At 34.9% G+C, this 49,680-nt stretch carries 41 protein-coding genes, 3 pseudogenes and 2 other annotated features; of the genes and pseudogenes, 9 read left to right on the top strand and 35 right to left on the bottom strand.

Annotated features, from left to right (window positions below; genetic code table 11):
* Positions 1-183: transposase (locus BR72_RS13575; RefSeq protein WP_035433683.1), on the top strand; the 183-nt coding region annotated here is incomplete at its 5' end.
* A gap of 137 nt (positions 184-320) precedes the next feature.
* Here BR72_RS13575 and BR72_RS13570 read toward each other — a convergent pair.
* The 3 genes from BR72_RS13570 to BR72_RS13560 form a co-directional block, all read right to left on the bottom strand.
* Positions 321-1,040, bottom strand: coding sequence for a lysophospholipid acyltransferase family protein (locus tag BR72_RS13570; protein ID WP_035433682.1), 720 nt, complete (start codon positions 1,038-1,040; stop codon positions 321-323).
* Between the two features lie 113 nt (positions 1,041-1,153).
* Positions 1,154-1,789: an FMN-dependent NADH-azoreductase gene (locus tag BR72_RS13565; RefSeq protein WP_035433680.1), complete on the bottom strand. Its 636-nt coding sequence runs from the start codon at positions 1,787-1,789 to the stop codon at positions 1,154-1,156.
* Between the two features lie 196 nt (positions 1,790-1,985).
* Entirely contained in the window at positions 1,986-3,977 is a 1,992-nt protein-coding gene (locus tag BR72_RS13560) for a penicillin-binding transpeptidase domain-containing protein (RefSeq protein WP_035433679.1), read from the bottom strand.
* A 202-nt stretch (positions 3,978-4,179) separates the two neighbouring features.
* On the opposite strand from BR72_RS13560, the gene BR72_RS13555 reads away from it, so the two are divergent.
* On the top strand, positions 4,180-5,385 hold the full coding sequence (locus tag BR72_RS13555) for an MFS transporter (RefSeq protein ID WP_231559722.1): 1,206 nt from the start codon (positions 4,180-4,182) through the stop codon (positions 5,383-5,385).
* Between the two features lie 19 nt (positions 5,386-5,404).
* Here the strand turns inward: BR72_RS13555 and BR72_RS13550 are convergent, their stop codons facing one another.
* Positions 5,405-5,893 (bottom strand): dihydrofolate reductase, encoded by a 489-nt coding sequence (locus BR72_RS13550; RefSeq protein ID WP_035433677.1) that lies wholly within the window; start codon positions 5,891-5,893, stop codon positions 5,405-5,407.
* 20 nt (positions 5,894-5,913) lie between these two features.
* Entirely contained in the window at positions 5,914-6,870 is a 957-nt protein-coding gene (locus tag BR72_RS13545; RefSeq protein WP_035433694.1) for a thymidylate synthase, read from the bottom strand.
* A 270-nt stretch (positions 6,871-7,140) separates the two neighbouring features.
* On the opposite strand from BR72_RS13545, the gene BR72_RS13540 reads away from it, so the two are divergent.
* Entirely contained in the window at positions 7,141-8,598 is a 1,458-nt protein-coding gene (locus BR72_RS13540; protein WP_035433675.1) for a serine hydrolase, read from the top strand.
* Positions 8,599-8,697: 99 nt separating this feature from the next.
* Here the strand turns inward: BR72_RS13540 and BR72_RS13535 are convergent, their stop codons facing one another.
* The 5 genes from BR72_RS13535 to BR72_RS13515 all read right to left on the bottom strand — a co-directional run bounded on the left by BR72_RS13535 (position 8,698) and on the right by BR72_RS13515 (position 14,425).
* Positions 8,698-10,077: a catalase gene (locus tag BR72_RS13535; protein WP_035433673.1), complete on the bottom strand. Its 1,380-nt coding sequence runs from the start codon at positions 10,075-10,077 to the stop codon at positions 8,698-8,700.
* Between the two features lie 334 nt (positions 10,078-10,411).
* Entirely contained in the window at positions 10,412-11,230 is an 819-nt protein-coding gene (locus tag BR72_RS13530; protein ID WP_035433693.1) for a phosphatase PAP2 family protein, read from the bottom strand.
* Positions 11,231-11,238: 8 nt separating this feature from the next.
* The gene (locus BR72_RS13525; protein WP_035433672.1) at positions 11,239-12,348 is read right to left on the bottom strand and encodes an alpha/beta hydrolase; all 1,110 of its coding nucleotides are present in this window, start codon (positions 12,346-12,348) and stop codon (positions 11,239-11,241) included.
* 156 nt (positions 12,349-12,504) lie between these two features.
* Positions 12,505-13,365, bottom strand: coding sequence for an AraC family transcriptional regulator (locus tag BR72_RS13520; RefSeq protein WP_035433671.1), 861 nt, complete (start codon positions 13,363-13,365; stop codon positions 12,505-12,507).
* 34 nt (positions 13,366-13,399) lie between these two features.
* Positions 13,400-14,425, bottom strand: a complete 1,026-nt coding sequence (locus tag BR72_RS13515; RefSeq protein WP_035433670.1) for a serine hydrolase domain-containing protein — start codon at positions 14,423-14,425, stop codon at positions 13,400-13,402.
* A 201-nt stretch (positions 14,426-14,626) separates the two neighbouring features.
* Here BR72_RS13515 and BR72_RS27130 point away from each other — a divergent pair.
* Positions 14,627-14,752 (top strand): annotated as a pseudogene (locus BR72_RS27130) (DedA family protein); the annotation flags it as partial.
* A 268-nt stretch (positions 14,753-15,020) separates the two neighbouring features.
* Here the strand turns inward: BR72_RS27130 and BR72_RS13510 are convergent.
* The 5 genes from BR72_RS13510 to BR72_RS13490 form a co-directional block, all read right to left on the bottom strand.
* Positions 15,021-15,413 carry a VOC family protein gene (locus BR72_RS13510; RefSeq protein ID WP_035433669.1) on the bottom strand — a complete coding sequence of 131 codons (393 nt, stop codon included), beginning with the start codon at positions 15,411-15,413 and terminating at the stop codon, positions 15,021-15,023.
* A gap of 29 nt (positions 15,414-15,442) precedes the next feature.
* Positions 15,443-16,072: an HAD-IIIA family hydrolase gene (locus tag BR72_RS13505; RefSeq protein ID WP_035433667.1), complete on the bottom strand. Its 630-nt coding sequence runs from the start codon at positions 16,070-16,072 to the stop codon at positions 15,443-15,445.
* Between the two features lie 115 nt (positions 16,073-16,187).
* Entirely contained in the window at positions 16,188-16,763 is a 576-nt protein-coding gene (locus BR72_RS13500; protein WP_035433666.1) for a YpjP family protein, read from the bottom strand.
* A gap of 246 nt (positions 16,764-17,009) precedes the next feature.
* Positions 17,010-18,227, bottom strand: a complete 1,218-nt coding sequence (locus BR72_RS13495) for an ABC transporter permease (RefSeq protein WP_035433664.1) — start codon at positions 18,225-18,227, stop codon at positions 17,010-17,012.
* Positions 18,220-18,930, bottom strand: a complete 711-nt coding sequence (locus tag BR72_RS13490) for an ABC transporter ATP-binding protein (RefSeq protein WP_035433663.1) — start codon at positions 18,928-18,930, stop codon at positions 18,220-18,222. Before BR72_RS13490 ends, BR72_RS13495 begins: the two co-directional genes overlap by 8 nt.
* A 219-nt stretch (positions 18,931-19,149) precedes the next feature.
* Here BR72_RS13490 and BR72_RS13485 point away from each other — a divergent pair, with 219 nt between their 5' ends.
* Positions 19,150-19,689, top strand: a complete 540-nt coding sequence (locus BR72_RS13485; protein WP_035433662.1) for an HAD-IIIA family hydrolase — start codon at positions 19,150-19,152, stop codon at positions 19,687-19,689.
* Positions 19,690-20,152: 463 nt separating this feature from the next.
* Here the strand turns inward: BR72_RS13485 and BR72_RS13480 are convergent, their stop codons facing one another.
* From BR72_RS13480 to BR72_RS13460, 5 genes are all read right to left on the bottom strand, one after another.
* Entirely contained in the window at positions 20,153-20,593 is a 441-nt protein-coding gene (locus tag BR72_RS13480; RefSeq protein WP_035433661.1) for a GNAT family N-acetyltransferase, read from the bottom strand.
* Complete coding sequence (gene tsaA, locus BR72_RS13475; protein ID WP_035433659.1) at positions 20,590-21,063, bottom strand: tRNA (N6-threonylcarbamoyladenosine(37)-N6)-methyltransferase TrmO; 474 nt, start codon at positions 21,061-21,063, stop codon at positions 20,590-20,592. Before tsaA ends, BR72_RS13480 begins: the two co-directional genes overlap by 4 nt.
* A gap of 115 nt (positions 21,064-21,178) precedes the next feature.
* Entirely contained in the window at positions 21,179-22,618 is a 1,440-nt protein-coding gene (locus BR72_RS13470; RefSeq protein WP_035433657.1) for a GntP family permease, read from the bottom strand.
* Positions 22,619-22,782: 164 nt separating this feature from the next.
* Positions 22,783-23,439: an HAD family hydrolase gene (locus BR72_RS13465; RefSeq protein WP_035433656.1), complete on the bottom strand. Its 657-nt coding sequence runs from the start codon at positions 23,437-23,439 to the stop codon at positions 22,783-22,785.
* Between the two features lie 14 nt (positions 23,440-23,453).
* Positions 23,454-24,095 (bottom strand): class I SAM-dependent methyltransferase, encoded by a 642-nt coding sequence (locus BR72_RS13460; protein ID WP_035433654.1) that lies wholly within the window; start codon positions 24,093-24,095, stop codon positions 23,454-23,456.
* 183 nt (positions 24,096-24,278) lie between these two features.
* Here BR72_RS13460 and BR72_RS13455 point away from each other — a divergent pair, with 183 nt between their 5' ends.
* Positions 24,279-25,076, top strand: coding sequence for a lipid II flippase Amj family protein (locus BR72_RS13455; protein ID WP_035433652.1), 798 nt, complete (start codon positions 24,279-24,281; stop codon positions 25,074-25,076).
* A 105-nt stretch (positions 25,077-25,181) separates the two neighbouring features.
* A pseudogene (locus BR72_RS25640) lies at positions 25,182-25,478 on the top strand (IS3 family transposase); the annotation flags it as partial.
* A 77-nt stretch (positions 25,479-25,555) separates the two neighbouring features.
* On the opposite strand, the gene BR72_RS13450 reads toward BR72_RS25640, so the two are convergent.
* From BR72_RS13450 to ileS, 8 genes are all read right to left on the bottom strand, one after another.
* Positions 25,556-26,548 (bottom strand): hypothetical protein, encoded by a 993-nt coding sequence (locus BR72_RS13450; protein WP_035433651.1) that lies wholly within the window; start codon positions 26,546-26,548, stop codon positions 25,556-25,558.
* 18 nt (positions 26,549-26,566) lie between these two features.
* Positions 26,567-27,019, bottom strand: coding sequence for a hypothetical protein (locus BR72_RS13445; RefSeq protein WP_035433649.1), 453 nt, complete (start codon positions 27,017-27,019; stop codon positions 26,567-26,569).
* Positions 27,016-27,213 (bottom strand): hypothetical protein, encoded by a 198-nt coding sequence (locus BR72_RS13440; RefSeq protein WP_035433648.1) that lies wholly within the window; start codon positions 27,211-27,213, stop codon positions 27,016-27,018. Before BR72_RS13440 ends, BR72_RS13445 begins: the two co-directional genes overlap by 4 nt.
* A gap of 94 nt (positions 27,214-27,307) precedes the next feature.
* A complete protein-coding gene (locus tag BR72_RS13435) occupies positions 27,308-27,469 on the bottom strand; it encodes a hypothetical protein (protein WP_156107944.1) in 162 nt (53 codons plus the stop codon).
* A gap of 82 nt (positions 27,470-27,551) precedes the next feature.
* Positions 27,552-27,881, bottom strand: coding sequence for a hypothetical protein (locus tag BR72_RS13430; protein WP_035433645.1), 330 nt, complete (start codon positions 27,879-27,881; stop codon positions 27,552-27,554).
* A 362-nt stretch (positions 27,882-28,243) separates the two neighbouring features.
* Positions 28,244-29,536, bottom strand: a complete 1,293-nt coding sequence (gene aspS, locus BR72_RS13425; RefSeq protein ID WP_035433644.1) for an aspartate--tRNA(Asn) ligase — start codon at positions 29,534-29,536, stop codon at positions 28,244-28,246.
* Positions 29,537-29,646: 110 nt separating this feature from the next.
* Positions 29,647-29,859 (bottom strand) — a binding site (T-box leader).
* Positions 29,860-29,962: 103 nt separating this feature from the next.
* On the bottom strand, positions 29,963-34,171 hold the full coding sequence (locus BR72_RS13420; protein ID WP_035433642.1) for a tetratricopeptide repeat protein: 4,209 nt from the start codon (positions 34,169-34,171) through the stop codon (positions 29,963-29,965).
* A 113-nt stretch (positions 34,172-34,284) separates the two neighbouring features.
* Positions 34,285-37,374, bottom strand: a complete 3,090-nt coding sequence (gene ileS / locus BR72_RS13415; protein WP_442852846.1) for an isoleucine--tRNA ligase — start codon at positions 37,372-37,374, stop codon at positions 34,285-34,287.
* Between the two features lie 70 nt (positions 37,375-37,444).
* Positions 37,445-37,686: a binding site (T-box leader), on the bottom strand.
* Between the two features lie 192 nt (positions 37,687-37,878).
* Between ileS and BR72_RS13410 the strand changes: the two genes are divergently transcribed.
* Positions 37,879-38,115 carry a hypothetical protein gene (locus BR72_RS13410; protein ID WP_035433640.1) on the top strand — a complete coding sequence of 79 codons (237 nt, stop codon included), beginning with the start codon at positions 37,879-37,881 and terminating at the stop codon, positions 38,113-38,115.
* Between the two features lie 276 nt (positions 38,116-38,391).
* Here the strand turns inward: BR72_RS13410 and BR72_RS27675 are convergent, their stop codons facing one another.
* From BR72_RS27675 to BR72_RS13390, 4 genes are all read right to left on the bottom strand, one after another.
* Positions 38,392-40,713, bottom strand: a complete 2,322-nt coding sequence (locus BR72_RS27675; protein ID WP_051957319.1) for a GW domain-containing glycosaminoglycan-binding protein — start codon at positions 40,711-40,713, stop codon at positions 38,392-38,394.
* 460 nt (positions 40,714-41,173) lie between these two features.
* A complete protein-coding gene (locus tag BR72_RS13400; protein WP_035433638.1) occupies positions 41,174-42,790 on the bottom strand; it encodes an amidohydrolase in 1,617 nt (538 codons plus the stop codon).
* 242 nt (positions 42,791-43,032) lie between these two features.
* Positions 43,033-44,373, bottom strand: coding sequence for an aspartate aminotransferase family protein (locus tag BR72_RS13395; RefSeq protein ID WP_035433636.1), 1,341 nt, complete (start codon positions 44,371-44,373; stop codon positions 43,033-43,035).
* A 355-nt stretch (positions 44,374-44,728) separates the two neighbouring features.
* The gene (locus BR72_RS13390) at positions 44,729-46,318 is read right to left on the bottom strand and encodes a PucR family transcriptional regulator (protein ID WP_035433635.1); all 1,590 of its coding nucleotides are present in this window, start codon (positions 46,316-46,318) and stop codon (positions 44,729-44,731) included.
* Positions 46,319-46,618: 300 nt separating this feature from the next.
* Here BR72_RS13390 and BR72_RS13385 point away from each other — a divergent pair, with 300 nt between their 5' ends.
* Positions 46,619-47,308, top strand: a complete 690-nt coding sequence (locus BR72_RS13385; protein ID WP_035433634.1) for a YjjG family noncanonical pyrimidine nucleotidase — start codon at positions 46,619-46,621, stop codon at positions 47,306-47,308.
* A 530-nt stretch (positions 47,309-47,838) separates the two neighbouring features.
* Here BR72_RS13385 and BR72_RS24980 read toward each other — a convergent pair.
* The 3 genes and pseudogenes from BR72_RS24980 to BR72_RS26755 all read right to left on the bottom strand — a co-directional run.
* Positions 47,839-48,447, bottom strand: a complete 609-nt coding sequence (locus tag BR72_RS24980; protein ID WP_051957318.1) for a GNAT family N-acetyltransferase — start codon at positions 48,445-48,447, stop codon at positions 47,839-47,841.
* The gene (locus BR72_RS24975) at positions 48,437-49,174 is read right to left on the bottom strand and encodes a helix-turn-helix domain-containing protein (RefSeq protein WP_051957317.1); all 738 of its coding nucleotides are present in this window, start codon (positions 49,172-49,174) and stop codon (positions 48,437-48,439) included. The genes BR72_RS24980 and BR72_RS24975 overlap by 11 nt, the downstream gene beginning before the upstream one ends.
* Before the next feature lie 149 nt (positions 49,175-49,323).
* Positions 49,324-49,680: pseudogene (locus tag BR72_RS26755) on the bottom strand (hypothetical protein); the annotation flags it as partial.

Raw genomic sequence — 49,680 nt, 5'->3', positions numbered from 1 at the left:
CTGTTCAAAGAAAAAGCAAAAGAGCGCTATAAAATTGAAGCGAAAAATAGTGAACTCAAACATAGACACGGGTATGATGTGGCATCTTCCTCGGGTCATATTGGCATGCGAATGCAAGGGGCGATGGCCATATTCGCAGTTAATTTAAAACGAATTATGACATTATTAAAAGGGAAACAGTAACAAAAGTATAGAGAGAAAGGCGACCTTTCGTTCAAAACTGAACGAAAGGTCGCCTTTTTTGTTTTACATATGTTTTATGAGATGAAAAACGGAAGTTTTTCAGTGGCCTCTATATGATAGCTGAGACCTTTTTTTCCTTACTTTTGCAACTGACTTTCTATAATATCTTGTGTATATTTCGTTAATTCTTTAATATCCATATTTTCATATTGTTCTGCTGTAATTGGTTTCGAAATTGTGACTGTTGCATGCGCAGGCTTCATTCGATTGCCATTTGCTTCAAACATTTTATACGTTCCATCCAATGTTACAGGTAAAATTGCTACACCTGCTTTTACAGCAAGATGGAAACTACCAGCCTTAAATTCTCCCATTTTATTACCTTTACTACGAGTTCCTTCTGGGAAAATAACGATAGAATGCCCTTGTTTTAACAGTTCAATCCCATCTTTAATGGCCTGCACCGATTGACGGCGATTTTTGCGATCCATAAATACACAATTCATCATTTCCATCCACGTTGGTACAAGTGGAAACTTTTTAATTTCTGCTTTCGAAACGAATCCAATTGGTTTGTTTAAATAACCTAGTAAAATAGGAATATCCATGTCACTTTGATGATTACTTACAACGAGTACCGGCTTATCTTGTGGCACATTTTCTAGTCCATTCACTTGTACTGTTGATCCAACTACTCGAATCATCTTCTTGCCGAACCAATTTGTTGTTTTATACACCAACTTATCTTTCTCTTGCGGTGATAATGTATGTAACTTTCCTTTTATACGCCACATTCTTGGCGTAATACCAATTACAATTAAAATTAAGTATAAAATCTTAAAAACTGTTTGAATCATATAGAACCCCCACATATTGTCATTCCGTTTTTTATTATACTAGACAAACGCAGGAAAAAGAAGAAAAAATGTCCAAGCGACAAGCGTTTGGACATTTTTCATAATATAATAGATTAAAATTGTTTTGCTAATTCTTGTGCTTTTTCAATAGCTTGTTCTTTAATTTCATGTGCTTGTGCAGGGTTTGCACTCATACCTTCTACTGCGATATACTCTACATCCGTTACACCCATGAAGTTTAACATCGCTTTTAAGTGGTTACGACCAAAGTCTACTCCCGCGTATGGACCTTCAGAATACACGCCGCCTGTCGCTTGGATATGAAGAGCTTTTTTGCCTTCTAATAAACCAATTGGACCATTTTCAGTATATTTAAATGTTTTACCTGCAATTGATATATTATCTAAGTATGCTTTTACAACCGGTGGATAGCTTAAATTCCACATTGGTGTTACAAATACATATTTATCTGCGTGCATAAATGTTTCTAGGTTTCCGTTCATTGCCGCAATTTTTTGTTGTTGGCTTTCACTTAATGTCTCAAATCCTTCTCCTGCACCAAGTTTGCCCCAAGCGGCAAATACTTCGCCATCAATTGTAGGTACGCTTGTATGGAATAAATCAATTGTTAACACTTCATCTTGTGGATTTGCTTGTTTATAAGCTTCAATAAACGCTTCTCCTACTGCCATACCAAATGATACTTCTGCTGGATTTGGATTTGCTGTAATAAATAATACTTTTGTCATGTTCATTTCGCTCCCTTTTTCAACATATCTTTAATTCGAGATTTTTAACAAAAAAGTAAATCACTTATCTTACGTAAGTAATAATACCTAATATACGATTTCTTGTCAAGAAAAATAGTTGCTTTTTTTTAGTAAGTAAATAACTATATAAAAAGGAGTTGTCTCGCTTATAAACGAGACAACTCCTTTTCGATTACTATTGAAACACATGCTTTACTTTCTCAGCCGGAATACTACTTCCGCCTCTTCCTTTTACATCTTCAATCATCATTGCAATAATCATATTTGGAGAATTTGCATCAAATGCAACAAACCATCCTAACTCTTTTCCATCAGCATCTTTTGATTCTTTTAATTCAGCTGTTCCTGTTTTTCCAGCAAGTGTAATACCATCTAATTTTGCAATCTTACCTGTTCCTTCTGGATCATTCACAACTTTTATTAAAGAGTTTTTCAAAATATCATTGTTCTCTTTAGATACCACTTTTTCTTTCCACGCCTTTACTAGCTTATCATCTTTCACAAGATGCGGAGATGGAATATTCCCTTCATTTACAATTGGCGCATACGATAGTGCAACGTGTAGAGATGACATTAAAACTTTTCCTTGACCATATCCTGTATCTGCAAGTTCAATATCACCTTTTATGCCATCTTTTGCGATTTGCGACGTTGCAAATCCATATTCAATTGGTAACTTTTCACCTAATCCAAATTTCTTCGCTTCTTCTGTAAATTTATCTTTACCAATTTTCAATGCTTCTTGTGCAAAATAAATGTTATCGGAATACATCATTGCTTTTTCAAAATCTACTGGATTTGCATCTTTTACTCGCGTTACATAATAGTTACCCCAAGAAGAATCTTTTGCCCATTTTACACCATCAATTTTAAGAGATTCTTTCGGGTCAAGTGCTTTTGTTTCAAGACCAATTGCTCCTGTAATTGGTTTGAAAACTGAGCCCGGTGCGTATACTTGTGTAAAGCGATTTGTCATCGGCTTTTTCGGATCATTGTTTAAAGCTTCTCGCTCTGCTTTCGCTGACTCTCTCATATAAACATTCGGATTGTATGATGGACTACTTACAAGCGCTAATGTTTCCCCTGTTTTCGGATGGACTGCTGCACTTGAACCCGCTTCTCCCTTCATTTCCGCATAAATTTTTTGTTGTAAGTTCCCATCAATTGTAAGTGTGATATTTTCGCCATCTTTCGCTTGTTTTTTAGCAAGCTCTTTTAATTCTTTTCCTTTTGCATCGGCAATATAAACACGTCCGCCTTTTTCACCACGGAGTTTTTCTTCAAAAACATTTTCAAGACCTGTTTTGCCAATCGGCTCATCAGCCTTATAGCCTTTTTCTTCTAATTTTTTCAAATCCTCTGCATTTACTTTACCCATATAGCCCGTTAAATGAGCGGCAGCTTCTCCTAAAGGATATGTCCGAGCATTTACTGTACGTATCGCTACACCATGCATTGAAATATAATCATTTTCATTTGCACCTTCTGGTAAAATAGAAAGTGGCACATAGTAACTTGGTTGTACCCACTTCGCTGTTAATTTCTTTTCGATATCTTCAACTGACATATGTAATAATTTCGCTAACGTGTCTTTCGTTTGCTGTGCTGATTCGCCTAATTTCCCAGGTACAACTCCAACTTCTGCACCTTTCCCATTTGTAGCCAATCCGCTTCCATTTCGATCATAAATTTCACCGCGCTTTGGCAAAAACGACTGAACAAGCACTTTATCATCTTGTTTCATAGTTGGAAAAATAAATGATGGATTCCAATCCACTTTCCAGACGTCCTTATCTCCATCTTTTTCTTTCACAAGTTTTGCCTCATTTTCAAATGAGATTTTCCCACCAATTGTATCCATACTAACTTTAAAAGGTACATTTGCATTGTCTTTCTCATCTTTTTTGTCTTCTTTTTTCGGTTCTGCAGCAACTTTTAAATTTTTCACTGCAATTCCTGTATACACATTTTCATATTTCTTTACAAAATCATCTTTTGAAATGGACTGCTTTGCCTCTTTTGATAACTGATCATACATTTTATCAAACTTTTTGTCATTCCATGCTTTTACATATGTATCCATCGCTTGTTCTGGCTTCTCTTCTTTCCCACAGCCTACTACTAGTAGCAATGAAAAAATAAGAAGTATTCCCCATATCTTTTTCACATTTTTTCCTCCTTTATATTTCAACACTATCATACTATAAAAATCCAATTTTATAAATTTAATCCAACAAAAAAACAACGCACTATGCGCCGTTCTTTATAATACCATTATAACATTCAGAAATTTTTTATATAAGACTTTGTTTTTATTTTTTCTTTTCTTAATATAGAATCAAAAAGGAGTGGATCTAAAATTGTGGCATGTGCTTAGAAAAGATAGGAATCTCTGTATATACTTTTTGGGGAGATTTATTTCTAACCTTGGGAATCATTTCTCATTCTTCGCACAATCTATTGCAGCATACATGTTTACTAATACTTTATCTTCAGTCGGTCTCCTGTGGATAATCCGCGGTATTGCAAGTTTACTTACTATTCCGTTAGGCGGTATAGCCGCTGATTTGTATAACCGGAAAAAGATTATATTATTTACAGATATCGCAAGTGCGGCTACTTCTTTTTGTTTTATTTTTTTAAATCCATCAAACTACATATGGCTTTTACTTATTCTTTCCTCTATTTCTCAAATAATCAATCGCTTCTTTGATCCAGCGGCAAAAGCTTCCTTTAAGCAAATTTCATCTCAAACACCGCTACATATTTCTAACTCATGTAATGCAATATTAGGACAAATTACTATCATATTAGGGCCACTTCTTGCTACAAGCATTTATACAATAACAAATGGAAATTTACAATTTTTATTTATTCTAGATGCCATTTCTTTTCTTGTTAGTTTTATCTGTATTTCCTTTGTGCAATTTGGAGCACAAGAAAAGCAACATCAACTGCCTTTCCACATAAACGCCCTAAAAGGATTTCAATACGTCTTCATGAATAAAAATCTCTTATATATTCTCTTATTCATGACTCCAATTGCATTTAGTGGAAAAGTTTTTGAAGTGTTAGTGCTAGAACTGAGTAACCGTTATTGGAGCACGATTAAACTTGGGAGTATGGGAATATATTTAGCAGTTTTTGCTTTTGGCGGTATACTCGGAGCAATGCAAGTATCAAAATACCGAGAACAACTAAACAATAAGAAAGCTTATATGAAATTCATAAGTATTAGCGGCATTTTATTTTTTTTATTAGTTGTTCCTTCTTCAGCTCTTAGCATCATTGCGACCTTTTTACTAGGCATTACCTTTAATCAAAGTGTTGCATTGGCACAAATCTACATTCAGCAGTCATGCGAAGAACAGTATTTAGGGCGGGTATTTGCAACATGGACCTTACTCGCTGTTGTGGGCGGAGGAATAGGAGCTTATTTATCTGGACTACTACATGATATCTTTAACTTAAAAACAGCCTTTTTTGTAACAGGATTCTGTATGCTACTTCCTCTCTGCATTACTTTACTAAAGAAATTTCATCGCCGCCAACAGCAAAAGAAGATTGGTATGTAACACACCAATCTTCTCTCTCTTATTTTCTTCTACCATACACATGATAAGCATATGTATATGGATTTTTCTCATCTGTCACGCCTTGTATTACAGATATTTCTTCCCACTCATTGTCGTTTATTTCTGGGAAAAATGTGTCACCTTCAAATACCTCTTCAATTTTAGTAATATACAAGCGATCGGCAAAAGGAAGCACTTCTTTAAAAATTTCTGCACCGCCAATTACAAAGAGTTCATCAATCATTTGCTCGTCCATTTTCTTCACGTCATCAATAGAATGAATGACTTCACAGCCTTCCATTTTATAATTTTGATTACGAGTTAAAATAATATTTGTTCTGCCAGGTAATGGTCTGCCAATCGATTCAAACGTTTTTCGTCCCATAATAATCGGATGACCCATCGTTACTTTTTTAAAGTACGCCAAATCTGCTGGAAGATGCCAAGGTAATTGATTGTCTTTACCGATTAGTCGATTTTTATCCATTGCTACAAGTAATGAAATCATATTTATCCCCCTATTTTTATTTACACAGCTACTGGTGCTTTAATTGCTGGATGTGGATCGTATCCTTCTAACACAAGATCACTCATTTCAAAATCAAAGATAGACTTCACATCTGGATTTAGCTTTAACGTTGGGAATGGACGTGGTTCACGTGCCAATTGTGTTTTCACTTGTTCAAAATGATTTGTGTAAATATGAGCATCACCAATTGTATGAACGAATTCTCCTACCTCTAAGCCACACTCATGGGCAATTAAATGTGTTAATAAAGAATAACTCGCTATATTAAACGGAATGCCAAGGAAAATATCACCGCTACGTTGATATAACTGACAAGATAATTTTCCGTCAGCCACATAAAACTGGAATAACGTATGACAAGGCGGCAATGCCATACTTGGTATATCTTCTGGATTCCATGCAGACACAATAAGGCGGCGGGAATCAGGGTTTTTCTTAATCATATTAATTACATCTTGTAATTGATCAAGTGTTTCTCCGGCAGTCGTTTTCCATGCACGCCACTGCTTCCCATACACATCTCCTAAATTACCGTAACTCTTTGCAAACTCATCATCTTCTAACACCTTTGTTTTAAACAATTCCATTTGCTCTTCGTATTGCTTATTAAACTCTTCATCTTGCTGGGAACGAAGCCCAAAATCCGTCATATCTGGACCAGTATATGCATCGCTCTCTACCCAGTTCTTAAACGCCCATTCGTTCCAAATATTATTATTATGCTGCAGCAAATAACGAATGTTTGTATCACCTTTCATAAACCAAAGAAGTTCGCTCGCTACTAAACGAAACGGCACACGTTTTGTCGTAAGTAACGGAAAACCTTGACTTAAATCAAAGCGCATTTGATACCCAAATACAGATACTGTTCCTGTACCAGTGCGATCTTCTTTTCTCGTACCGTTTTCCATAACATGATGGCACATATTTAAATATTCATACTCTGCGTGTTTCATCAAGTAACCTTCTTTCACAATTGCATTATGTAACATTATTTTTTCCTATATGGAGTTTATCATATATGCCTTTGAATTTCACATGGCCTTTTTAGTAAAATACTCTTTCATATAGAATACACGCGCAGAAACTCAGTATTTTAAAATTTTTTCACGTTCAAAATCTGACATATTTTTGTCAATATTACCCATGAAAAGAAAAAGGGATTTCCTATCTGTTTCGAGAAACTATAGTGCGGAAGTAAATAATATATGAGTGGAGGGTTTACAATGCAAAAAACTGAATTGCCTCTTACAAGTAAATTACATACGAAGATACAAAATATGATGAAAGATTTGAACGTCCCAGGAGCGGCAGTGGCCATCGTAAAAAATGGAGAAGTAGTATTCTCAGAGGGCTATGGGTACCGTGATACAAAAAATAAAAAACCAGTTACCCCCAAAACATTATTTGCAATCGGTTCAGCAACAAAAGCTTTTGGTACTTTTTCTTTAAGCTTACTTGCGCAGCAGCAAAAATTTAATTGGGATACAACTGTCCAAACGTATATTCCAACTTTTTCACTTCATGAGCCACTAGCAAGCGCACAAACAACAGCTCGCGACCTAGCATCTCACCGCACCGGTGTCAGTCGCCACGATTTACTATGGTACGCAGCCTCCTTAAGTAGAAAAAATATCGTTGACAACATTCGCCACTTAGAGCTTGATGCACCGTTCCGCACAGCATTTTTATATAACAACTTAATGTATGCCACAATTAGTTCTATTGCAGAAAACATTACAAATGAAACATGGGAACAATATACAACAGAACATATTTTAACCCCACTTCAAATGGAACATACAAACTTCTCAGTTACCACTTCACAAAAATCAAATGACCATGCACTTCCTTACATCGAGAAAGATGGAAACATAACAGAAGTACCTTTTTGCAACATTGATACAATTGGTGCTGCTGGTTGTATGAATTCTAATATAGAAGATATGGCAAAATGGGTGTTACTTCATTTAAATAAAGGAAAAGTTGGCGAACATGAACTACTTGCACAGAATCTGCTTGAGCAAATGTATACACCGCATATCCCAATTCCAGATGAGCCAATGTTTTCTGTGCCAGAAACTCCAGTAAACAGTTACGGTCTTGGTTGGTTTATTACTGCCTATCGCGGCCATAAAGAAATCCATCATGGAGGGAATATTGATGGATTCTCAGCATTTGTCTCCTTTATGCCAGAACAGAATATTGGTATTGTCGTGTTAACGAATCGCGGTAATACCATACTCCCACCTTATCTTGCACTTCAAATTTATGATGAATTACTTGGATTAGAACCAATCAATTGGCACAAACGTGCGATAGAAAATACGGAAAAGATGAAAAAAATGGTGATAGACATGAACAAACCACTACCACAAGTAAAGGAAACTGTTCTTTCTCATCCGTTAAAAGATTATATCGGAACGTTCGAACACCCTGCTTACGGCACAATTGAAGTGAACAAACGAAATGAATCATTATATTTAAAATTCGCGTCATTCGACATTGAAATGAACCATCACCACTACGATATGTTCAACACGAAATGGAATGTTTTCCAAACGGAAATGGACGTATTAATTTCTTATGAAATGAATCCAGCAGGCGAACTGCACGAACTGAAAGTACACCTCCCAGCAACGTTAAGTACAAAACCGCTTCTGTTTACGAAAATAAATAACTAGAATTTTTATTTTTGTAACTTTTCTCAAAAACAAAAAGTTCTTAGTCAACTATCGAATGCTTTAGTTGACTAAGAATTTTTTATTTCATTTAAAAATACACTACTTTTTCATTTCAATCTCAATTCTCTTTGCTAAGTCAGATGATACTTTATTGAAATACTCCATAACTTTCTTTCTAATATCATCAGATATAACTTTCAAATCACTAGCTAAATTTTCGGCAAGATGTTCTTTTTCTATTTGAGTTAACCTCGTATAGAATTCACCAGCCTGCCCAAAATCGTCTTGCTTTGTTATAGAAGTTCTTTCTAGTTTGCCTTCAACATATCTCCCAGCGCCACTTGTAATTTGATTAGCTGGTGTCCAATTTTGCTGTTGATTAACCGGTAATTTACGAAATTCAGCTCCAATTCTTCTTCTTTGAGAATCACTATAAATATTGGCACGGCCCTGCAGTATTTTATCATCAGATAATTCTGCACCGTCTAGTAAATTAGAAACGGAGAAGGCGACTTTTTCTACTTGTTCCATATAATTATCAGGATTTTTATTTAATACCATTTTGCCTACTGGTATTAGGGGATACTCTTTTTCATCCCATATTTTTGTATCGTCTAAAGGATCATAAGAAAGATTTGCTTCATCCTTTGGGTCCATGAGCTGGACATATAAGCCATATTCCACCGATTTACCACCCGCAATCGCATCGTATAAATCTTTACCAGCATAATCAGGATTTTCAGCGGCTAGTTTATTTGCTTCTTCGCGACCAATGTATTGTACACCTTCAAATGGGTACCAATGGTATTTAACGTACTTTCTAATACCTTGAGCATTTCTCCAAACATATGTATTTACACTATGTCCTGGAATGTGGCGAAGACTTTTTATCGTACCAGCATCAGAGTATAGACGTACAATAAAATGAATCGATTCAGGTGCTCTTGCTACAAAGCTCCAAACTCTATTAGGGTCAATTAAATTGTTTTTTGGTGAGGGTAAGAGTGCTTTAATAAATTCCGGAAATCGCACTGCATCACGAACAGAAAAGACAGGAATGTGATTACATAAAAGGTCAAAAACGCCTTCTTCTGTATAAAATTTTGTAGCAAAACCACTTACATTTCTAGATGTATCAGGTGTTCCTTTTGTACCGACAGCTAGCGAAAAGCGAACCATAACAGGAACTTTCTGATTAAGGTTTTGTAAAAAGCTCAGTTTTGTATGTTCGGACATCGAATATATCGTTTGAAAATAACCAAATGCACCAAATCCTTTTGCATGAACAGGTCTTTCTAAAATCTTTTCATGAATAAATTCTTGTAAGGCTTCGTGTAGTACACCATCTTGTTCCAGTACAGGTCCCCTAGAGCCGATTGTCTGGGAATGAAGTCGGGCTGGCTCATTGGAGAGGTCTCGATTCTCATATTGGCTTTCCTCTAATAAAGTTTGCCTCTGTCTATGGGGTTTTTCATTCATTATTATAGCCTCCAAAATTTAATTTCCATCAATCGTTACTAAATATGAGTTTTGAGGCTCGAATATGTATCTTCTTTTTTTTATTTTCAACATTCATTTGAATGACCAGCTCCCTCTAAACCATATAAAATCGTAAAAAACCATTGGCCCAAATCTAATATGTATGAAAAAAAGAGGATGTATGCTCATATATTGAACATAAAATCCCCTTATTAATATAGTTTGTTTAATTATATATAGTGATGTGCTTTTTTAGTTCATAAGCCCTCTATACAACCTCATTTTTGACTACTAATAACCCATTTTTCGGATACAAAGATAGAAAGTTCGATAATTAATTTTTCTTATCTCTCCATATAATTTTTTTCACAGACATAAAAACAATTAATGAAATCGCAACTCCAACTGTAACATCTGAAGCAAAATGAGCTCCCATTACAATGCGACTAATTGGTACTAGTAACATCCACATAAGAATTAAAATCCAAATACCTATTTTTTTGTTCTTTAATGAAGCAAAAGCTTCTGACAATAAACTGAGCCAAATGACTAACGCTGCATTAGCACTATGACCTGAAGGAAATGACATAAAATCATCACTTTTTGTAATTCCTTGAGGTATAAACCATCTTGAAAACCCTTCGAAAGATCCAATAGAAACCATATGACGATAACGTTCTCTACCCCACCCTAGTTTCATTAAATTAAATGTAATTAACACGATGACTACACTTAATAATCCGATTAATGCTACATCTCTTAATCTAGGATTATCATATTTACTCCATGATTTAGAAATCATATGGCAAGCACCAATAAAACAACTCATAAAAATCGGTATTAAAAATTTTGAAATAGGAAAATAATTTACTAGCATAACTGAAGCTATTAAAGCGAACAAAAGAATGACTATGCCGTAACCAATCCCAGAAAGATAATACTCTCTTGAACCTTTATTCATTCTAGTTTTAAATAAATACATACTAGAAAATAAAGCAATAAGCATCGCTGGAATTTCTCCTACACCTTGTAAAAAGAGAGCAATCTTATTAGTTGGTTGATATAGACTATTGGATATCTGTAGGTCTGTAAAGGCAAAGATACATAGTAAAATAGCGAAAACTGGAATAAGTATCACTTTTCTATTTTTCATCATTCACCCTACTTCCCACTATGCTTCAATATAAAATTCCCCATCTCAATTGCTAAATCTTCACTTTGAGGATAGACGCCTACATTATCTCCATAAGCGTGCCCCAAACCACGATAGAGGACTGTCTCAGTTTCAACTCCTTTTTTAGCCAACTTAGCTGCATACGCTAAACATTCTATCATTAAAAAATCATGTTCTCCTACCGTAATAAATGTACTTGGATAATCCGGTGATACATCAACATATGGACTTAAATACTTAGTATTAATTTCTTGCGTACCAAGTATTTCTGACATATTTCCGACCAATGAATGCATTATATTAAGCATTTTTTCTAATCCTTTTTTATACTTAGGAGCAATTTCATACTTATCTATACTCCAAGAATAAAATTCATCTTCATAGTTACACATATTAATTGTAGGATATAGAAGCAACTGCCCCTTAACGTACTTCCCGCCATCTTCCATATCCCTGGTTGTACAATACTGCGTTAAGTTCCCTCCTGCACTATCACCGGCCACAAAGATATTATTTTTGTCACCACCTAATGTGTCAGCATTCTCATAAATCCACTTTAAAGTAGTGTAACAATCTGTGTGCCCAATTGGAAAAGGATTTTCTGGAGCTAATCGATAATCTACAGAAATGGCTAATATATCTGTTTTTTCTACTATCAATTTTACAAGTTCTTCTACCACGTCAGGTGATCCCGCCATGAATCCTCCACCATGAATAAAGTATAGAATTGGCGCATTCTCTCGTTTAGAAATGCTATTATAAATTCTTATCGGAATACCATATCCATCTTCTGCTTCAACTGTTTTATGCGTAATATTAATGTCTTTAGTGACAATTGGAACACTTTTAATACCATTAAATTGTTTTCTCATATTCTTTACTGACTTTTCAGAAGCATCCATTTTCATCATATTTTTAGGCATAAACCTCATTACATTCATTTGAACCTTGGTGTCTTTATAAAGACGTGGATCCATCGCTCCTTTTTCATCGCAATCCGGTATGTTTTTTACTAAGACTTCTGCCCCTTGTACAATGATAGTTTCTTGTTTTTCTTGAATTTTTTCTAAAAGATCTAAGTCATATTTTCTAGTCATCTAGTATTCATCCTCTCTTAATTTAAGCGCTTTCATTTCATCGAATAATCGCATAGGTCCGATTGCATCTTACTTCATTTACTATTACTAAATAAAAATACGTTCCATGTACAAAATGTAACATGAAACGTATTTTTATTGTTGTTCCTATTTGATTCAATTATTGTCGTTTTTTGATATGATATTTTTTCTATACTGTAATGGCGTATATCCATATTTTTCTTTAAACTGTGAAATAAATGATTTTACATTTGGAAATCCGTGTTTTATTGCTATATCTTGTATAGAATTTGTGCTACTGATAATATCTTCATAAGCTTTATAGAGCCTGTATCTCGTTAAAAAAGAGGTGAAATTTGATCCAAAGGATTTTTTGAACATACGGGAAAAGTGTTCTTCACTTACAAAAAAATGTTTAGCTACATCTTTCAATTTAAGTTCTTCATCGTAATGTTCATAAATATACGTAATCATCTCCTTCTGTCTATTCCCCAGTTGAAAATCATTTTCTACATTCTCCCCATCTTTACAGTATCGTAATAAAATATAAACGATTTCATAAATCAAACTATTAATTTTTATATAACTTAAATCATCAGAATTTGTTACTAATTCCTTTAACTCAAAAAATATTTTTTGAAGGTTTGTTTTCTGAACAACTGAGTCTTTTATATTAAATCTGTATTTATCAAAATCTTCATTTACCTCTTTAAGAAATTCATAGGAAATAATTAACATCATTACTGCACAACTTGTATTTTCAGCTTTTTCAAATTCATGAACATCTCCACTGTTTACAAAAATGAATTCACCAGCTGATACTTTCTTTTTTTGCCCATTCACATACAAAAAAATTTCTCCATATACTACTAGGCTAATTTCAATACTTCTATGCCAGTGAGGAGGAATATAATCGTGAAAATCAGTTGAAAACATTGTATCCTCTATATATTCAACCATTCCTGGAATTCGATCACGTAATTTTATTTCTTCATATTCTCCTTGCCTGATTTTCAATAGTTAACCTTCCTTTTCATTATAAATATTCACCCTATTTCAAAATCTCTCCAATAATGCCCTCCATTTGATGAACTCCTAAATCGGTATTTGTCATAATAACCACACCTGTTTCTAAATATGGATAAGCAACGATCATACATTGAAATCCAACTCCCCAACCAAGTGAAGAAAATTCAATTTCTTGTCCTATACCATCTAGAAAAACGCCTAGCCCCGCCCATTCTTTACAACCTTGTGAGCTAATAAGTTCCTTTGCCTTACTTTCAGAAAGACCAATTTTACTTTTACCTTTTAACGAGTTCACGACTTCAATTACTAAAATTGCTAAATCTGTTGGCGTTGTCCAAAGTCCGGCAGCTGCTGGATATGGATAGATCGGATATTCACTAGAAACGACTTCACCTTTTTTATTGTGCCCACAAGAAAATTGTCTATTGTTTCCTGTTAATGTTGTTTGTTTGTATGTACTGTTTTTCATATGTAACGGCTCAAATATCTGTTCATCCATTAATTCCACGAAAGATTTATCACAAACATCTTCTATTACTTGCTGTATGATACAAAAGCCTGCATCGGAATATTGAAAGTCACTTTCCGGTTCATATTGTACTTCAATTCGCTCTTTACAATATGGTGTTTTTCCTTCTAATAATTTAACCATTGCAGGTTCGCCTAGAGTGGAATTATATTCGCAAAAACTCCCTTCAGGATCGATTATTCCAGATTGATGGCTAAGTAATGTTCGTAACGTAACTTTATTATTTTGCGTATATTCATTTTCAGGAACCTTCCAAGATGTAAGTCTATTATTTATATCCTCATCTAAATGAAAGATACCTTGGTCGGTTAATTTTAATACTAACATCGCTGTTAAGAACTTACTAATCGAACAAGCATTAAAAATAGAATGATTGTTTACCCTTCTATTCGTTCCCGCTTTCATGACACCAAATTCTTTTGTCATATGTATCGCACCATTTTCAATGAAAGCAATACTTAAACCAGATACATTATAGTGCTCCATACGTTCTGAAATATTTATATCCCTTAATTCCATATCGAATCCACCCCCATATTATCCTATGTAAATTTTAACAAAAGAATATATGTTCGTAAATTATTTTTATCCCGCTATTCGTGGGCAGTAATACTCCCACCTCAAAATTCAGCGAAAACAAAGAAGATAGGAACGCTACCTATCTCCAAAGTATCTTTTAGGAAGCGATATTTTTTTAGTACGTTTAAAATTTTGTATGTGGTAGGTGAAAAATGGCAGAATATTAACGAAGTAGCTGGCCCTTATGTGAAAGATTTTGCTATAGCTGCTGTGTGTCTTGCTGTTTTCTATTTTATTGTAAAGAAATTAACGAAAAAACGTGGTTAGTAATTTCATATTAATGATGGGAACATCTTAATTATGTAGTGGAAAAATAAAATCAATTCATTAATGATGTTAAAATCGGAATCATTTCGTGATCAAAACTATTTTTTCTGTATGTCTCGTGTCACAGTATATTCATACACAAAAGACCCATCCGCTAATTTATGGATATTAGTAGATGGCCTTTTGATCGTTTTTATTTGTATTTAAAATTCATTGAAAAATCACTAGATAAACATGATAATCTCTTCTAATTATGGTTTGTTTACATTTACATCTCCATATTCGGCGCATACACAACTTCTACTATGTAACCGTTTGGATCATAAAAATCTACCGTATAATATCCTTCTGAATACTCTTTCACTTCTATCGGTCCCCGAATGATTGTAGCTTGCACATTATGCAAAAAACTTGCTACTTCATCAACTACAGAGCGATTCATTGCCTGGTAACAAATATGTCTTGGCCCTAATGTTCGTACAAGCTCTACACGAATCTCCTTAAAATATATCTCTGTTTCCCCTGTACTAAAGGCTGTTTCATTTAGTTGTTTCCAGCCAATAATCGAAAATAATTGCCGATAAAATTCAATCGATTCCGCTAAGTTTGCTACCCAAAACTCAATGTGATGAATACCTGGTTCAAACGTTTTCTCTGGCATACTCCCCATTTCCCTTTCCTATCAATTTTCTATTTCGAATGTACAACACTTACAATTTCTTCTGGCTCATTGACAATGTAATTCGGAGATTCAACCTGAACTGTTTCTATCACATCATATCCCCAGCTTACCCAAATCACTTCTACACCAATTTTTTTACAAGATACGATGTCTCGAAGCTCATCTCCTACGTAAATTACATCTGAACTTTTCAGTTTCTTTGCTTTTAAAAATTTCTTTATCATCTTGTCTTTTCCGAAAATATTGTTAGAACAAAAAACATCTTGGATAAAATCAATTTCATTCTGACGTAAAAATTCGCGAATATGCTCCTCTGCGTTTGAGGATACAATGACAATTTCATATCCACTTTCTTTCAACGTCTGTAACACATCTATGATTCCATCGAACAAAGTAAGATTTTGAATCGATGGTTGATATAATTTATAAAATTCTAATGCTATCATAGGGATTTTATACAGGGGCACATGAAGCAATTTACACCTCTCTGGAATTGATAACTTCCTCAATGCTTCAACATCCTCTTCTCTTACCTGTTTAAAACGGTGTTTCTCCGCTATTTCATTGAAAATAGGGATAAAAATATCTTTAGAATCCACTAACGTACCATCAAAATCAAACATAATATATTTACTCATTACAAAGGCTCCTTGTTATCATTTATATTTTTTATACTTAAGAATTCTCTTCCAAACTGATATATCCTTTTATTCACAAAAAAAGAACAAGGTATATCTCCTTGTTCTCCTTTTTCTATGACAGCCATTTTGGCGGTGTATTCGTATTCCAATAAATATCACCAAGCTCGTGGTGTCCTGTAAAATCGTCATCATAACAATGGTAATGAAAATTAAAATAGTAACCATCTTGCGGTGGATGATCTCTTCTTACGTGAAAACGAAGTAAGTCATTCCCAGTTTTTGTATTATACACATGAAAAATCTTTTCATTTTTCCCACCGGCCGGTTTTTGCGAAATTGCTAAAGACTGCAGTGAATCTTCCGGTGTGTTATTCGCAAGGTTTGCAATTGCTTCTTCTATTTTCGGCAATATAACATCTTTAAACTCATCTTCAATTACTGGGCCAATTTTCGATCCGAATTTCTCCATCGATTGTCTCTCAGCCTCTTGCATCGCATAGAAAAGAAATGATTCTGAACTTATATCGCTTGATTTTTCATCCAGTATAAACGACGGTTGCTCTAAATTTTGTTGTTTTGTAGGCTTGTCCGCTTTGGCAGTATCAAGCAGTACAGAAGGAGGTGTTACTAATCCAAATGTAAATACAGTAATTAACGCGACGAGTGTCTTTTTCATCCAATTTGGCATGTTGTATCCCTCCCTTTCTTTTTATATTTTTATAACGATTTCTTCTATTATACAAAATGATGCCAATTTTTGCACTTTACAAATTTATTTACGTTAACATCATTTGAATATGAAATAGTAAGATTTCATATAATAAATAATATACCTTGATCTGACTAGGGGGACTTGACCTTCTCTTTTCAGCCGTTAGCATTTGCGTTCTAATCTTTGTTATGTATGTGTCGATTACGGATTAACAAAAAAGATCTATCTAGCTCTTTTTTTATTAGGAATAAATAAAATCCACACTGTTAGTCCAATGGTGACTCCTGCGCACATCACAGCAGGGATCATATAAAATTGAGCTAATGTCGTAATGCCGTAAACACATAAAGCTGGCAAAATGAGATATGCCTTTGCTTTCTGCGACAGCCATAGTTTCTTTCCTTCTGAACAATATAGTTGTAAATATAGTTTGCCAGAAAAAACTTTCCATATGTCTCTCGAGTAACGAAATATTGCAAACAATGCAAACGAAACAACAATTGCAGCAAGCCACCACGGAGCAACCCAAATTGTACTTGTACTAATAAGAAGGATACGAATATAAAAACCACCTGCATCACCCGAACGAAAATATTCCTTTAAAAAAGCTTCAATGATTCTTGCATCATTACTTTTTCCTAACAATATTCGTTTAGAACGCAGAAATAACCACGGCTTCGCTGCATTTGTAGGTTTTTGTACTTGACCCCCAAGTGTCATAATTTGTGCTGTCCATCTCATTCCCTCTGCTTGTTCTTTTTCAATTTCTTTAAAGAAGAAGCGATGGTACTCCATTTTTGCTTTTAATAAGAAAAAACTTATGATAAATAGAAGGAGAAAGAACAAAATCGTGTAAAAAGACTGCTGTAATATGTATCTGCATGCCATTCCTACATATACAACGCTTATAAAAAAGAGAATATTTTTAATAATGATCACTTGCCACTGTTTATGAAATCGAACATCAATATATCGTTGCAGCAAGGAGAGCATGAAACGGAAGCAAGTCAAAAAGACAAAACAGAAAACAGCTTGTAAGCCTGTTCCATGCAGACTTTTCAAAAAGATTGGTAGGAATAGTAATGTTACTAGTGCACTTGTGAAACAAATACGACAAAATGAATATACCATTCCATATTTCATCATTTGTTTCATCCAATCTGGAAATTGAATTAAAAACAAACTGTCCGCTTGTTCCAAAAATGAACGTACACTTCTTGAAAACGTTGTACTGTAAAAGATAAAAAGTCCGATAGATAAATAGAACACATCTTCATTTTCTGGTCCGTTTTTCCAAAGTGAAGTGTAGTATATCCAGCTAAATACAAGTGCTGGAACAACTGCATATAATGCGATTGTCCAATCAACAACAGAACGTACCGCTTTCCATTTTCGTTTTAATTCATGAAATAGTCTCTTATAAAATAATTTTCTAATCATGTTGCTCCCGCCTTACAATCACATCAAAACAATCTAACAATGTGCCTTCTGGCATGTCAGCAAGTGTTTGAATACTACGTAAATCTCCATTTGCAAATAACGTTCCTTCTGAAATTAATAAGAACCGCTCACATATTCTTTCTGCCGTATCTAACACATGTGTGCACAGTAAAATGCCAGCTCCGCGCTCCTTTTCTTTATACAAAAAGTTGAGAAAATCGCGAGTTGCTGTCGGGTCTAATCCAATAAATGGTTCGTCAATAATATAAAAGTCTGGCTTTGTTAAAAAAGCTAAAATGAGCATTGATTTTTGTTTCATTCCTTTTGAAAACTTCGATAAATATTCATGCTTATGCTTGTCCATCCGAAATGTATGTAACAACTCTTCAGCTTGTATTTCCCAGCTCCCTGATTTAACATCCTTAGCAGCCATTAATAGTTCAATATGTTCCCATAACGTTAAGTAATCATAATACGTCGGATGTTCTGGTACATAGGCATACGGATTCTTTTTTTCTCCAAATGAGACTTTCCCGTCCATATGCGCCAATAAGCCAAGAATCGCTTTTATCGTTGTACTTTTTCCTGCTCCGTTTGCACCAATTAAAGCAACTAGTTCACCTTGTTCAATTGAAAAGGCGATATTATGTATCGTTTGCTCTCTATATTCGTATCCAGCTGATTTTATATGAACTTGTAGCACGTGTATCCCTCTCTTTACAAAAAATACAATATATTCCTATGAAAATAATAACATATTTTTATAGGAAAAATATAAACCATAGCAAAGATACCATTCATATGCAGGAAAATAATCTCAATAGTAGAATACTTTATATTCTGAGCTCAAACTATTTTTTGTTACTCCATGTACACCGTTTTATAAAATATTTCTAACAAACGACGAGAAAGGATATTTACTATGACAAATAAACGGAACATCGAAGCTATTTTTATCGACCGTGACGGTACAATTGGCGGTGATACAACCATTCATTATCCCGGAGAATTTCAGTTATTCCCATTTTCGGAGATGGCTCTAAATCAACTAAAAGCACAAAACATACAACTTTTTTCCTTTACAAACCAACCTGGCATTGCTGATGAAAAAGCAACAACCGAAGACTTTATTCAAGAATTAGAAGCTTTCGGTTTTGATGATATTTATCTTTGTCCGCACCGGCATAGTGATGGCTGCAGTTGTCGTAAGCCTGAAACAGGAATGCTTCTTCAAGCAGCGAAAAATCATCATCTTGATTTAACGAAATGCGTTGTAATCGGTGATCGGTGGAGCGATATTGTTGCAGGTATAAAAGTCGGTGCCACAACAATTTTAGTTCAAACAGGTGCCGGGTACGATGCACTGCATACGTACCGTCATAAGTGGTCGGACATGAATGCTGATTATATTGCCACAAATTTAGAAGACGCTGTTTCATGGCTCTTTTCACATTCTATATAAAAATAAAACAGCAATACCGGATAAACGGCATTGCTGTTTTAGTCATTCCACTCGCTTTGCATACCTCACTGCAAAAATACGAAAACTATCTCTTTATAAAAAGCTTATCCTTACATATTCATATGTTATGAAAACGAATCACAATATGCTTGTATATATATCACTAGTCATATATGGATTTTTAGTAACTACCCAGCCATACATTTTATTTAGAAGTTTGGTAAGGAGTATGATGTAAGTAGAAATATACTGACCTATAAAAAGTTATTTTCATTTTTCAGCATATAGATTGCTGCCACGAAGGTAAAAATGGACCTACACCTTGCTGTCTTTCTATGTTTTTAAACTTTGCGCGTGGCAGGAAAAGGCCCTGACCGCTACTATACATAGCCAGTCCCTCTCGACCATTTAGAAAAATGCTTTTCCGCCTTTTTTTCATAGAGTGACTGAGTTGTTACGATTTTTATAAAGTTAATTCATAATGGAAATAGCGATCATCTCTTATATAACCGTTGCCTACATATAAATGCTGCGCCGCGGCATTATCTACTTCCGTTTGGAGCTTCAATCCTTTTGCCCCTGTCTCCACTGCAAATTGCTTAGCCTTTGCTAACAATTGTTTCCCTACTCCCGTTCCTCTTGCCTCACTTCGTACAAATAAATCATTTAATATCCACAGCTCTTTCATTGAAACAGAAGAAAAAGAAGGATACAGCTGCGTAAACCCAAAGTACTTCCCATCTTCTACTGCTACAAAGATAACGGATTCTTTTCGCTCCATACGTTCACGTAAAAATTGTTCTGCTCCTTCAATATTAGAATCTTGTCTATAAAACATGCGGTACTCATTAAATAATGATGCTACTCCTTGTAAGTCTTCCATAGTTGCTTGATATATTTTCACTTCTCTTCGCTTCCTTTCCAGTAATTCTTCATTAAATCCGTTGCCCAATCTGGCTGCTTAATTTCTTCTTTTGGCAAAAACTCTTTCATAACTGGTTTCATATCTAAAATAGGGGTACCATCAATCGCATCTAATCCTTGCACAACTAAGCGCTTTCCTTCTCTTCGTACTACTTTTACAATCGTAGCACCTAATCGATTCGGACGATTTTTCCCCCGCTGTGCAAAAATACCTACTTTCGGATACTCTTCATTATTTCGAGGATGTCTTGCTGTATACTGAATGTTCTCTTCTCTCACTCTATTAAAATAAAAAATCACTTCAATATGTGAAAATTGTTCAACCCCTTGCAAACTCTCTTCTGTATACAAATCTGTCAACTCAATAACAGATTCAATTTCTCCCCACAAATCATCTTCTACATTGATTCGTTCATTATGTACAAAAGCGATCGGTTGTAACGAAAACATCGTATCCCCCCTTTTTGTAACCACTTACATTATAATATATTTTCTGAATACTTTCCATGAATAATATTATAAATCAAAAAGAAGAGAGGATGTAGTGCTCTCTTCTTTTTGAAGGTTATATAAGACCTGTTAAGCTATACATGCCAATTACAACAAATACAGCTACCGTTTTAATAATTGTAATTGCAAAGATATCCCGATATGATTGTTTATGAGTTAATCCAGTTACTGCAAGTAATGTAATAACTGCTCCGTTATGCGGCAATGTATCCATTCCACCTGATGCCATTGCTATAATGCGATGCATCACTTCTAACGGGATTTGGAATTGTTCTGCAGCTGCAATATACTTATCAGACATTGCGCTCAATGCGATCCCCATCCCCCCAGAAGCCGATCCTGTTATACCTGCAAGTACATTTGTTGTAATGGCTCCGTTAATAAGTGGATTTGTAAAAGTAGTTGAAATACCATCACGAATTACACCAAATCCTGGGAGAGAGGCAATTACACCACCAAATCCATATTCTGCACCTGTATTCATAGCTGCTAGTAGCGCGCCGCCAATACTAGCATTTAATCCTGTTTGAAAGTCTACAAATACACGTTTCCAATTTAATAGAAGTGTCGCAATAATCCCTGTGATAAGTGCTAATTCTACTGACCATACCCCAAGCACCCCAGATAATTCTACTTTCCCAAAACTTTTCAAACCAATTGACGCAAAATCAAAGCCACTTGGATACCATTTTGGAATAGTAATTGTAAAAATTTTATTCATGACACCAACTAAAATAAGCGGTACGAAGGCAAGCACTTGTCGAAATGGGGTAATTTCAGTCGGTGGGAGTGCTTGTTTTACACCTTGTTCTGCTTCGATGGATGCTGCCATTTCCGTATGTCCATCCCCAAATCCAAAATACCCTTCACCTTGCGCTTCTGCTCTCTGACGTCGACTTTCTAGATACACCATACCGACAATAAAAATAAAAATAGCTCCTGTAATTCCTAATAACGGGCCAGCATAAATGTCTGTCTTGAAAAATGTTGTCGGAATAACATTTTGAATTTGCGGTGTTCCTGGAAGCGCGTCCATTGTAAACGTAAGCACACCAAGTGCAATTGTACCTGGAATGAGTCGTTTCGGTATATTTGCTTCACGAAACAAATTAGCTGCAAATGGAAAAATAGCAAATGCCACTACAAATACACTAACACCACTATATGTTAAAATTGCCCCCATTAATACAATCGCCAGAATCGTTCGTTTCACCCCAACAATTTGGATAATCGTTTTTGCGATAGACTCTGCGATTCCTGACATCTCAACTACTTTTCCGAAAATCGCTCCTAACAAAAACACTGGGAAATATAATTTAATGAAACCAACCATTTTCTCCATAAAAATGTTTGAGAAAAAAGGTAAAACATAAGTCGGCTCTGTTAACAAAACAGCAAACAGTGCACAAATAGGTGCGAATAAAATAACAGAAAATCCGCGATATGCCACAAACATAAGCATACTAAGTGCCAGTAAAATAATGACTAATTCCATGATTTTCTCCTTTCTAATTTCCGAGGAAATATTTATAGAATTTTCAGTTTATTTAGTAAAATTCCACTTTATAAATGAAATTCCTCTTTCAAGCATCGAATATAGTCATTTTCCATAACACCTATATAAAAAAGATAAGGAAATGACCTTATCTTTTCAATCTGTTACTTGTTTACCGCATAATGAAAATTCTTTAAACCTTCTACATCTTTACTAATATGAGTAGCTCCTGCTGCCACTAATTCTCCTTTACTACCGTACCCATATAAGACTCCGATAGAATCAATACCAACTTGACACGCGCCAATTATATCATGCTCTCGATCGCCTACCATAACTACATGCTCTTTCTCTAAATCATCATATGTATGTAAAATATGCTGAATTATTTCTGCCTTTGCAATGCGTGTTCCATCTAAATTACTACCGACAATCTCTTCAAAATAATGCGCCATCTGAAAGTGTTCCAAAATTTGTTTTGCAAATATAGTTGGCTTAGACGTTGCCACAAACAATCGCTTCCCCGCATCCTTTAAATCTTGTAAAATACTAGGAATATGCTCATATACATGATTTTCAAACATTCCCTTCGTTTTAAAATATTCACGGTAATGCGTGACTGCATCTGTTACTTGTTCTTCATTCATTCCATATATATTCGCAAATGAATGTTGAATCGGCGGACCGATAAAAGTAAGTAATTTGTTATGATCCTGCTCATCTATCCCCATTTTTCGCAAGGCATATATGACTGAATTGACAATTCCTTCTTTGGGATCTGTTAATGTGCCATCTAAATCGAATAAAAAAGTTGTATACATATATTTCCCTCCACTCACTTTACTTTATATGTTACGCTCCAAAAACATTTATTCATATGAATCTCTAAATCTACTGCAAATGGTTCAAAAATAGCTGTAAGCTCTTCTTTCGAATAATAATTTTTTATAATTTCATACTGCTGGCCATCTGCTAATGGGCGAATTTTATATGTATTTTCATCATTTGGCTTAGAAATAAGTGTTCCACCAATTCCTTCGTTATACATATTATCGACCATACACACAATCGAACCTCGTTCTAAAACCTCATGAAACTGTTCTAAAAAGGGAAAAATATTTTCTTTCGGGATATGAGAAAACCAAAAATTTGCGTATGCTCCATTAAATGTTTTTGCTAACTGATTTAGTTTATATGCATTTCCTTGTACAAAAGAAACTTTCGATGGCAAAAGCTGCTTTTCTTTCGCTAAAGTTAGTACTTCTTCTGCGTAATCAATCGCAGTAATGTGCTGAGCTGTTTTAGCAACATATTGCGTCCAGTATCCTGTACCACAAGCAACCTCGAGTACATCCCTCCCTACAAACTTTTCTTTCAAAACATCTTTTATTTCCATTAATTCTGTTTGCCTAATAGGGTCATCTCGAAAATATACTTCTTCATAGCTCTTTGCACGGTTACTGTAATATGTTTTCATCCCTATCCCCCCTTATCATCTTAACCACAACTCTCACCATTTTACAAAACAATCATTTTAATGTAAATATTCAGTCAATAACTTTCGAGCAAACTTTTTTTAATAAAAATCAATATATACAAAATCCTTTTCATCCTGTATGATTAGATTTATTTTCCAAATTTTAATAGATGGTGAATACATATGACGACAAAATTAATTTTCATAGTAGTTTTTACAATTATCATTCATGCAGTAGAAACAAGTTCTTATAGCATCCGACTTGCAGGTATTCGGTTAAAAAAGATTGCTGTTTCGTTATCTGTAGTTGGAATTGTGTTACTTGTTGCGAGAACATCTAACTTGCTACAAGCTTTTTTAGTTAGCGGTATTGTCGATCAAGCAAAACTAGACGATTCTATCGATTTAAAAGGTACGATTCATATTATTTTATTCGCTGCCTCAATCGGTACATTACTTGCTATCTTTTTGTATCCAACTCTTACAAAACTATTTGGCTATGTGATTCAAAACTTTGAAACAGACGGTTCTTTTATACGTATGATGAAAACAAATAACATTCAAAAACTAAAATACACAAAAAAATATGTCCGTTTTCCAAAGTTGCAAATGATTCATCGGATGAGAGTTGGCGGCATCCCAAAACGAATTATGCTCATTAATATGTTTGCTACCGCTATTTATACGGCAGGTGTTCTTTCTGCTTTATACGCATCTTTTTTAAATCCTCCTTATGCAACGAAAGCAATTACAGCTTCCGGTCTCATTAACGGATTTGCAACAATCTTATTAACGGTACTATTAGACCCACGAATTGCTCTATTAACGGAACGGGCTCTCCAAAAAGAAAACGGTGCAGAAGCAATGGGGAAAATGTATGGGTGGCTTATGATTTCTAGATTTTTAGGAACATTACTAGCTCAGCTTCTTTTTGTACCAGGAGCTCATTGGATATTATGGATTATTTCGATTACGAATTGAAAATTGCACAGTGAAAAAGGGTCTTCTTAACTATGAACTGTACCCCGAATCGTGGACACTAAAAAAAGTCCATGATTCGAGGTACAGTTCACCATTCATCCTGAAGCACTTTTGCATTCTGATCAGGGTATCCATTACACGAGCCTAGAATTTCAGCGCCGTGTAAAAGAAATGGGGATTAGACAGTCTATATCACGTAGAGGAAACTGTCTAGATAATGCCCCAATGGAATCCTTTTTTGGTCATATGAAAGATGAATTAGATTATAAGTGTTGTCAAACGTTCCAATCTCTTCAACTTGTAATCGAGGAGTATATGCAAGATTATAATTATGATCGTTATCAATGGATACTCAAAAAAATGGTTCCGGTACAATACCGGAACCATCTTTTAAGTGCTTAATTTTAAAGGTCTTTTTATTAAACTGTCCATTTTATAGGGTACAGTTCACTCTCTCCACTCCTTCATTTGCAAGGGCATTAATAGTCGTAGGAATACCAATAATCAGGAAGATTATAATCATATTCTTTTGGGTTTTTCAAACCACCATAATCCAGTTCAAGAGAACAACTATAACACTTAATATACCAAGAGTAAGTAGATGATTCATAGTTTCCATCTTCATCTATGTCTTCCCATGTATCTTCATAGGTAACCAATGAAGATACTCCACAAACCGGACAATTATTAATACAGTGATCCTTTGCAAATTGATCCCATGGATATAGATCCTCCACTTCAGATTCTGCAATTTTTTTGGCTCTCTTTGTAATCCTTTTAGCAAAAGAACGGTGTGAAGATAATGGGTTTTCATAAGCTGATCGACCAAGCTCTTTTAAAAAAGCAGCTTTTCCAAAATCAAAATTTCCTTTTGAACATTCTTTTGCAATTTCAATGATAGGATCAATTTCAGTACACAAAGATTTGTATTTCCATTTACCCATATTCTTTTCATAGTCTGGTAGATTAGTAATTTGAATTATTATGGGTAGTAAGTACTTCCCAATAAAAACATCCAGCTCCTTATAATGTAAAATAAAGGTTCCTTGGTGCCAAATGCTATTTCTTAGTCTATTAAGCTGACTAAGGGTATCTATATTCTTTTTCTCAGTAAGGAATTTGTATTTCGAATCAATCTTTTTATCTTCAAAAAGTTTACATAACTTATTCAATGCATCATAAAAAGTAATATTATTATTCCTTAAAATTTCTTTATAAACAAGTTCCATGAAATGTTGAAAATGTACTATAGCTTCGGCATACTGACTAACATATTCTGTACTATATATCCACTCAGATTCATCTTGTGATTCTAGTGAATTAAACCTAATAAAATTATCTTTAATACTTCTATAAGTTGAAAAATAAGCCTTTAATGCTGTTCTAAGTGAAATAAAAGCAAAACTAGAAAGATTTCTCTCAAGTTTTTCAATATTAAAACCATTAGAGCATACCTTTTTAACATCCTTCATTTCCAGCCCCCTCTTTTTTTACAACTTTTTCTTATGCTCTAATACATCTAAAACGTGTATATCTCTATCTGAACAGTCTCTACAAATATAGTAGGTTACATAGAAAAATGAATCACCTTCCTTTTCATCATGTGTAACGTCTACCTCTTCTAACATCGTATTTTCTGTACATTTACAGTTTATACAGAAATCGTCGATTTGGAAGAAGGTATCGTCTTTTCTTATGAACCTAGTGTCTTTACCTAAATCCTTCTCTAAATCGTTGATTGTGTAAGTAAACCATGATTGAATTGTTTCTTTTATTGATTTTAGTCTGTAACCCACTTCTAGAGGAAGCCAAAAGAAAGTTAAGACAAGTAATACCCCTACTGGGTTTTCTTCTTTTGAAATTGGTAAAAATAACTGTTTTCTCGTTAAGTAGGCGTATATTGCACCTACCAAACAATACAGACCAATATAGGTTAATATCATTGTCTACCCCCTAAAGATGATGGGAGATATGTATATAGATAAATGATAATAAGTGGAAAACCGATTAAGCAAAATAAAATGAATCCGATTATGGATAGTAGTTTTGCCCCTCTACTCATTTTTGATAGCATGATTCTACCAGTTACACTTATAAAGATTAATGCATATATGGTAATGAGTGTACTATGTTCCATGTTTGACTACCCCTTGTAAATTATAATATCAGCCAATCATATCAGTTAGTTTTATCCAAAATTAAATTATCCCCCTACCACCTGTCGTAATGTATCATTGACCTTGCCAATTTCCTATTCCGCCATCTGGTCGATTCCAACGGGATTCTTCGCGCAGAATCTTTGCTTTCTCGGCTTCGGTCAATTTGTATGTATTCATTATTTGATATCCACCTTTCTCTATCCCTATTTTATTTCCTTTATATGTATATGGCAATAAAAACTCCAACCCACCCACACTCTCAAGCATGAATAAGTTGGAGTTTTTGCAAAATCACACCTTTTATTTACAACAATATTTAAATCGATACTGAGTTAAAGACTTTAGCCTTTTTCCAACTATCATTTTCAAACACAGAATCCTTCACCATGTTGTGGCTAGTAGGAAGTAATAATGCTCCAATACCAGTTGGCCCATTTACATATTCAATACCATCTGCAGTTGGTAACTCTTTTTCAGTCAGTACTGTTTTTAACGGTTCAGAATACAGATAATGCTCTTGCTCTTTTAGATAGTAATAACCCTTTTGGATTGTTGGGTGCCAATTCTTGCTCGGATCTTTTCCGTTAAGAGTTCCTATTAAGAACTGTTTACCATTAATCTCTTGAACTTTTGTTTCTACCCACAAGTCATTGTCCTCGATAATGATACGCCTTTTGTATGTATGGTTCCACTAAAAGATTAAATGCTTCTGCATCCCCTGTTTGTGAGCGCTCTAAATATTTTTTATCCATTTCACTCCCTCCTTTCTTCACTTATTTATTACCATGTTACATAGAAAAAGTTCGTTTTTATTTTCGAAATAAACAATTTTTTATAAACACATTTTGAATCAGAAAGGAAAAATAAGAAAAACCTTGAACAATCACTCTAATTTACCATCTTGAAATAATCAGAAAACGAAGACAATCAATTGAGGTGTTAAAAATTCACAGCAATCTTCTCATAACAAATCCCCGGTACACAAACCGGGGATTATTTCACTTTATATTACGGTACTAACCGCGTACAGTCTCTCGGAAATGCACTTGCTTCACGAACGTTTGATAAGTTTAAAAATTTATATACAAGTCGTTCTAACCCAATCGCGAACCCACCATGCGGCGGACAGCCATATCGGAATGTATCGATATACGATTGAAAGTTTACTACATGTAATCCCTTTTCTTCAAAGGAGCGAACTAACATATCATAATTGTGAATACGCTGCGCACCTGATGTAATTTCTAATCCTTTATACAACAAATCAAAAGAATCAGTGACGGAAGGATTCTCGTAATTTGGCATTGTATACATCGGACGTGTTTCTTTCGGATAATGAGTGATAAAGACAAAGTCGCTATTGTATGTTTCTTTTATATACTTCCCAAGCAACTTTTCTCCTTCTGAATCTAGATCTCCTTTTGGGGACTCTTTTCGATACTCTTTTTGTAAAATCGCTTGCGCTTCTGTCACCGTTAATTTGGGGATATCTGTAATAACCGGAATTTCAATTTGAAGCAACTGTAACTCCTTTACGCAATTTTGTTTTATTTTTTCAAACATATACCGAAGTACATCCGTTTCAAGCTGCATTACTTCATAAAAATCTTCAATAAATGCAAGTTCGACGTCTAAGGAAATGTATTCGTTTAAATGACGAGATGAATTGTGATGTTCAGCGCGGTATACAGGTGCCACTTCAAAAACACGTTCTAATCCACCCGCAACCATCATTTGCTTATAAAACTGCGGTGATTGTGCTAAATATGCTTCTTTTTCAAAATATTGAAACTGAAATACGTTTGCTCCGCCTTCCGCTCCTTGCGAAACAATTTTCGGTGTGAAAATTCTTGTAAAATCATGTTGTAGTAAATATTCGCTAAAGGCATGTGCAAACATTGATTTAATTTTAAAAATCGCTTGCACTTGTTCGTGCCGAAGTGATAACGTTCGCGAATGTAACATTTGATCTAAACCGACCTGCAGCTTCTTTTTATTCACTTCAAACGGGATTGGCTCCGCACCATTTATGAGCTTTACATCTTCAACTAATAACTCTACTCCAAGTTTCGTTTTATCTGTCTCAATTACTTTTCCTGTCACTTGCACAACACTTTCTACTTCTACTTTATATCCTGCCCATTCTTGTTCAAGTACGCATTGCATGACGCCTGTTCGATCACGAAGTAATAAAAAGCTAATATTCCCTAGATGCCGAATTTTCTTTACCCATCCTTGTAATACAACTGTTTCATGCGGTGTACATTCGCTAATAAGCGACCGCTTCATCTGTTGACTCATACTTTCCGCCTCCTATAATGAATTGTATGATTATAAATTTATTATTATCGTTATCATCATCATCCACGGCCGCTCACCTCCTTTCAAAGAATACAAAAATCCGCCCCTATAAAAGGGACGGATTTCACCGCGGTACCACCCAAATTGTCACATTGACCACTTTTCTCCTGATAACGGTAGGTTCCGTTTACTTTTACTAGTTGTTCACGTTCAAAATAACACTCACAGGTGTCTTTCCATCACGCTGCACCGCAATCTTCTCAGCTACCGATTGCTCTCTGTAGATCAGTTCACGATGTACTTTTCCTGCTCATCGTTTTTTATATTTACGGAATATTCTATCCTTTCGAACGACGAAATGCAAGTAGTTTTTTTCTTATTTTTTAAAATCATTCGAAAAGTTTTTTCTCTAACTTCTTTAATTCATCAAGTATACTGCTTTACATACTTTTTAATACGTATTAAATCTGGGTCCTCTTCCATTAATTCTGCAAAATAGCCGCTTTCATCTTCTTGCAATACACGTTCTAATTCAACGGTCGCTTCTTCATTTCGATTCAATACAGCTAAATAACATGCTTTATTATATCTGGCATTTAAATGTGATTCATCCATTGATAACACATCATTCATGAGCTGCAACGCTCTTTCTGTATCACCATTTAAATGATGAGAAACCCCAAGTCCGATATATAGTTCATCTTCTTCTGGATGATGCGCTAATCCTTTTTCTAATATAGCAATAGCTTCTCGGTAACGACCTTGATTATTGTAAAGGGCACCTAAATGTATAAAGCTTCCACTCATCATTGGAACATCTTCTGCTAAAGTACGAAGAATATATTCTCCTTCTTTTTCCCTTTGTAAATCTAGTAATATCGTACCCTCCAGCATTCGAATCGATGCGTCAATCGGTCTTTCTTGTAATATGCGCTCCGTTTCACGTAATGCCTCTTGTAGCCTTGCTTCATTATCATCTGCATGCTCTAGGAGCAGCATAATAAATTGATGTGCAACTTCATAATTCCAATGTTTCCCGAGCGACTTACGTAATGTTTTAATTGCATCATCAATGAGATCGCCATTTACATAAAAGTGAGCAAATCGTTGTACCGCTGCGCCGTTTTCTTGATTTAGGCGGATTGCCGTTTCATACAAATCAATAATAGATGTAAAAGAAAGTACATCATTTGCACGTTTTCGAATGCGATGATATATTTTTGTGAAAAATGCTCCTGTTTGTTCTTCTTGCTCCATCTGTTCCAAAAATCTTTGTTCAAGTGCAGAAGCTGCATACATAAACACATAGCTTTTTTCTTCTTTTAATATGTCTAAATCGCCTAAACTATTACTTATACTTTTTCTTCGCTTTCGCAATTCTTCTATATACGTTACATACACTTCTTCATTGTGAACATTTTTCAAAATAAGCTTCTCAATAACGTTCAGGCCTTCTTTTTCATCCGAAGCAAGTAGTATTTTCGCATAATGATGTAATATTTCTTCATGATTATTTCCCTTTGCCAGCGCCTGCTCTATATAAGCCCGTTCTTTCTGGCCATCACCAGTTGCCCCGTACACATATGCAAGGCTATTTAGACGCCATGACTCAGAAATAATTCCTTTCTTTTTGTTTAAAACCGTAATCAGTTCCCCATGACGCCCAGTTTTTACTGAAATATTCGCTAAATGTTCCATATTTACTAATAAAGGAGCATTTTTACAACCTTCAAACATGTAATGCTGTTCGTTTTCTAAATCTTCTTCAACATAGTAAATTTCAGCCAATTTCAAATGTGCCATTGCGAAAGTAGAATCTTGTTTCACGCATTGTAAATACGCTGTTTTTGCTTGATCCCATTCTTCAAATGTTTTATACACTTCTCCGAGCCTAAAATGCGGGAATGGATCTTCAGTGATCTGCGTCGCTTGCTCATACAGCTGAATAGCTTTCTTATAATTCCCTGCAGATTCCTGTAAAATGCCTAAATAACATAAATAATCTATATTGCAATTATCTTTTTCAACTAACGTACGTAAAAATGAAATTCCTCTTTGTAAAAGTGGTGTATCTTCAAGCTGCGATACATACATTTCTAGTGCATCTCGGAAATTACTTTGTATACAAACGATTCCTTCTTCCATAATCAGTAAAGCTGATTCAACTTCTTTTTGTTCGATATTTTGATCTATAGCTGCGTTCCATAATATCTTTCCAGCATTAATAAGGAAGTCGCTATCTTCAATAAATTGTTCTTTCAATCTAAAAATATATTGTTTTCCTGTTTCATAGCCTTTTTGTTTCATGTAAACTTCACTGATTCCTATATGACAGGATATTTCTTCCTCGTCACATTGAAGCCCGCCTTCATACATTTTCAGTGCTTTTTCATATTGTTCTCGCTCTAAATAAAGGTCACCTAATTTCACATATAACGCAGCTGATTGAACATCATTCTGCATTCCTTCTAGTAAAACTTCTTCTGCTTTCCTTTCATCATCTAATTCTGCTTCATAAATATCAGCTAACATGATATATGGTAGCGGTAATTGACGATCCAATTCCTTACCAACTTGAAGTCCGCGAATTGCCGATCTTATCTTTCCTAATTTATGAGCACACCGAGCACGCTCACACCAAACAAATCCGTCTCGTTTATACTGTTTTAACAACATAGTAAACACTTCATATGCTTCTTCATCATGGCCGGCATCCGTTAAAATAAGGGCATGATTAACAAAAACAAAACGATCTTCATGACGACACGTTGCAATAGATGAATACTTTAAAGCCTGTTCTAAATCATCTAAATACATATATCCAATAGCCATATAACTCCAAGCTACGGGCTGATCAGGGTCTAGCTGAAGCGACGCACGAAAGTTAGCAATCATATCATCATAACGCGATTCATCGAATGCAATGCGTCCTTGCGTAAAATGATAGAATGGATTCGCAATTTTATGGTTCACTTGTTCTAATACTGTATACGCTTGTTCTAGTTCTTCGATACGTACAAAGCATTGCGCTGTATGAAGCTTTACATAATCGGATTCGGGATAAGCATGTAAAGCACGCTTCGCACAGTTATATACAAACTCTTTTCCATCTTGTAAATCTAAATGTTTAATCGCATATAGCCATGTATACGGATTTTCTTTATGCTCGTGTAGAAGCCTTAATAAATTTTCCACATCGTCACGTTCAGCAAATTCCATTTGATCTGTTAATGAAAAGATGCGCCGGAAATAATAATCATCTTCTTCACATAGTAAAGAAAGAAGCTCACTTTTCTCTTTCGGAACAATTGCGATAGATAAGTAGTTTGTATTGACATGCTGCTTAACAAATTCTTCATATGTAACAAGTATGCGCTCTGCAAAATTTGGATCTTGAATATATAAAACTTGCAGCTGATCATTATAACCAACTACCAATTGTACATGTGAAACATGATCTATATCAACACTAAGCAAAATGGGAACGCCAGCATCGATAAATTTTTTATACACGTCAACTGTACCTACAAAGAAGCGACTTTTATAACCGTTTGCTTCCACGTATTCTACTGTTTTTGATAACTTCGATCCTATCCCATCAAAAATATGCTTAGCAATTTCATCTTGCGTTTTGCGATTTCCAAAAAGCTTTAATATCATTTCTACACTTGCAGGTACGCAATAGTTATCTTTCTGCACGACAGGTACAATAGAAAGCATCACTTCTTTTTTCTCAGTAAAACGAAGTGCGTTATGATAAGGAGAATCTTTTAAACTTTTCTCGTTTTCTAACAATGTTTGCAGAGTAGTCCAATCACCTTTCATATAATAGAATTCCGCCCAAATTTGTGAGAAGTATGGTTGATAACTATGAAATGGCAATAACTTTTGAACTTCACGTAAAACTTTGCTCAACTCATCATATGCCTTTTGATCATATAACCTTTTAGTCTTTTCTAAATAAAAAAACGGAACTTGTGGGAATTTCCTCATCGCTTCCGTAATGATTTGTAAGGATTCTTCATGTTCTCCTTTCATAGAATACAACTCAGCTAGTAAATAAGTTGACGTATCTGCACATTCCGAAAAAGTCATTCCTTTTCGCAGTACTTCTTCTGCCTTTAGCCAATCGCCTTTAAATAAATAGAAGTAACCCCATTTATCAAAGATCGGAATTTCACTTAATTCGTCTGCTTTCTTCATATATGTATAAGCTTCCTCATAACGACGCATTTCAAGTACGCAACGCGCTAATACGAAATATGCCTTTGCAAGATGCTCTTTTTTAACAGCATGACTTTCTTTTTGCAACGCCTCTTTTAACAAATCCTCTGCATCTAATGATTTTCGTTCATCAATTAAATCATCACAAAACCAAGTAAGCGTCCGAAAACTATTAAAACGACGATGTGCATACCGCACTATAAATGTACTATAAGATGGCATTAAGCCTTCATCCAACAATTGAATAAGTGTATAAAAATCTTCTTCAGAAGAAATTTCTCCTAGATATTTCTTTATATACGAAAAGGATTTTTTTGCTCTTATTTCCTCAATTTCGTTTTGAATTTCCGATAAACCATTTAAAAATTCTTTCTTTTTTACAAATACCCTTAATTCCTCAAAATCTCGCATCTTTTCACTCCATTCTTTTTTTCATAATTGTATATACTTGGTATAGAACTTACAATGTTTTTTCACATTTTCTTTAAAAGAAAAAACAGAGCGTACACTCTGTTTTTCTTCTCTTATATTTCGTTCGCTCGAAGATGAATTAATACCTGCTTATTCCCTATTTGAATTTTTTCTGCTTGTTGCACCTTTTCCTTGATGAATAATTGTTTCATTAGTAAGTTTTCTCGCAGTAATTCTTTATACTTCATCATTACATCCTGTAATTCCTCGTCACATTCAACTTCAATGTCTACTCGCAAATTTACTGGCAAATTCAATTGTTTGCGATATTCCTGTACAGCGCGAATAAATTCTCGCGCCATTCCTTCTTGAAGCAATTCATCCGTTACATGCGTATCCATCATAACGGTATATACTCCGTTCGTAGCATCAGCAAATCCTGTTTTCGGTACTTTTTCAATAAACACATCTTCTAATGTTACTATGACAACTTCTCCAGACGACAATTGACATGCTCCATTTTCATCTTTTAGAAACACTTTTACTTCCTCATTAGATAAATTTTGCAACCAATGATTGACCGTATTAATTTGTTTTCCGAATTTCGGGCCTGCTTGTTTAAAGTTTAATTTTAACTGATATGATATATAATCCGCTTCACTATGTTCGATTGTCACTTCTTTCACGTTTAACTCATCCATTACAATCTCTTTATAAGAATTCCAATCCATTTCTTGCTTCGTATTCTCAAATACAACTAGTTTTGCTAATGGTTGTTTTACTTTTAATGTATGTTGATTACGAATGCTACGTCCAAGCTCAACTACTTGTAAAACAGCTGCCATCTCTCTTTCAAGCTGTATTTGAATTATCCCTTCTTCACATACTGGATAATCTGCTAAATGAACACTGCTACCTTCTAAATGAAAATGAATATCCTCTGCTAAAAATGGTGTAAACGGTGCAAGCAACTTACTAATCGTAACAAGTACTTCGTGAAGTGTCGTGTATGCTGCCGCTTTTTCAGCATCCATACCAGATGCCCAAAAACGATTACGTGAACGTCTTACATACCAATTACTTACTTCTTCCACTAATAATGCTATTTCACGCGCAGCTGTTGTAAATTGATAATCTTCTAAAGCGATGCTTACTTTTTGAATCGTACTATGCAGTCTCGATAATACCCATTCATCTAGTTTTGTTTTCTTTGTATGATATTCTTGTTTTGGATTGTATCCATCTAAATCCGCGTACAATACGTAAAAACTGTATACATTTAACAACGTATCTACGAGTTTTGATTTTGCTTCTTGTACAGTTCGTTCTGAAAATCGCTTTGGATTCCACGGTGCACTATCTACAAGAAGTGCCCATCGCAAGGCATCCGCTCCAAACTTCTCTACTAAATCTACTGGGTCTAACGCATTCCCTTTACTCTTTGACATCTTTTGCCCATTTTCATCTAGCACATGCCCAAGTGATAATACACGCTTATACGGAGCTCTTCCAGTATACAGCGTAGACACTGCAAGTAAGCTATAAAACCAGCCTCGCGTCTGATCAATTCCTTCAGCAATAACATCCGCTGGAAATTGCTTTTCAAATACATCTTTATTTTCAAATGGATAATGGTACTGCGCAAACGGCATTGAACCGCTATCAAACCAAACATCAATTACTTCTGGTGTCCGTTTCATTGTTTCACCGCATTTTAAACAACTGATTTTCACTTTATCTACATACGGTTTATGCAGTTCAATATTTTCATCAACCGTGCCAATTGCATATTTTCTTAATTCTTCAATGCTTTTCGGCGCAAATTGATAATGACAAGCCTCACACTCCCACACATTAAGCGGTGTACCCCAATATCGTTTTCGACTAATGTTCCAATCAACCATGTTTTCTAAGAAATTACCAAACCGGCCATGTTGAATATGCTCTGGATGCCATGTTACTTCATTATTATTTTGTAAAAATTGCTCTTTTAAAGCAGTTGTTCGAATGAACCAGCTTTCATTTGCATAATAAAGTAGCGGTGAATCACAGCGCCAACAATGCGGATAACTATGCTCATACTTCTCCTTATGATAAAGAAAACCATGCTCAGCTAAATAGCGAACAATATCAACATCACACTCTTTTACAAATTTCCCTTGTAAAAAAGGAACTTCGGATGTATATTCTCCCTTCTCGTTGACAACATTCACAAATGATAGACCATGCTCTTGGACTACCTTATAATCATCTTCCCCGTATGCAGGTGCAATATGAACAATTCCAGTACCGCTATTAGCTGTGACAAAATCAGCATTTACGACATAATGACCATTTGTAACTTCTGCAAATTGAAATGGCGGTACGTAAGAAAGGCCTATTAACTCACTTCCCCTGTGAACAGATAGCACGTTATACTCTTGCTGCAGTACATCTTTTGCTAACTCTTTCGCAACAATATATACAGCATCTCCTTGCTGGGCCCTCACATATTCCATCTCAGGATGAACTGCTAGCGCTACATTAGCTGGAAGCGTCCATGGCGTTGTTGTCCAGCCGAGAATATACTCGCTTTCCCGATCTGTAAGCTGAAATTTAACTGTTACACTTAAATCCTTCACCGTTTTATATCCTTGCGCAACCTCATGTGAACTCAATGACGTTTGGCAGCTTGGGCAATATGGAGAAACGCGGTGACCTTTATACAGCAATCCTTTTTCATGAATCGTCCCAAGAACATGCCAAACACTTTCAATATAGGAATTATCTAACGTGATATACGGCGCATCCATATCAACCCAGTACCCAATACTCTCTGTAAACTCACGCCACTGCTTTTCATACGTAAATACACTCTCTTTACATTTTGCTAAAAAGGCTTCTACACCGTACTTTTCAATATCATGCTTACCAGAAATACCGAGCTGTTTTTCAACGCCTAATTCCACTGGTAATCCATGTGTATCCCACCCAGCCTTACGCACCACTTCATATCCTGTCATCGTTTTATATCTTGCAACTAGATCTTTAATGGTCCGCCCTAGGGCATGACCGACATGCGGAAGTCCATTCGCAGTTGGCGGTCCTTCATAAAATACGAAAGATTGTGCACCTTCACGATTTCGAATCGATTGCATAAAGGTATCCTGTTCATTCCAATGCTTGCGAATTCGTGCTTCTCTCCTTACAGCTGCTTCTTTCACATCTACCTTTTTCATCTACAATCACTCCTTAAGAAATAATTAAAAGTACACAAAAAACCCGTCCCTAATGATTAGGGACGGGTTTACCCGCGCTACCACCCTACTTCTATTGATCAGTCGTTCATCAATAGCACTCAGCAACGTACAATCATACGCGTTCTTTGTAACGGTAGACAACCGTTCGAACTTACTATGTTCAGTTCGACTCCTCGGAGATGATTTTCAAATATATACCGAACACCGGCTTTCAGCAAAGCACCGGCTCTCTGGGGAACAGTAATACATTCTACTCGTTCTCGTCATCAGATTTGTATACTTTTATTATCAGTTATTTTATTCCAATAGAGCACCAATTGTCAATTAATTTAGAAACTTTTTCTGAGTTGCATTTATTTCATCTTTTTTTATTCTACACCTTTAAACGTTACACGAATAACAGCATGCCGCATGGTTAAACTACTGAAAGAACCAAAGATGGTTATTATCAGGAAAAGTGGTGTTTTTATGTCAGATTTTTTAGAGCCAATTGAATATGAAACAGGTACAGCAATTCAAACCTTCAACATTATAGAAACAAACGTTATTACTGATGGATATGAGGTGCTGTTGAATATCGATTTAGACAGTGGCTACGAATTAGAAAATGTGAGAATGCAAATTACCAATGAAGAATTAGCAGGATACGAAACAAATGATATTCATGAAGGAGTAAAATATGCGTTAGGATTTTTTGATAATTAATTATATGATGTTTTTACTTTCTTATTAGCCGTTATTCCCCCTGTTTTGGACGCTTATTAAAATAGTCTTTTCTTGTGATACCGAAACAATGGGACATTTTTTGTACAAAGAAGAAAACATTCTTTAAAAACAACATGACGAAATAAAGAGAAATTTTTTGAAACAATCATTAAAAATAGTATGTATCTAAAATTTATTTCGTTGAAATACTGATTGACACTAACCTTTTTTATTCATCCATATAAAAAGGTAGAGTTATTAACTCTACCCATTAATTTAATATGAAATAGCTCGTCTATTTTGTGTAGACCAATTGTTATAAAAGTCAGACCAATACATAGAAGCGTTTTTCTCACCAGTCCAAGGATCGTTATAATAAAAATAGTTTTCATCATACCCTACAAGCGTAATAGCATGGACTGTAAAACCATGCATAGTCATCCAAACTACAACAGGTTTCCCAGCGTCTAAATTGCTTTTTATTTCCAAACCAGTTAGATTTACTGCACTGCCTGTGTATTTACGTACTAAATCCATTAAAGCTGGAGGATATATAGTCCAACCTTTACCGAAAGGATTTCCTACAAAACCTTGATTTGGATCAAAACTAGAATATGGCATTTCGTATGCAAGTTGAACTTTATCTACGTTCGCACCTGCATATTGTAACATCATCGCTACTGACGTTATCTCACAACCGGATACTAAATTCCTTGCTGGAATATAAGGGTCACGTTGACTAATAATTGGTACATCCAAATACGGGTAAGCAGAACCTTGTACAACTGCTCTACTATCTATCCAATTTAAATTACCTTTAGAGTTTTTAAAACCATACCATGTGACACCATTATAATTTACAGATAATTTCACATTCAAGTTTTTATGAATAAAATCTGAAGCCGAACCTACAAAAGAAGCATTTTGCATTCCGTAAGGTCTAGTCCATACTGCATGACCTTGATTATTTTCTATATGATAAGTCTCATTCATTTCTATTATGTTAGATGCATTAGAAACTGTTTTAGAGTCAATCCAACCAACTTCTTTACCGTCTACCATAAAATGATACCAAACTGTTTGTTCTCTAGTAAAACTACCAATTACTTTAATAGGTTTATTTACATAATTATTTGCAGAACCTACATATTTAGCGTTCTCTTCACCATAAGGTAAAGTCCAAACAGAATGACCGTATGTATCTCCTAATAATACAGTTTTATTTTCTTCATTAATCACAAGATTAGATAATGTTCTTGAATCAATCCAACCTAGTACTTTATCCTCTAATTTGATCTTACTCCACACAACATTATTTTTCTTTATTTTTTGGATAACTTTAACTTGTCTAAAGCTATAATCACTTACTGATGCAATCCAGTTAGCACCATACTCCCCATATGGTACACTCCAAATGCCGTCAGAAGGTTTTGCAGAACCACCAATGAGTGCTGAACTATTTTCAATCGGTAAATTTTCCAGGTCAGTTACAGCTTTATCACCATCTATCCAACCTACTATCCCTTTATCATTTTTAACTTGATACCAGGTTGTAGCTCCCTTTTTAACTGTCTTTATTACTTGTAATGTTTGATAAGCATAATCATTAGTTGAACCTAAATATTGAGCCCCCGTCACACCATAAGGTTTTGACCATACCCCATTACTGTTTGTATTTCCAATTGTTACAGAGAAATTAGCAGGTTGTGCTCCATCTTTGTCTAATGCTTTACCATCAACCCAACCTATTACTTTACCGTCTACACTAAATTGATACCAAGTTGTATCTCCAAAATTTGCTTTTGCTATTAATTTAATGTTATCGTATGCATATTTGTCTGAAGTACCTACATAGGTTGCACCCTTAACACCATACGGTAAAGACCAAATACCATTATTATTTGTCGCACCCATTATAGAGTCTTGATTTATTTCTTGTATGTTCGATAATTTACTTAATACTTTACTATCTAACCAACCTATCGTTTTACCGTCTACACTAAATTGATACCAAGTTGCATTATTTACTATCATTTTTTGAATCAATTGAACTATTTTTCCTGCATACTTATTTGTAGAATCAATATAGCTTGCACCTTGTAACCCATATGGTACAGACCAAATACCATTACCTTGTGAAAACTCAATAATTTGAGCCTCTTGTACATTTGTTGTGTTAGGTTGCGAGTTAGATGATTTATTATCTAACTGTGTTTTGACCTCATTACTTTGCATGTTATATGATTTAGCACTGTTATCTTGTTGACTATTTGATTCTACATCTACACCCTGTACATTTTCTGATTTAATATTACTATCTTGTAGATTTTGTGTAGTATTCGCTTTAACTCCGTCAGTTTGTGAATTATCTTTTTTCATACTATTTTCTTGCGATTGTTCTTGTTTAACACCATTATCTTGCTGTTCATTTGATTCAATATCTTTACCTTGTATGTTTCCACCAACTTGATTATCTTGTACTTTTATATTGTTTTCAGCTTTTATAACCGTTGGCTCTGATAAAAATAAACATGCCCCAGTTACTCCGATCACCGCAACTGATTTACTACATACCTTTAACGTATTATTTTTACTCATAATTGTTATCCCCTAATATATTTAAATTAAAAGTTTAATTGATTTGTTGTTGTTTTATTCAAATCTCTAAAAAGTATAAAATATTTTGTGTAAATAAATAAAAACGTAAAAAAAGAAGCTCTTTTCTTTGTAGGATTGAGCAACCCCACTAAATTCACAGAAAAGAGTCCTTCCTATAAATCAGTTTACATCAAAAATCACCAAACAACTAGCCCAAAAACAAGATAGAACAAAGATTTTCATGAGCACTTTGAACTTACTCTCGCTTCTGTCCATCGTCACTTAAACCTTGGATTGAAGTTTTAGCAAAGGTCATGAAAAAAAGAACAAAAAGATAAACAATTTGGAAGCTTCATTTTATAAAATGAAGCTTCCAACAGTTATCCCTTACCTATCTTCCTTGCTTTAACCTTAAAATTTTGGGTCTTACTGCCATCAAATAGTGGGACAAAGTTATACGCTATCCGATTAAAGAAGTTGAATGCTGAAATACAATTTTACCGTCTAGCATGGTCAATTCAGCCTGTATGTCTTTGATTTGTTCATGAGGAACATTTAAAATCGCCTTATCCAAAACAACTAAATCTGCAAGTTTTCCTACTTCGATGCTGCCTTTCATCTTTTCCTCAAAACTTGCGTAAGCGCCATTCCATGTAAAGAGTTTAATAGCTTCCAAAACGCTAATCCGCTGGTTGGCTCCGACCTCCTGCCCCGATGAACTTAAGCGGTTAACAGCGACATGAATACCATGAAGTGGGTCTGGCATGATAACCGGGCTATCTGAAGCAGCTGCAGCAATGACACCAGCATCAATGTAATCACGAAGGGGATACATATGATTTACTCGTTCACCATAATGTTTTATATACCCTTCCCCAAACTCATAGAAGAACCCAGGATTAGGAATCGGAATGACTCCTAACTTCTTCATGCGAGTCAATAAGTCCGGCATTGCCAGCCCCGCATGTTCAATCCGGTGCCGGTGATTTGACCGCGGATATTTTTCCAGTGCACGCTCCATACAAGTAAGTAACATATCAATTGCGCGATCTCCCTGTGCATGTGCTGTAATTTGAAATCCTTTTTCGTGTGCTTCTCCTAATATCTCATCTAGTTGCTCCTGACTATAGTAAAGAATTCCACAATCATTCGGATTACTTTTGTATGGTTCCCTCGTCGCAATTGTCGGACCGGTGCTCGCACCATCCATAAATATCTTTGCAGGACCAATTTTAAACCACTCGTTCCCCGCTCCTGACAAAATACCGGCATCTATCATTTTCTTAATGTAAATTTCAGGATGGTTCAGTTCACAGATCATGGCATAAATCCGTGTCTTCACAGCACCAGAAGCAACCGCTTTCTGCATGGCCCTAAATACGGAAGCACCGTATGAGCCCGCATCATGAATACTCGTTATTCCTAATTTAACAAACTCATTACTAGCTAGAATAAGCCCGTTGATCAGTTCCTCTTCGGAAAATTGCGCGAGTGCATACATACTCATATGAGCGGTTTCATATAACAGTCCGTTAAGTTCACTGTTTTCATCCCGCCCAATGATTCCCCCCTCCGGATTAGGAGTACTTTGAGATAAGCCAGCTAATTCAAGTGCTTTGCTGTTTACTACCGAAATGTGACCGCAAGTACGTCCTACGATAATTGGATGCTCCCGGGAAATTTCGTCAAGCTCCCATCTTGTCGGAAACCGCTTTTCTTCAATTATATTTTCATTAAACCCCCATGCCCGAATCCATTCCCCTTTAGGGATCCGATTCGCCGCTTCTTTCCCCTTTGCCAGAAAATCACGTATGGATGTCAAATGCATTTCTTTAAAATCAATGCCGAGCTTATTCGTTCCGATAATTGCCATGTGCAAATGGGAATCAATGAAACCAGGCAGTAAACTCTTTCCTTCCAAATTTATGACATGCGTGCTGTCATGAATATATTTCTTTATTTCCTCGTTTGTACCAACTGCAATAATTTGATTCCCTTCTATCGCAACCGCTTCCAAAATTCTGTTTTGGTCATCGACTGTAATAACTTCACCGTTTAAAAACACATGATCTGCCATTTTAACTCCCCCTTACATCATTGTTTTTTTTTGTCTCTTCTTTTTGAACAAACAACTGATGACCCTCTTCAAGCTTTCGTGTTATCATGCTGACTCCCAGCATGATAATCGTATTTACAAACAAAGCAATAAACGCAACCAATTCAAAATAAACAATGTAAACAAGTGCATTTCTCATTAATGTACTTGTTCACACTGTATCATTTCTAAGTTTTTTATCGTCTTATTAATTTAGATTAAACCTATTCAAGTTCCGCTACTGCTTTTTTAATTGTTCTAACGATAAATTCAAAGTCTTCTTCTGTAATGTTTAATGGCGGAGCAAGCATGAGTACATTGTTATATCCTGCAACCGTATCACCGTTTTTACCAATGATCAATCCTTGCTTTTTACAAGATTCAATTACAGTATTGACCTTCTGTATATCTGCCGGCTGTTTCGTTTTTTTATCTTCAACGAGCTCAATCCCTATTAAAAACCCTTTACCCCGTACATCGCCGACATATGGATAATTTTTTAATTCCGACAATTCACTAAGGAAACGCGCACCTAAAACCCTTGCATTTTCAATGAGGTCTTCCCGCTCCATAATCTCTAGATTTTTCAGTGCAACTGCACAGCTCGCTGGATGTCCACCGAATGTATTCACATGACGAAGGTGATCATATTCTTCCGTTCCTTTAAACGCTTCATAAATATTTTTTCTTACAGCGGTTGCAGATAATGGAAGATAAGAACTCGTTAGTCCTTTTGCCATTGTGATAATGTCTGGTTTTACACCATAATGCATAAACCCAAATTTTTCTCCTGTTCTACCAAAGCCGCAAATTACTTCATCCACAATAAGAAGTACACCATGCTTTTCACAAATTGCTTTTACTTTCTTCATATAGTCTTCAGGGGGCATAAGTACACCTCCGCCGCTAATAATCGGTTCCATAATGACTGCGGCAACGGTTTCTTTTAACTCCCACGTAATGACACGATCGATTTCTTCAGCAAACTTAAGATTTTCTTCTTTCGTATGACGATAAGAATCAGGCGGTGCAACATGTAAAAAACCTTGTCCTAACGGTTCATATTTATACTTACGCTGCGCTTGCCCCGTTGCAGCAAGAGCACCCATTGAATTGCCGTGATAAGCGCGATAACGTGAAATAAATTTATAGCGATTGTATTCACCGAACTGCTGATGATACTGGCGGGCAATTTTAAACGCTGTTTCATTCGCTTCAGAGCCACTATTGGAGAAGAAGATGACATATTCATCACCAAGCCATTCATTTAACTTCTCTGCTAATTGAATAGCTGGTACGTGACTTTGGGATAATGGAAAATATGGGACATCTAAAAGCTGTTGGTAAGCTGCTTCCGCAAGCTCTTTACGGCCATAGCCAACATTCACACTCCATAAACCAGACATGCCATCTAAATAACAATTCCCTTCAATATCAGTTACTTTCGATCCTTTTGCATCTGTTATAATCATTGAAGGAGCACCTGCATTATAACGGCGCATTGCATGCCAAACGTATTGCCCATCTTTTTTTACAAGCTCTTGTTGCTCGTCAATTTTTTGCATAGTTATTCCCCTTTCTTTCATACTGTGCTGTTAACATTTTTTTCTTCAACTTGTTTACCTGTAGATTCTCCCCACTGTCCACCAATGTAATTTTTTAGCGTTTGTGCAATGTTAGTTGCTACCACAATGAAAACCTACTGCTCTGAAATAACAATCCTGTGCATTTATTATATCTAAACAAGAAAGCGCATTCAGTAGACATTATGTAAATTGATTTTTGAGATAATCACTACATTTTGGTGATATCCAATCGATTTATTTACAAATAGTCTAAAGAAAGAAGTCATAGAATACGCGTTTCAGCATACTTGATCTTCCCTTATGGCTAAGAAAGATTCGATAAAGTGAAACTTAATTACGATTTAGAAGCAGATACGTAATCATATGCAGTAATCGCAAATTCGATCGCTTGTCGTTTATGAAACTCCATAAAATCTTCGCCTAAAAGTTCATTTATTTTTTGAAGTCGTTGATAAAGAGTCTGCCGAACGATATATAAATTTGTTGCTGTTTCTTGTTTGGAACCATTGCATTTAAGATAAGCTTTTAAAGTTTCCATTAGTTTCCCGTTATTCTTCTCATCATGAATGAGAACAGGATCTAAATAATCAGAGATAAAATCATCAAGTGCTCCTTGTTCGTCTGCTATTAATACGAGACGAAAGATATGTAGGTCATCATAAAAGTAACTCTCGTGCCCTTTTGGCATGTTCTCCTGAATGATTAATGATTCTTGTGCCGTGTGATAACTCTTCCTTACATGACTTAGTTTATCGATAAACTTACCGACACCAAATTGGATCTGACCCGCCTTGTACTTTTCCATTAATTCTGTTTTTTTCAAATGATTGATTCCCGCTTCGACTCTCCATTTCCAATCACCCGTTTTTCGCTTGTTCAGCAATATGAACATCATTTGATTTTTCCTTACAGTAGTTAAAAGGAAGAAACCTTGATTTTCAAATATAGAGCGAAAAAGTATTTTTAAATAAGTAAAATCCGAGTTTTTTTGATCATAGTCTTCGATTTTACAGAGTAGTACAATACAGCCGTTTACTTTAAGGTTCGGCTCAAGATCAGCAATGTATCTATGAATTCGTTCTTCACTATGTGTTCCATCAAGCCATTTTTGAATCCATTCTATTTCATCAGCCTTTTTCCGTTCTTCAACATATAACTCACGTAATAAATTTTGCGCCAACGCAGTGGCAGTTCGGTCTACTATAAGTGATTCAAATCCATGTAATTCGGATTTGGAAATAACGAAGAGTTCTGCAAATGTTTTCTCTAAAGCTCGGATTGATTGACAAAAAATAGTCATGTCATTTTGCATGTTATCTTCCCTTAAAAGTTTAATGATTTCCTCTTGTTCATCAGATGTTTTTTCGGAAACAATTAGGATTTCACCTTCTTTTGAACAATACACTACTGTCATTTGTAAATAATTATGTAACAGCTGTAAGATTTTTGATTGTGAATTAGATGTAAGAAGCAACTGATTTAACTGATGTGAATAAACTTCTAAATCTGAAATCAGTTGATAGTGTTTCTTCAATAAAAGAGTGTGCACATCTTGTGTAATATCAACAAACCGTACTTCATGATAGAAAACTATTAATGGAAAATCATGACGATCAGCAAATTCTATAATTTCTTGTGGTACGTCAGTCATATACATTCCTAATTCAACACAAAGCCCAGCAGCGTTAGAGGAAATAAACTCTTTAAGTAACGAAAGAAATACTTCTTTATCTCCTTTCCATCCAACCCCTGTAGAAAGAATAAGCTCATTTCCATTTAAAAGATTTCCAATTCGAGGTATTTCCATAATATGAATCCATTTTACCGTTCGGAAAAGGCCTGCTTTCCCTGCTATCACTTCTGCATTTTGAAAATGCTTATGCTTTAAAATTTCTTGTACTGATAATTCAACCCCAGTATTCATTTTATTGGCACCTCTTTACAGTTTAAAAACTTTAACTCTAATATATATTAATATCTTATTTGAAAATTCAAAATTAATCAAAAATAAATAGTGCTAATTACAGATAATCTTCCTTTGCTCAATTCTTCTTATAATCTCTGCTACATATGACATATGTCATATACAACACGTAATAAATACTGTAATTTATTAAGTATTGTAAAACCTGGATTTTGCGTATAACAAAAGCTATTATGAGTACGTTTATAAGACTTTTTATAGAAGAAAACTACAAAAACTAACTATATTTGGAGGATTACTATGAAGTACGAAGTAATAATATTTGATGCAGATGAGACTTTATTTGATTTTAAAAAATCTGAAAAAGATGCTTTTAAAAATACGATGCTGGCGTTTCATATAGAATATGATGAAAGTTATCATTTGGAAGTATACAAAGAAATAAATACAGCTATATGGAAAGAGTTTGAGGACGGGCTTATTACTCAGAAAAAGTTAAGTTTTGAAAGATTTAAACGGTTGTCCGACAAATTAAATACGGAATTTGATGAAGTTAAATTTGCACAATTATATATGAAACATCTATCTCATGCATCTTTTTTATATGATGAAAGTATAGACCTTGTAGAAAGTCTCCATAAAGATTATAGACTTTCTATCATTACCAATGGTCTCAAAGATGTTCAAGATCATAGAATACGGAAATCTATTATCGCAAAATTCTTTGAAGATATAGTAGTCTCCGAGGATGTTGAGGTATCGAAGCCAGATTCTAAAATATTTGAACACGCTTTAAACAATTTAAAGCATACTGACAAAAGCAAAGTATTGATGGTAGGAGATAGTTTAACTTCTGATATACAAGGCGGAATCAATTTTGGGATAGATACGTGTTGGTTTAACCCTAATCAAATTGTAAATACATCAGAATTAAAACCTACCTATGAAATTGCAAATTTGCTGGAGCTTAAAAATTTACTAAAAAAATAGATATATTAAGAAGAGAAAGTAATTGATGCTCCTTCAATTTGTACTACGACAATTATTATCGTTACTGAAATCTCCATATTCTAAACATTAGTTTTCTGGCAATTATAGTTATCCCGCTATTCGTGGGCAGTAATACTCCCGCCTCAAAATTCAGTGGATGCATTGTCCAGCTCTAGCGGCTAGAATCTCCGGTCGTTTCGCCCCCTCGGACGAGGCAAAAAGCGCCTCTCTGTCGGGTGCTCCAACGTCCTGCAATTCTCAGCGAGCCGCTTCCGCCTTTCTTAAGAAGTTAGGAGATAAACTGCCCGTAAAAGCCCGATTGGTTCAACTAATAATCAGTGGGGGATGAAGAAAACCCCCACTGATTAAAGTTTCACTTTATCACCGTTACGAAGATAAAATTTCTAATTCTATTTTAAATAGGAACATAGATGTATACCAAGTACATCTATGTTCCTATTCTTTTCATATTGAAAATAGCCTACTTAGCTAGAGAAGTAATCACAACACACAATATGATTGTGACGCTTTTAATTGTTTTTTTCATCGCTTGCCTCCACTTTCTTTTTCATTACTAACCAATTTTCTTCTCCTAAGAACCATTTTGTTAATACATATCTTTCTGTGTTGTGTATTTTAAAACCATAACGCTGATACAGGTGTATGGCAATTTCATTCGTTTGAGACACATAAAGCTTTACTGTACTTTTATTTTCGAATTTTGCTATCTTCATTACTTCGTTTAAAATTTTCATCCCATATCCTTTACCACGAAATCTCTTATTAATTGCAAAAAAGCTTAAATATAGTTCATCCTTTTGGGGCTTAGTATAAAGTAGCCTCATCGCTAATTTCCATCTAAGTTTCTCCAAAAACGGAAAATATCTATCCTTATTCTCGCTATTAAAGTTCTTTTCGGGAAAATCTGAAGCATTTACTCCAAAAATACCTACAATTCCATTATCACCATCAATCACAGAAAAACGTTTTTCTGTGATTTGATCGTATGATTCTAAATACATATCAATTTTTTGATTATCATTTGTCCCTAAAATTTTTGTCCATTTGGAAATGAAAGACTCTCTCAAAAGCATAACTTCTTCGTTTTTATCATATTTATTGATTTCTTTAATTATCATCTTCATCCCCCTTTGCCGGCATTAAAATTTCTAGTTCAAGAATGTCACCACTAATAAAAATTTCATTTGAATATTCTATGGCATATATCGGAAAGTTCTCTTTAGCAATAATAGTAAGTAACCGTTCCTCAAACTCCTCATCCGTTCCTCCATGTATATATAATGATTTATATAGCCCCTCTTTCATTACAAAATCTGTATTACCATCTGTTTTTATACATAAGTGATACGTATCTTCTTCAAAAACATAAAAGATATCATTACCAAGCAATAAAGTTGATAACTTCATCTCATAAACATCTTTTGCAGTTAGATTCTCATCTGCTCTTAATGTAATAATTTTTTTCAAATGAATATTTTCTACATACTTTGTTGAATCTATCTTTTCTTTTGTCAAGTTATTCATATGATATTCTATAGATTTTTGAATTTCAGTTAACCTTTTGATTTCATCAATAATTTCATTCGATTTTTCCTTTAATAGATTCAGATATTCTCTTTTTTGGTAAGTTTTAAACATATCTTTAATTTGATTAATCGAAATATTTAAATTTCTTAGCATTAGTATTTGGGCAAGTTGATAAATTTCTTTAAGAGCATATTTTCTGTACTTATTTTTATCAACATAGGACGGAAACAATAGCCCTTTTTCTTCGTAATATCTTATTTGATGATGACTAATGTCAAAAATTCTAGCCAATTGATTTATTGTAATTGTTCCTTTCATGCTATCCCTCTTTTCTATTCCAAATATAAACTATAGGGTTAGCCTAATGTCAAATTGAACTACCCCCACCTAAAATCCTAACGAATTTTTGAGGAAGGAGATTCCCAAAAGGGACAACTAAGACAAAATGCTTAGAAGACCACACCCATTCAACAAGGTATGGGTTTTCTGCTTTCAAACTTAGACAAACCTTTTACTTCCAAGTCTGTAAGAACCCCTGGAGGAAAAAGTTCGTTCACAGAACGAATCTTGTTATGGTTCGAAAGCTCCATCTGATAGAATGTGTGAACACGCAAATCAGACAGGATCCCAGACACCCACTTCCATTGCGCCCAATGATGCAGACCTACCATCTTCTCCGGTAATAGGGAATACAAAATTGGTGGAAGTTTTTCTTTCAATCCCATTGCTCTTCTAGCAATGACATAAGAAGCTGTTTGGTGAATGCTGATACCAAGACGTTTCATATATTTGATTTTACCAATTTGAGAAGTGTACGCTGGATT

This window comes from Bacillus sp. UNC322MFChir4.1, from assembly GCF_000746135.1.
In the GTDB taxonomy this organism is placed as follows: Bacteria; Bacillota; Bacilli; order Bacillales; family Bacillaceae_G; genus Bacillus_A.
Note: the sequence above shows the minus strand (reverse complement) of the source record. Positions and strands in the feature narration are given on the sequence as shown.

Coding starts and splice junctions, on each gene's coding strand:
- BR72_RS13570 (WP_035433682.1), bottom strand. CDS start 1,040: ATGATTCAAACAGTTTTTAAGATTTTATACTTAATTTTAATTGTAATT.
- BR72_RS13565 (WP_035433680.1), bottom strand. CDS start 1,789: ATGACAAAAGTATTATTTATTACAGCAAATCCAAATCCAGCAGAAGTA.
- BR72_RS13550 (WP_035433677.1), bottom strand. CDS start 5,893: ATGATTTCATTACTTGTAGCAATGGATAAAAATCGACTAATCGGTAAA.
- BR72_RS13545 (WP_035433694.1), bottom strand. CDS start 6,870: ATGAAACACGCAGAGTATGAATATTTAAATATGTGCCATCATGTTATG.
- BR72_RS13540 (WP_035433675.1), top strand. CDS start 7,141: ATGCAAAAAACTGAATTGCCTCTTACAAGTAAATTACATACGAAGATA.
- BR72_RS13535 (WP_035433673.1), bottom strand. CDS start 10,077: ATGAATGAAAAACCCCATAGACAGAGGCAAACTTTATTAGAGGAAAGC.
- BR72_RS13530 (WP_035433693.1), bottom strand. CDS start 11,230: ATGAAAAATAGAAAAGTGATACTTATTCCAGTTTTCGCTATTTTACTA.
- BR72_RS13525 (WP_035433672.1), bottom strand. CDS start 12,348: ATGACTAGAAAATATGACTTAGATCTTTTAGAAAAAATTCAAGAAAAA.
- BR72_RS13515 (WP_035433670.1), bottom strand. CDS start 14,425: ATGGAATTAAGGGATATAAATATTTCAGAACGTATGGAGCACTATAAT.
- BR72_RS13510 (WP_035433669.1), bottom strand. CDS start 15,413: ATGCCAGAGAAAACGTTTGAACCAGGTATTCATCACATTGAGTTTTGG.
- BR72_RS13505 (WP_035433667.1), bottom strand. CDS start 16,072: ATGAGTAAATATATTATGTTTGATTTTGATGGTACGTTAGTGGATTCT.
- BR72_RS13500 (WP_035433666.1), bottom strand. CDS start 16,763: ATGCCAAATTGGATGAAAAAGACACTCGTCGCGTTAATTACTGTATTT.
- BR72_RS13495 (WP_035433664.1), bottom strand. CDS start 18,227: ATGATTAGAAAATTATTTTATAAGAGACTATTTCATGAATTAAAACGA.
- BR72_RS13485 (WP_035433662.1), top strand. CDS start 19,150: ATGACAAATAAACGGAACATCGAAGCTATTTTTATCGACCGTGACGGT.
- tsaA (WP_035433659.1), bottom strand. CDS start 21,063: ATGTTTTCGTTACAACCGATCGCTTTTGTACATAATGAACGAATCAAT.
- BR72_RS13470 (WP_035433657.1), bottom strand. CDS start 22,618: ATGGAATTAGTCATTATTTTACTGGCACTTAGTATGCTTATGTTTGTG.
- BR72_RS13465 (WP_035433656.1), bottom strand. CDS start 23,439: ATGTATACAACTTTTTTATTCGATTTAGATGGCACATTAACAGATCCC.
- BR72_RS13460 (WP_035433654.1), bottom strand. CDS start 24,095: ATGAAAACATATTACAGTAACCGTGCAAAGAGCTATGAAGAAGTATAT.
- BR72_RS13455 (WP_035433652.1), top strand. CDS start 24,279: ATGACGACAAAATTAATTTTCATAGTAGTTTTTACAATTATCATTCAT.
- BR72_RS13450 (WP_035433651.1), bottom strand. CDS start 26,548: ATGAAGGATGTTAAAAAGGTATGCTCTAATGGTTTTAATATTGAAAAA.
- BR72_RS13445 (WP_035433649.1), bottom strand. CDS start 27,019: ATGATATTAACCTATATTGGTCTGTATTGTTTGGTAGGTGCAATATAC.
- BR72_RS13440 (WP_035433648.1), bottom strand. CDS start 27,213: ATGGAACATAGTACACTCATTACCATATATGCATTAATCTTTATAAGT.
- aspS (WP_035433644.1), bottom strand. CDS start 29,536: ATGAGTCAACAGATGAAGCGGTCGCTTATTAGCGAATGTACACCGCAT.
- BR72_RS13420 (WP_035433642.1), bottom strand. CDS start 34,171: ATGCGAGATTTTGAGGAATTAAGGGTATTTGTAAAAAAGAAAGAATTT.
- BR72_RS13410 (WP_035433640.1), top strand. CDS start 37,879: ATGTCAGATTTTTTAGAGCCAATTGAATATGAAACAGGTACAGCAATT.
- BR72_RS27675 (WP_051957319.1), bottom strand. CDS start 40,713: ATGAGTAAAAATAATACGTTAAAGGTATGTAGTAAATCAGTTGCGGTG.
- BR72_RS13400 (WP_035433638.1), bottom strand. CDS start 42,790: ATGGCAGATCATGTGTTTTTAAACGGTGAAGTTATTACAGTCGATGAC.
- BR72_RS13395 (WP_035433636.1), bottom strand. CDS start 44,373: ATGCAAAAAATTGACGAGCAACAAGAGCTTGTAAAAAAAGATGGGCAA.
- BR72_RS13390 (WP_035433635.1), bottom strand. CDS start 46,318: ATGAATACTGGGGTTGAATTATCAGTACAAGAAATTTTAAAGCATAAG.
- BR72_RS13385 (WP_035433634.1), top strand. CDS start 46,619: ATGAAGTACGAAGTAATAATATTTGATGCAGATGAGACTTTATTTGAT.
- BR72_RS24980 (WP_051957318.1), bottom strand. CDS start 48,447: ATGATAATTAAAGAAATCAATAAATATGATAAAAACGAAGAAGTTATG.
- BR72_RS24975 (WP_051957317.1), bottom strand. CDS start 49,174: ATGAAAGGAACAATTACAATAAATCAATTGGCTAGAATTTTTGACATT.